General features: G+C 68.5%; 51 protein-coding genes, 2 tRNA genes, 3 rRNA genes and 1 pseudogene (2 of these 57 running past the window's edge). 39 read left to right on the top strand and 18 right to left on the bottom strand.

Annotated elements, in window-relative coordinates; translation table 11 throughout:
• The 3 genes in view from GA0070624_RS31620 to GA0070624_RS31610 are tightly spaced (at most 54 nt apart) and all read left to right on the top strand, a layout consistent with a single transcriptional unit that may run on beyond the window.
• Window positions 1-354: the 3' end of an amidase gene (locus GA0070624_RS31620; RefSeq protein WP_091347033.1), read on the top strand. It extends 1,110 nt beyond the left edge of the window; only the last 354 of its 1,464 coding nucleotides appear in the window; its start codon lies beyond the left edge, outside the window; its stop codon occupies window positions 352-354.
• A gap of 54 nt (window positions 355-408) precedes the next feature.
• Complete coding sequence (ctaJ, locus tag GA0070624_RS31615) at window positions 409-711, top strand: aa3-type cytochrome oxidase subunit CtaJ (RefSeq protein ID WP_483819068.1); 303 nt, start codon at window positions 409-411, stop codon at window positions 709-711.
• Window positions 698-1,105, top strand: a complete 408-nt coding sequence (locus tag GA0070624_RS31610; protein ID WP_091347029.1) for a DUF5130 family protein — start codon at window positions 698-700, stop codon at window positions 1,103-1,105. Before ctaJ ends, GA0070624_RS31610 begins: the two co-directional genes overlap by 14 nt.
• A gap of 128 nt (window positions 1,106-1,233) precedes the next feature.
• On the opposite strand, the gene pepN is transcribed toward GA0070624_RS31610, so the two are convergent.
• On the bottom strand, window positions 1,234-3,780 hold the full coding sequence (pepN, locus tag GA0070624_RS31605) for an aminopeptidase N (RefSeq protein ID WP_091347027.1): 2,547 nt from the start codon (window positions 3,778-3,780) through the stop codon (window positions 1,234-1,236).
• Between the two features lie 222 nt (window positions 3,781-4,002).
• On the opposite strand from pepN, the gene GA0070624_RS31600 reads away from it, so the two are divergent.
• From GA0070624_RS31600 to GA0070624_RS31585, 4 genes are all read left to right on the top strand, one after another.
• Window positions 4,003-4,626, top strand: coding sequence for a mycothiol-dependent nitroreductase Rv2466c family protein (locus tag GA0070624_RS31600; RefSeq protein ID WP_091347025.1), 624 nt, complete (start codon window positions 4,003-4,005; stop codon window positions 4,624-4,626).
• 136 nt (window positions 4,627-4,762) lie between these two features.
• Entirely contained in the window at window positions 4,763-5,110 is a 348-nt protein-coding gene (locus GA0070624_RS31595; RefSeq protein ID WP_245719085.1) for a hypothetical protein, read from the top strand.
• A gap of 81 nt (window positions 5,111-5,191) precedes the next feature.
• Complete coding sequence (locus GA0070624_RS31590) at window positions 5,192-6,391, top strand: DUF1015 family protein (RefSeq protein WP_091347020.1); 1,200 nt, start codon at window positions 5,192-5,194, stop codon at window positions 6,389-6,391.
• Between the two features lie 71 nt (window positions 6,392-6,462).
• A complete protein-coding gene (locus tag GA0070624_RS31585; protein WP_091347018.1) occupies window positions 6,463-6,933 on the top strand; it encodes a ribose-5-phosphate isomerase in 471 nt (156 codons plus the stop codon).
• 43 nt (window positions 6,934-6,976) lie between these two features.
• Here the strand turns inward: GA0070624_RS31585 and GA0070624_RS31580 are convergent, their stop codons facing one another.
• Complete coding sequence (locus GA0070624_RS31580) at window positions 6,977-7,306, bottom strand: hypothetical protein (RefSeq protein WP_091347016.1); 330 nt, start codon at window positions 7,304-7,306, stop codon at window positions 6,977-6,979.
• Window positions 7,307-7,423: 117 nt separating this feature from the next.
• On the bottom strand, window positions 7,424-8,656 hold the full coding sequence (locus GA0070624_RS31575) for a GNAT family N-acetyltransferase (protein WP_091347014.1): 1,233 nt from the start codon (window positions 8,654-8,656) through the stop codon (window positions 7,424-7,426).
• A 99-nt stretch (window positions 8,657-8,755) separates the two neighbouring features.
• On the opposite strand from GA0070624_RS31575, the gene GA0070624_RS31570 reads away from it, so the two are divergent.
• From GA0070624_RS31570 to GA0070624_RS31545, 7 genes are all read left to right on the top strand, one after another.
• On the top strand, window positions 8,756-9,289 hold the full coding sequence (locus GA0070624_RS31570) for a hypothetical protein (RefSeq protein ID WP_091347012.1): 534 nt from the start codon (window positions 8,756-8,758) through the stop codon (window positions 9,287-9,289).
• A 305-nt stretch (window positions 9,290-9,594) separates the two neighbouring features.
• Window positions 9,595-9,852, top strand: a complete 258-nt coding sequence (locus GA0070624_RS31565) for an AMP-binding enzyme (RefSeq protein ID WP_245719084.1) — start codon at window positions 9,595-9,597, stop codon at window positions 9,850-9,852.
• Between the two features lie 75 nt (window positions 9,853-9,927).
• Window positions 9,928-10,293 (top strand): hypothetical protein, encoded by a 366-nt coding sequence (locus GA0070624_RS31560; protein ID WP_141715226.1) that lies wholly within the window; start codon window positions 9,928-9,930, stop codon window positions 10,291-10,293.
• 117 nt (window positions 10,294-10,410) lie between these two features.
• Complete coding sequence (locus tag GA0070624_RS34475; RefSeq protein ID WP_218105350.1) at window positions 10,411-10,560, top strand: hypothetical protein; 150 nt, start codon at window positions 10,411-10,413, stop codon at window positions 10,558-10,560.
• Complete coding sequence (gene msrA / locus GA0070624_RS31555) at window positions 10,557-11,063, top strand: peptide-methionine (S)-S-oxide reductase MsrA (RefSeq protein WP_091347008.1); 507 nt, start codon at window positions 10,557-10,559, stop codon at window positions 11,061-11,063. Before GA0070624_RS34475 ends, msrA begins: the two co-directional genes overlap by 4 nt.
• Window positions 11,064-11,338: 275 nt before the next feature.
• Entirely contained in the window at window positions 11,339-12,586 is a 1,248-nt protein-coding gene (locus GA0070624_RS31550; protein WP_091347006.1) for an epoxide hydrolase family protein, read from the top strand.
• The gene (locus GA0070624_RS31545; RefSeq protein ID WP_091347004.1) at window positions 12,587-13,540 is read left to right on the top strand and encodes a redoxin domain-containing protein; all 954 of its coding nucleotides are present in this window, start codon (window positions 12,587-12,589) and stop codon (window positions 13,538-13,540) included.
• Window positions 13,541-14,159: 619 nt separating this feature from the next.
• Here GA0070624_RS31545 and GA0070624_RS31540 read toward each other — a convergent pair.
• The 4 genes from GA0070624_RS31540 to GA0070624_RS35125 all read right to left on the bottom strand — a co-directional run bounded on the left by GA0070624_RS31540 (window position 14,160) and on the right by GA0070624_RS35125 (window position 16,821).
• Entirely contained in the window at window positions 14,160-14,828 is a 669-nt protein-coding gene (locus tag GA0070624_RS31540; RefSeq protein ID WP_091347002.1) for a lysophospholipid acyltransferase family protein, read from the bottom strand.
• Window positions 14,829-14,843: 15 nt separating this feature from the next.
• Window positions 14,844-15,479: a DJ-1/PfpI family protein gene (locus GA0070624_RS31535; protein WP_091347000.1), complete on the bottom strand. Its 636-nt coding sequence runs from the start codon at window positions 15,477-15,479 to the stop codon at window positions 14,844-14,846.
• On the bottom strand, window positions 15,480-16,100 hold the full coding sequence (locus tag GA0070624_RS31530; protein ID WP_091346998.1) for a TetR/AcrR family transcriptional regulator: 621 nt from the start codon (window positions 16,098-16,100) through the stop codon (window positions 15,480-15,482).
• Window positions 16,101-16,599: 499 nt separating this feature from the next.
• Window positions 16,600-16,821 (bottom strand): hypothetical protein, encoded by a 222-nt coding sequence (locus GA0070624_RS35125; protein WP_176731942.1) that lies wholly within the window; start codon window positions 16,819-16,821, stop codon window positions 16,600-16,602.
• 460 nt (window positions 16,822-17,281) lie between these two features.
• Between GA0070624_RS35125 and GA0070624_RS31520 the strand changes: the two genes are divergently transcribed.
• Window positions 17,282-17,899, top strand: coding sequence for a dihydrofolate reductase family protein (locus GA0070624_RS31520; protein ID WP_091346994.1), 618 nt, complete (start codon window positions 17,282-17,284; stop codon window positions 17,897-17,899).
• Between the two features lie 4 nt (window positions 17,900-17,903).
• Window positions 17,904-18,746, top strand: a complete 843-nt coding sequence (locus tag GA0070624_RS31515) for an alpha/beta fold hydrolase (protein ID WP_091346992.1) — start codon at window positions 17,904-17,906, stop codon at window positions 18,744-18,746.
• A gap of 206 nt (window positions 18,747-18,952) precedes the next feature.
• Here the strand turns inward: GA0070624_RS31515 and GA0070624_RS31510 are convergent, their stop codons facing one another.
• The 3 genes from GA0070624_RS31510 to GA0070624_RS31500 are packed head-to-tail and all read right to left on the bottom strand — an operon-like array spanning window position 18,953 to window position 20,981.
• Window positions 18,953-20,212 carry an RNA polymerase sigma factor gene (locus GA0070624_RS31510; RefSeq protein WP_091346990.1) on the bottom strand — a complete coding sequence of 420 codons (1,260 nt, stop codon included), beginning with the start codon at window positions 20,210-20,212 and terminating at the stop codon, window positions 18,953-18,955.
• Complete coding sequence (locus tag GA0070624_RS31505; protein WP_245719083.1) at window positions 20,209-20,595, bottom strand: YciI family protein; 387 nt, start codon at window positions 20,593-20,595, stop codon at window positions 20,209-20,211. Before GA0070624_RS31505 ends, GA0070624_RS31510 begins: the two co-directional genes overlap by 4 nt.
• A gap of 5 nt (window positions 20,596-20,600) precedes the next feature.
• A complete protein-coding gene (locus GA0070624_RS31500) occupies window positions 20,601-20,981 on the bottom strand; it encodes a YciI family protein (RefSeq protein WP_091346988.1) in 381 nt (126 codons plus the stop codon).
• Window positions 20,982-22,340: 1,359 nt separating this feature from the next.
• Between GA0070624_RS31500 and GA0070624_RS31495 the strand changes: the two genes are divergently transcribed.
• The 4 genes from GA0070624_RS31495 to GA0070624_RS31485 all read left to right on the top strand — a co-directional run bounded on the left by GA0070624_RS31495 (window position 22,341) and on the right by GA0070624_RS31485 (window position 30,738).
• Complete coding sequence (locus tag GA0070624_RS31495) at window positions 22,341-22,721, top strand: VOC family protein (protein ID WP_091346986.1); 381 nt, start codon at window positions 22,341-22,343, stop codon at window positions 22,719-22,721.
• Window positions 22,722-22,943: 222 nt separating this feature from the next.
• Complete coding sequence (locus GA0070624_RS31490; RefSeq protein WP_245719082.1) at window positions 22,944-23,360, top strand: tyrosine-type recombinase/integrase; 417 nt, start codon at window positions 22,944-22,946, stop codon at window positions 23,358-23,360.
• A 304-nt stretch (window positions 23,361-23,664) separates the two neighbouring features.
• Window positions 23,665-25,008, top strand: coding sequence for a hypothetical protein (locus tag GA0070624_RS34470; protein ID WP_141715224.1), 1,344 nt, complete (start codon window positions 23,665-23,667; stop codon window positions 25,006-25,008).
• Between the two features lie 528 nt (window positions 25,009-25,536).
• Window positions 25,537-30,738 (top strand): NACHT domain-containing protein, encoded by a 5,202-nt coding sequence (locus GA0070624_RS31485; RefSeq protein ID WP_091346981.1) that lies wholly within the window; start codon window positions 25,537-25,539, stop codon window positions 30,736-30,738.
• Window positions 30,739-30,806: 68 nt separating this feature from the next.
• Here the strand turns inward: GA0070624_RS31485 and GA0070624_RS31480 are convergent, their stop codons facing one another.
• The 4 genes from GA0070624_RS31480 to GA0070624_RS31465 form a co-directional block, all read right to left on the bottom strand.
• On the bottom strand, window positions 30,807-31,883 hold the full coding sequence (locus GA0070624_RS31480; RefSeq protein ID WP_091346978.1) for a hypothetical protein: 1,077 nt from the start codon (window positions 31,881-31,883) through the stop codon (window positions 30,807-30,809).
• 70 nt (window positions 31,884-31,953) lie between these two features.
• A complete protein-coding gene (locus GA0070624_RS31475; protein ID WP_091346976.1) occupies window positions 31,954-32,796 on the bottom strand; it encodes a helix-turn-helix domain-containing protein in 843 nt (280 codons plus the stop codon).
• Between the two features lie 15 nt (window positions 32,797-32,811).
• Window positions 32,812-33,357, bottom strand: a complete 546-nt coding sequence (locus tag GA0070624_RS31470; protein WP_091346973.1) for a DUF6879 family protein — start codon at window positions 33,355-33,357, stop codon at window positions 32,812-32,814.
• Window positions 33,358-33,359: 2 nt separating this feature from the next.
• Entirely contained in the window at window positions 33,360-33,563 is a 204-nt protein-coding gene (locus tag GA0070624_RS31465; RefSeq protein WP_091346970.1) for a lipid A biosynthesis lauroyl acyltransferase, read from the bottom strand.
• Window positions 33,564-33,836: 273 nt separating this feature from the next.
• Between GA0070624_RS31465 and GA0070624_RS31460 the strand changes: the two genes are divergently transcribed.
• The 8 genes and pseudogenes from GA0070624_RS31460 (at window position 33,837) to GA0070624_RS31425 (ending at window position 40,592) form a co-directional block, all read left to right on the top strand.
• A complete protein-coding gene (locus GA0070624_RS31460; protein WP_091346967.1) occupies window positions 33,837-34,265 on the top strand; it encodes a hypothetical protein in 429 nt (142 codons plus the stop codon).
• Window positions 34,266-34,355: 90 nt separating this feature from the next.
• Complete coding sequence (locus GA0070624_RS31455) at window positions 34,356-34,844, top strand: hypothetical protein (RefSeq protein ID WP_141715223.1); 489 nt, start codon at window positions 34,356-34,358, stop codon at window positions 34,842-34,844.
• Entirely contained in the window at window positions 34,816-36,246 is a 1,431-nt protein-coding gene (locus tag GA0070624_RS31450; RefSeq protein WP_091346963.1) for an FtsK/SpoIIIE domain-containing protein, read from the top strand. Before GA0070624_RS31455 ends, GA0070624_RS31450 begins: the two co-directional genes overlap by 29 nt.
• Window positions 36,243-36,884, top strand: a complete 642-nt coding sequence (locus tag GA0070624_RS31445; protein ID WP_091346962.1) for a DUF2637 domain-containing protein — start codon at window positions 36,243-36,245, stop codon at window positions 36,882-36,884. The genes GA0070624_RS31450 and GA0070624_RS31445 overlap by 4 nt, the downstream gene beginning before the upstream one ends.
• A pseudogene (locus GA0070624_RS31440) lies at window positions 36,881-37,524 on the top strand (GGDEF domain-containing protein). Before GA0070624_RS31445 ends, GA0070624_RS31440 begins: the two are co-directional and overlap by 4 nt.
• Window positions 37,521-39,260: a replication initiator gene (locus GA0070624_RS31435; protein WP_091346960.1), complete on the top strand. Its 1,740-nt coding sequence runs from the start codon at window positions 37,521-37,523 to the stop codon at window positions 39,258-39,260. The pseudogene GA0070624_RS31440 and the gene GA0070624_RS31435 overlap by 4 nt, the downstream one beginning before the upstream one ends.
• Entirely contained in the window at window positions 39,250-39,468 is a 219-nt protein-coding gene (locus GA0070624_RS31430) for a helix-turn-helix domain-containing protein (RefSeq protein WP_091346958.1), read from the top strand. Before GA0070624_RS31435 ends, GA0070624_RS31430 begins: the two co-directional genes overlap by 11 nt.
• Window positions 39,468-40,592 carry a tyrosine-type recombinase/integrase gene (locus tag GA0070624_RS31425; protein ID WP_091346956.1) on the top strand — a complete coding sequence of 375 codons (1,125 nt, stop codon included), beginning with the start codon at window positions 39,468-39,470 and terminating at the stop codon, window positions 40,590-40,592. Before GA0070624_RS31430 ends, GA0070624_RS31425 begins: the two co-directional genes overlap by 1 nt.
• Window positions 40,593-40,683: 91 nt before the next feature.
• Here the strand turns inward: GA0070624_RS31425 and GA0070624_RS31420 are convergent.
• Window positions 40,684-40,757, bottom strand: a tRNA-Gly gene (locus tag GA0070624_RS31420).
• 303 nt (window positions 40,758-41,060) lie between these two features.
• Between GA0070624_RS31420 and GA0070624_RS31415 the strand changes: the two genes are divergently transcribed.
• The 5 genes from GA0070624_RS31415 to clpX all read left to right on the top strand — a co-directional run bounded on the left by GA0070624_RS31415 (window position 41,061) and on the right by clpX (window position 45,614).
• Window positions 41,061-41,134: transfer RNA gene (locus tag GA0070624_RS31415), tRNA-Pro, on the top strand.
• Between the two features lie 146 nt (window positions 41,135-41,280).
• Window positions 41,281-42,627 (top strand): trigger factor, encoded by a 1,347-nt coding sequence (gene tig / locus GA0070624_RS31410; protein WP_091346954.1) that lies wholly within the window; start codon window positions 41,281-41,283, stop codon window positions 42,625-42,627.
• A gap of 172 nt (window positions 42,628-42,799) precedes the next feature.
• On the top strand, window positions 42,800-43,441 hold the full coding sequence (locus GA0070624_RS31405) for an ATP-dependent Clp protease proteolytic subunit (RefSeq protein WP_091346952.1): 642 nt from the start codon (window positions 42,800-42,802) through the stop codon (window positions 43,439-43,441).
• A gap of 10 nt (window positions 43,442-43,451) precedes the next feature.
• Complete coding sequence (locus tag GA0070624_RS31400; protein WP_091346950.1) at window positions 43,452-44,114, top strand: ATP-dependent Clp protease proteolytic subunit; 663 nt, start codon at window positions 43,452-43,454, stop codon at window positions 44,112-44,114.
• Window positions 44,115-44,321: 207 nt separating this feature from the next.
• A complete protein-coding gene (clpX, locus tag GA0070624_RS31395; protein ID WP_091346948.1) occupies window positions 44,322-45,614 on the top strand; it encodes an ATP-dependent Clp protease ATP-binding subunit ClpX in 1,293 nt (430 codons plus the stop codon).
• Window positions 45,615-45,638: 24 nt separating this feature from the next.
• Here clpX and GA0070624_RS31390 read toward each other — a convergent pair whose 3' ends face one another.
• On the bottom strand, window positions 45,639-46,265 hold the full coding sequence (locus GA0070624_RS31390) for a helix-turn-helix domain-containing protein (protein ID WP_091346947.1): 627 nt from the start codon (window positions 46,263-46,265) through the stop codon (window positions 45,639-45,641).
• Between the two features lie 41 nt (window positions 46,266-46,306).
• Between GA0070624_RS31390 and GA0070624_RS31385 the strand changes: the two genes are divergently transcribed.
• Window positions 46,307-47,140 carry an EamA family transporter gene (locus GA0070624_RS31385; RefSeq protein WP_091346945.1) on the top strand — a complete coding sequence of 278 codons (834 nt, stop codon included), beginning with the start codon at window positions 46,307-46,309 and terminating at the stop codon, window positions 47,138-47,140.
• Window positions 47,141-47,180: 40 nt separating this feature from the next.
• On the top strand, window positions 47,181-47,978 hold the full coding sequence (locus GA0070624_RS31380; protein WP_091346943.1) for a carbon-nitrogen hydrolase family protein: 798 nt from the start codon (window positions 47,181-47,183) through the stop codon (window positions 47,976-47,978).
• Window positions 47,979-47,984: 6 nt separating this feature from the next.
• On the opposite strand, the gene GA0070624_RS31375 is transcribed toward GA0070624_RS31380, so the two are convergent.
• Entirely contained in the window at window positions 47,985-48,212 is a 228-nt protein-coding gene (locus GA0070624_RS31375) for a hypothetical protein (RefSeq protein WP_091350253.1), read from the bottom strand.
• 655 nt (window positions 48,213-48,867) lie between these two features.
• On the opposite strand from GA0070624_RS31375, the gene GA0070624_RS31370 reads away from it, so the two are divergent.
• From GA0070624_RS31370 to rrf, 3 genes are all read left to right on the top strand, one after another.
• A 16S ribosomal RNA gene (locus GA0070624_RS31370) occupies window positions 48,868-50,383 on the top strand.
• Between the two features lie 370 nt (window positions 50,384-50,753).
• Window positions 50,754-53,861: ribosomal RNA gene (locus GA0070624_RS31365) — 23S ribosomal RNA — on the top strand.
• Window positions 53,862-53,945: 84 nt separating this feature from the next.
• Window positions 53,946-54,062: ribosomal RNA gene (gene rrf / locus GA0070624_RS31360) — 5S ribosomal RNA — on the top strand.
• Together the 16S, 23S and 5S rRNA genes form the textbook arrangement of a ribosomal RNA operon.
• A gap of 128 nt (window positions 54,063-54,190) precedes the next feature.
• On the opposite strand, the gene GA0070624_RS31355 is transcribed toward rrf, so the two are convergent.
• On the bottom strand, window positions 54,191-54,868 hold the full coding sequence (locus GA0070624_RS31355) for a hypothetical protein (RefSeq protein ID WP_091346941.1): 678 nt from the start codon (window positions 54,866-54,868) through the stop codon (window positions 54,191-54,193).
• A gap of 70 nt (window positions 54,869-54,938) precedes the next feature.
• Between GA0070624_RS31355 and GA0070624_RS31350 the strand changes: the two genes are divergently transcribed.
• Window positions 54,939-56,359, top strand: the 5' portion of a protein-coding gene (locus tag GA0070624_RS31350; RefSeq protein ID WP_091346939.1) for a valine--tRNA ligase. The gene runs 1,198 nt beyond the window's last position; 1,421 of the gene's 2,619 nt are visible here — the first part of the coding sequence; the start codon lies at window positions 54,939-54,941; its stop codon lies off the right edge, out of view.

The following is a 56,359-nucleotide window of genomic DNA, read 5'->3' as shown; positions in this document are numbered from 1 at the left end:
GGCTGCGACCTGCTGCTCTGCCCGACCCTCGCCGCGCCGCAGGCGCCGGTGGGCTGGTTCGCCGCCGCCGATCCGGCCGAGGATTTCGACCGGCAGCGCCGGTTCTCGCCGTTCTGCGCCATCTTCAACGTGACCGGCGACCCGTCCGTTTCGCTGCCGATCGGCCGGACCGCGGACGGGATGCCCGTCGGCGTGCTCCTCACCGGCCGGTACGGCGAGGACGCCCGATTGCTCGCCACTGCCGCGCAGCTCGAGCACGCGAGTGGCGGATGGGATGACCACCCCGCAATTTGGCGGGCCGTCGACTCCGCTAACGTGAATACCACAAGCGGAGTCGGGGAATCGTCTGCTTGATCGTCCACCCGACCCGGAATTCCTGGTCTCTCTTTCCGCCTGGGGGCGTTGGGATTGTCTGTTACCGAGACGTTGCTGGTCTACGTCGGCATCCCGGCGGCCGTGGTGCTGGTGATCGCCGGACTGGCATTCGCCGGCGGCCGTCGCGGCGGCGGCGGCGACAAGCGCTACCGGCCGGGCCGACCCTTCAACTTCACTCCGGTCTGGTTCCTGGGCCGTCCGGAGCAGCTGGCCGACTCCGCTGGCACCGCACTGGCCGCGGGCGCGCAGGCGCCGGCGCTGACCAGCCGCAAGCTTGAGAAGGCCGGCGTCGAGGCGCCGGCCGGTGGAACCGGAGGCGCAAGTGACCGTTGGTGAGAAGCAGACCCGGACGGGTGCGCCCCCCGAGGTGCTGGACGGGCCGTTCTCGACCCGCCAGCTGCTCCGCATCGACGAGGCGCTCCGCCTGGCCGACAAGGGCACCGGCCTGGTCTTCTCGGTCTACGTCGGCGGCCTCGACGAGCCGATCCGGGAGCACGCCCAGCGGCTGCACCGCCAGCTCGCCGAGCCCGACAAGTCGGTCCTGATCGCGGTGTCGCCCAACCAGCGGCAGCTGGAGATCGTCACCGGCCGGTACGCGCGCAAGCGCATCCCCGACACGTACGCCAAGCTGGCCGCGCTCTCCATGGTGGCCGCTTTCGGTGGCGGCGACCTGGCCGGCGGCATCATCCAGGGCCTCGACCAGCTCGCCAGCCACGCCGGCAAGGCCTGATCCCGTCCTGGTACGACAAAGCCCGGTCCGCGTTCCCGCGGGCCGGGCTTCTTGCTGTCGTCAGGCGGGCGACCAGCCGATCACGCAGCGGGCGGCCCGGACCGAGGCCCGGACCGCCCCGCTGAGGCTCAGGCGCTCTGGGCGTCCTTGGCGCGGGCCTTCAGGGCGCGGACCACGCCGTCGCGGCCCTCGGCCACCAGGCGGCGCAGCGGGGCCGGGTGTCCCTCACCCGCGAGCCACGCGTCGGTCGCCGCCACCGTGTCGTCCTCTACCAGGTACGCCGGGTAGGCGAGCTGGGCGAACTCCTGCGCCGGCTCGCTGTCCCGGCTCGCCCAGACCTGGTCGACCGCGGCGAAGTACTTCTCCCGGTACGGCCGGACCAGCTCGACCTGCGCCGGGTGGGCGAAGCCCTGCAGCAGCGCCCGGTGCCGCCAGTTCGGCAGCGGCTCCGGGCCGGTGAGCTGCGCCCACACCCTCGCCTTGTTCTCCGCGGTGGGTACCAGCGCGTGCGCGTACGCGGCCTCCCGCTCGCCGCTGGCCGTCCGGTCTCGCCCCAGCTCGGCCTCGACGTCGGCGGCACCCGCCGCCCCGTTGGCCACCAGCGCCGCAAGCACCGTCCAGCGCAGCTCGGTGTCCACCGCCAGCCCGGTCGGCACCTCGACGCCGTCCAGCCAGCCGCGCAGCGTCGCCAGGTCCTCCTCGGAGCGGGTCGCGGAGGCGTACGCGCGGGCCCAGGCCAGCTGGAAACCACTGCCCGGCTCGGCCTTCGCCAGCGCGGTCTTCGCCGTCCGGGCCAGCTCGGCCCAGCCGGTCGGCGTCCACGCCGGATCGGTGTAGAAGGTGAGCGTGGTGGCGGCTTGGCGCAGGGTCGCGGTGACCAGGTTGATGTCGGTCTCCGCCGGCAGGCCGGCCAGCACCAGCGCCACGTAGTTTCGGGCCGCCAGTTCGGCGTCGCGGGTCATGTCCCAGGCGGCGGTCCAGCAGAGCGCCCGGGCCAGCGACGACTCGAAGCCGGCGATGTGCTGCACCACCGTCGCCATCGACCGCTCGTCCAGCCGCAGCTTGGCGTACGTCAGGTCGTCGTCGTTGAGCAGCAGCACGTCGGCGGCCGGCTTGCCGTGCAGCGTGGAGAGCTCGGTCTGCTCGCCGGTCACGTCGACCTCGATCCGCTCCCGCCGGACCAGCCGGCCGTCGGCGAGGTCGTAGAGCCCCACGCCGATCCGGTGGGTACGCAGGGTCGGGTGCCCGGCCGGCGCCTCCTGGCGGATCAGCACCCGCTGGTACATCCCGTCCCCGCCGAGGGTCACCTCCGGCCGCAGCGTGTTGACCTGCGCGGTCTCCAGCCACTGCGCGGCGAACTTGCGCAGCTCCCGGCCCGAGGCCGTCTCCAGCTCGGCGAGCAGGTCGTCGAAGGTGGCGTTGCCCCAGGCGTGCTTGCCGAAGTACGCCCGCAGGCCGGCCAGGAACGGCTCCTCACCGACGTACGCGACGAGCTGCTTGAGCACGCTGGCGCCCTTGGCGTACGTGATGCCGTCGAAGTTGACCTCGACCGCCTCCAGGTCCGGCATCTCGCAGTAGACCGGGTGGGTGGAGGAGAGCTGGTCCTGCCGGTAGCCCCAGTTCTTGCGGATGGACAGGAAGGTCGTCCATGCGTCGCGGAACCGGGTGGCGTGCGTGTTGCACCAGTGGCTGGCCCACTCGGCGAACGACTCGTTCAGCCACAGGTCGTTCCACCAGCGCATGGTGACCAGGTCACCGAACCACATGTGCGCCAGCTCGTGCAGGATCGTGTTGGCCCGCTGCTCGTACTCGAAGTCGGTGACCTGCGAGCGGAAGAGGTAGTGCGCCTCGGCGTGCGTGACGCAGCCGAAGTTCTCCATCGCGCCGGCGTTGAAGTCCGGCACCCAGAGCTGGTCGTACTTGGGCAGCGGGTAGGGCACCCCGAACTTCTCATGGAAGAAGTCGAACCCCTGCTTGGTGATCAGGAACAGGTCGTCCGAGTCCAGGTACGGCGCCATCGACGCCCGGCAGAAGACGCCCAGGTCGATCCCGTCGTGGCTGTCCCGCACCTCGTGGTACGGCCCGGCGCAGAGCGCCGTGATGTAGGTGCTCATCCGGACCGACTGCGCGAAGTGGACGGTCTTCAGCCCCTCGCCCGCCGGCTCCACGCGCTCCACCGGCATGTTGGATACCACCTGCCAGTGGTCCGCCACCGTCGCGTGCCAGGTGTAGACGCTCTTCAGGTCGGGCTGGTCGAAGCAGGCGAAGACCCGCTGCGCGTCCGCCGTCTCGAACTGGCTGTAGAGGTAGGTCTCGCCGTCCACCGGGTCCACCGTGCGGTGCAGCCCCTGCCCGCTGTTCGAGTAGCCGAAGTCGGCGTCCACCACGAGGGTGTTCTCGGCGTCCAGGCCGGACAGCGTGAGCCCCTTCTCGGCGGACCAGCCGGAGATGTCGACCGGGGCGCCGTTGAGCGTCGCCGACCGCACCGACTCGGCGGCCACCTCGACGAAGGTGGTCGCGCCCGGCTCGGTGCAGCGGAACCGGATCTCGGTCACCGAGCGGAACGTCCGGCCCTCGGCCTGCACGGCGGTCGACAGGTCAAGGCTGATGTCGTACCCGATCACATCGAGCAGGCGGGCCCGCTCGGTGGCCTCGACCTGGGTCAGGTTGCGCACTCCCGGCACTGTTCGTCTCCATCCCACTCTCGCCGCGCCCCCGGCGGCCCCGTCCTGACCGCCCGCTCGTGGCGGCCGGTCCGCACCGAGTCTTCCATGCACCGACACCCTTTGGTGGTCGAGGTCACGCTCTCATTCCCGCACCGATCGACGCCGGCCGGGGTGAGGATCGGGGGGAAGGCGCCGGGCCTCCGGCGCTCGGAGTCGTGAAGGGATCTCACCGTGACCGAACGTGTCGCCGTGGACATGTGGTTCGACCCGATCTGCCCGTGGGCGTGGATCACGTCCCGATGGTTGCTCGAGGTCGAGAAGGTCCGGGCAGTGGACATCCGCTTCCACGTGATGAGCCTGTCGGTGCTCAACGAGGGCCGGGACCTGCCCGAGCAGTACCAGGAGCTGATGAAGACCGGCTGGGGCCCGGTGCGGGTCTGCATCGCGGTCGAGCAGAAGTACGGCCAGGAGGCGGTGGCCAAGCTCTACACCGCCCTGGGCACCCGGATCCATCTGGTCAAGGAACAGATCGGCCGGGAGTTGTTCGTCGCGGCGCTCACCGACGCCGGGCTCGACCCGGCGCTCGCCGAGGCCGCCGACAGCACCGCGTACGACGAGGCGCTGCGCGCCAGCCACGAGGCGGGCATGCGGCCGGTCGGCACCGACGTGGGCACCCCGGTGATCCACGCCCCGGGCCCGGACGGCGGCAAGGTTGCCTTCTTCGGCCCGGTCATCACCCCCGCGCCCAAGGGGGAGGCGGCCGGCCGGCTCTGGGACGGCGTCCTGCTGGTCGCCGGCACCCCCGGCTTCTACGAGCTCAAGCGCACCCGGGAGCTCGGCCCGATCTTCGACTGAGGTGCACGGAGGAGCCCCGCGCCGCCCGGCGTCACCCCGGCGGCGCGGGGCTCGTTTCACCGGATGCGCCCGCCAGCGACCCGCAGGGCCGCATCCGGCAGCTCCTGGAGGCAATCCGATGGGTAAACACCGCCGTATGCCCGATGAACCGCCGCAGGAGACGGCGACCGAGGACTCCGGCCCGACGTACTGGTCCGTGGACGACGCCCGCTGGCCGGCCGTCCGTCCCTCGCTGCCGGCCGAGATGGTTGACCTGCTGGCACCGCCGATCGTGGTCGGCGTCGCCCGGGTGACCGCCACCTCCCGGATGACCCCGCCCGTCGGCGCGACCGCCCACACCACCGCGCCCGGCGCGATCCCGGCAAGCGGTTCGGCCGGCCGATCGGTGGGTACGACCAGCCTCCGGTTCGCCCCGGGCTCCCATCCCGCCGGCCCGGTCGCGGGGCGTCGCCCCGGCACCGCCCACGGCCGGCACCGCAGCTAGGGCGGGGGCCGTCCTTTCATCTGGTGGACGCGGCGAGGGTCCGCGTCCACCAGCCGGTCGGCGCGGGTAGCGTCAGCGGACATGACGGTCGTGCATCCGATCGCCCGGGCCTGGATCACCACCGGCGGCACCGGCGCGCAGAACTACGACGAGTTCGCCGACGACGCGGAGATCACTGCGATCATCGAGGCGAACCCGCACAGTGCCCTCGGTATCGAGATGCCCCACCGGGCGCCGGAGAGCCTCGGGAAGTCCTTCCTCGACGCGCTGGCCGACGCGGTGGCCCGGCTCGCCGAGGCCAAGGCGGACGGCAGCTACACCCCGGCCGAGCAGGTCGTGGTGCTCTACCGGATCAGCGCGCCGGGGGACGAGCCCGCGTACGGGCTCTTCGCCATGGTCGACACGGACCAGATCTCCACCCGGGCGGACGAGCCGGGGTTGGTGATCCGCAACGAGGACGTCTTCATCGCCAAGGTACGGGAGCGGGTCGCCCTGGCCGAGGCGCTCGGGCACCTGCTCTCGCCCGTACTCCTGCTCCAGACCGGCCGCGGCGACGAGCTGCACGCCGCGCTCGCGGCGGCGACCGAGTCGGCCGGCGCGCCCGCCGCGACCGACGTCGACCAGGCCGGGCGGACGCACGCCATCTGGCTGCTCGGCCCCGGGCCGGAGCAGGACGAGCTGACCGCCCTGGCCGGCGGCGGCGAGCTGGTGGTCGCCGACGGCAACCACCGCAGCCTGGCCGCCCAGACCGGCGGGCTGCCCCGCTTCCTGTCCGTGATCACCACGCCGGCGTCGGTGGCGATCCAGCCCTACAACCGCCTGGTCAGCGAGCTGACCACCACGCCCGAGGAGCTGCTCGACCGGCTCCGCGCCGCCAGCGCGGAGATCACCCCGGTCGACGGCCCGGTCGAGGTCCCGGCGGCCGGTGGCACCGTCCACCTCTACCTCGCCGGTCAGGGGTACGCGGTCACCCTGCCCCACGTCGACGGCGGCCGGTTGGAGAACCTCGACCACGCCCTGGTCGAGCGGCTGTTGCTGCGCGACGCGCTCGGGCTCGACCCGGGCGACAAGCGGATCACCTACGTGGGTGGCGACTACCCCGCGAGCTGGCTCATCGGCGAGGCCGACTCGGGCCGGGCCGAGCTGGCCGTGCTGATCGCGCCGGTGACCGTGGACGACTTCGTCGCGGTGAACCTGGCCCGGGAGAAGATGCCGCGCAAGAGCACCTGGTTCACCCCCAAGGCGCGCGGCGGCCTGGTGGTCGCCGAGCTGTCCCGCTGAGCTGTGACGAATCCGCCTCCGTGCCGCCGCCTGCGCGGCATCACGGAGGCCGGCCTGACAGACTGCGCGGTATGCGCGTCTACCTGGGATCCGATCACGCCGGCTTCGAGTTGAAGGTGCACCTGGTCAACCACCTGGCCAAGCAGGGGTACGAGGTGGTCGACGTCGGCCCGCACGGCTACGACCCGGACGACGACTACCCGGCGTTCTGCCTGCACACCGGTGACCGGGTGGTCAGCGACCCGGGCAGCCTCGGGGTGGTCATCGGCGGCTCCGGCAACGGCGAGCAGATCGCCGCCAACAAGATCGCCGGCGTCCGGGCGGCGCTCGCCTGGAACATCGACACCGCGCAGCTGGCCCGGGAGCACAACGAAGCCAACATCGTCGCGGTGGGCGCCCGCCAGCACACCCTGGACGAGGCGACCGCCCTGGTCGAGGCGTTCCTGACCACGCCGTTCTCCGGCAACCCCCGGCACTCCCGCCGTATCGCCCAGCTGGCGGCCTACGAGCAGACCCGCCAGCTCCCCGAGCTGCCCGCCTGATCCGGGTCCTCCCCGGGAGGGGTGCCGTCGGCCCCTGCGGCGGTCATCGGTTGGAGCGGGGGAGATCCTCGCGGGGAACCCAGTTGCGGCGGACGATCACCACGCGGGCCTCGGCCTCGGCCAGGTCCGCCTCGGTGGGGCGGGCGGCGTCCCGCGCCCGTAGCGCGGCGGTGACCCCGACCTGGGAGGAGCCGGCACCGACCAGGCCGCGCAGCCCCCGCTCGCCCTCGTCGGCGGCGGGACCGGTGCGCCGGCCCCGGGGCGCCTCGTCGTGCACCCCGGCCGTGGTCGCGCTCGGCCCGTCGGTCTCCGGCGTGCCGTCGGTCTCGCCGTGGTGCCGCAGCCGGCGCCGCCGTCGCTCCGCATCACCCATCACCCGACCGTACCGCCCGGACGGCCCGACGGCCCATGCCAGCCGCCCACGGCTCGCCGCAGCCGGTACGGGACGCCCGGCCGCCGCGGTCGCCAGGTCGAGGGGTCGGAGCGGTGGTCAGAAGACCTCCATCGGGGCCGGGGCCCGGTACCAGCCGAAGGCGGGGCCCGCCGCCGCCACGCTGCCGGACACCAGCTCCCGCACCCGGCCGGCCGCGGCGAGCGCCCCGAGCCCGGTGCCGCCGAGGTACAGCTCGCCGAGGCAGCGGATGTCGCAGGCGAGCCGAGCCGGCTCGTCGGTGGCGGTGCAGCTGGCCCCCGACGGGCCGCCGACCAGCCGCCAGCAGCCGGTGTTCTCCGGCAGCAGCTCGTCGGCGACCTCGATCACCACGTCGACGTCGGTGGCGTACCGGCGGGCGGCCAGTGCGGCGGGAACGTCGACCACGCGTACCCAGAGTGCGTCGGAGAGGTGGGCGCCGAGCCGGCGCGGCTCGTTCACCAGCCGCAGCAGCGGCTCGTCCACGGCAGCGGTGTCGAACCACAGCCGCCGGGTCAGGTCGACGGAGAGCAGCATCCGCCACATTGCCAGGTACGCGGCCGGGTTCGCGGCGACCACCTCGTGGACCCGGACCTCGCCCCGCGGGCCACCCCGGTCCCACTCATCCTTCGTCCGGAACAGCGCGTACCCGTCGACGCCCTCCGGACCCTCGTGCAGCAGCACCCGGCGCTCGGTCGCGCCGTCCCGGAGCGCGGTCGGGTCGGAGAGCACGTACCGCCACCAGCGCTCGTCTCGGCTCGACCAGCCGGGACGGTCGGCGCGGACCCGGTCGTACAGCCGGGCCAGCTCGGGCTGCCGGCCGGCCGGCCGGTCCAGGCGGAGCGTGCCCGCGACGGACACCGGCTCCGGCAGGCGCAGCTCGGTGGTTTCGCACTGGATGGCGAGCCGCTGCGCGGCCAGGCCGTAGCCGAACCGGGGGTAGATCCGACCCTCGCTGGCCCAGAGCACCGCGACCGGTTCGCGGCCGCCGTCGCGGACCTCCCGCAGCTGCCGGCGCATCAGGGTGGTGAGCAGTCCCCGGCGGCGGTGCGTCGCGGCGACCGAGACCATCGTCACGTGCGCCGCCGGGATGCTCCCGCCCGGGACCCCCAGCTCCCGCGTGAAGGCGCTGGCGTGCGCCACCGCCGGCCCGCCGTCGCGGACCAGGAGGGAGCGCTCCGGCTCGTAGGTCGCCCGCTCGACCTCCTGCTGGTCGGAATCGAGGCTGACGTGGAAGGCCAGGGCCATCAGCTGGGCGACGTCGTCGAAATCGTCGGCGCGGGGGACTGTCACGGGCAGCGGAAGTTGGGTCATCGGACGTGTCTAGCCGATCACCTTCGGGGTCGGCGACCGATTTGCCGGGTCGCTACCCTCGAAGCGGGTGGCCGGCGTCGGCCAGGGGGAGGAACCGAGATGGCGGACCAGACACAACCGTGGGCCGAGCGCACCGTGGAGGTGCCGCCGCAGCCCGGTGTCGGGGTGCCAGCGCAGCGCGACGCGTTCCGTCGCGGCGTGGCCCCGGTGGGGCAGCGGCCCACCCCGCGTACCGACCAGTTCCCCGCCGTCGATCCCGCCGGCTGGTCGGACAGCTCCGCGCCGCGCCGTCCGATGGGCTGGCACCTGGCCCGGCTGCGACGCGGCGGACAGTGGAGCACCGCCGGTGCGCTCTTCGCCTTCGTCTGCTGGGGGATCTGGGCGATCTCCGGGCGGGGCGACCTGGCCGCGCCGCTGCTGACCTTCGTGCTGAGCCTGCTGACCGCGGTCGGCCTCTTCGCGCTCTCCCGCATGCTCGGCCGGCTGATCTGGGAGCGGCAGCTCGGCCGGGTGCGGCGCACCGCCCGCGGCTCCCACCTGGTCACGGCGCTCTTCCTGGCCGGGGTCGGCGTCGCCTACCTGCAGCAGACCGAGTGGGTCGTGACGGCCTGGAACTGGATCACCGGCAGCTGAGCCGGGTCGTCCGACACCCGCGGGCGGGTCGGCCTCACGCCGCCCGCCCGCGCCCCCGGTCGCGGGATGCCGCGACGCCGGTCGTTCCCCACCAGGACAACGGCTGCTTACCCGGCCGGTCGGGGTTTCATCCTCTGGTCGCGGACCCGCGCGTCCGGTCAGCGGCGGCCCCGCGCACTGCGTGATCGTGCAACGGCCCCAGCAGCCCGCCCCGCTCGTCCCCGGCCGGGACGTGTCCTGGGCCGAGGTGATGACGGACGCCGAGCCGGTCGACTGCGTGCCGGTTGCCGCCACCGACCCGCTCTATGGTGCTCAAGGCCGGCGCCGAGGTGGACCCGGACGAGCTGACCGGCGAGCTGGTCGCGCTGGTTCGGCAGCGGATCGGCCCGGTGGCGGCGTTCCGTCGGGTCACCGTCGTGCCCGCGCTGCCGAAGACCCGCACTGGCAAGATCCTCCGCCGGACCATGCGCGGCCTGGTGGAGGGGCGGGACGAACCGGTTCCGGCGACCATCGGCGACCCGGCCACGCTGGCCGTCTTCCGCCTCGGGGCGAAGGCGGGCTGAGCCCGCGCCGAGGCGAGGGATGCCGCCGGGGCGCCCGTCCCCCACGTAAACCCCGCTGCCGACTACCCTCCAGCGATGTGCACTGATGCAGGGATCCGGCCCGGTACCGCCCACCGGGTGCGGACGCTCGTGTCGATCCAGCTGCTGATCGTCGCCATGTACGCCTATGCGGCAGTCGCCTACCTCACCACCGATGCCGAGTACTTCCCGGAACAGTCGCCACCCGGATGGTCGTGGCCGGCCGTGATGGCGGTCGGGATCGGCTTCCTCCCGGCGGTGCTGTGCCTGGCGCTGGCTCTGCCGCGGTTGGCCTCTCCCCGACTGCGCGCCGATCGGCGGCGGTGGGCCGGGCTTGCCGTGGCCAGCTCCCTCACCGGTCTCATGCTCCTGATCATGGCGACGCCGCCGGGTTGGGAACTCTTCGACTGGTACGTCAGCTGAAGGGGCCGCGCGTCACGGCGCGTGGTTAGTCAAACCGCAGGCGGGGTACGCATTCGAGACGCGTGTGGAGGTCGGTTGTAGGCAATCTCTCGGCTGTCGGGCATCTACGTCGACATCGTGTCCGGTGAACCGCTGTTCGCTTCCGTCAACAAGTATGACAGCGGCGCGGCCGCACTACGGTTCATTGGGCGCGACGACCTTGAGGGTGAAGGCGATGGCGAGTACCGCAAGCTGTTTGAGCATCCAGAGCGGGGGGCGAAGCGATGACCGACACGACTGAGAAGGCGATCCTGGCCGGCGGCTGCTTCTGGGGCATGGAGGACCTCATCCGGAAACACCCCGGCGTGGTCGACACCAGGGTCGGATACAGCGGCGGGGAAGTGCCGAACGCGACGTACTACAACCATGGTTCCCACGCCGAGGCGGTCGAGGTCGTCTTCGACCCCCAGAAACTGTCCTACCGGGAGCTTCTCGAGTTCTTCTTCCAAGCGCACGACCCGACGACGAAGAATCGTCAAGGCAACGACGTAGGAACCAGCTACCGGTCAGCCATCTTCTATTGCAACGATCAGCAGCGAAAGGTCGCCGAAGAGACGATCGCCGACGTCGACGCCTCCGGCCTGTGGCCAGGCAAGGTGGTCACCGAGGTCAGCCCTGCCGGACCCTTCTGGGAGGCCGAGCCGGAACACCAGGACTACCTGGAGCGGAACCCCGGGGGTTACACGTGCCACTACGTCCGGCCGAACTGGAAGCTTCCCCATCGCACGTAGGCGCAGCCGCCGCGCCAGGTGGTGTCTGGCCATGACCCGCGGGACGGGCCCGTTTCGGGAGGCCGTGCGGAATCCCTCGTATCGCCAGCGACCCGGGGAGAGGCGTTCTACGCTCTGGACAGATGAGGCCGCTGCGTTTGCCTCTGCCGGCCGGGCACGAGTCCGGGCCGCGCCTTCACCGCAGATGCCCCCCAGGCCGGGGCTGGGGCATGTCATTTGTCGCGGTGTGAGGGCAGAAAGTCCCGCTCGAACTCCACGAAACGGAAAGGTCCCAGATGGCCGTCAAGACCGAAGCACGACCGGCTGCTGCCGAGATCCGGCCGTTCACGATAGAGTTCCCCGAGGCGGACCTTGAAGATCTGCGCGCGCGCATCGCCGCCACGCGCTGGCCCGGGAAGGAGACCGTCGAGGATGACTCGCAGGGCGTGCCGCTCGCGCTCATGCAGGACCTCGCTCGCTACTGGGCGACCGACTACGACTGGCGCAAGTGCGAGGCGCGGCTGAAGGCCCTCCCCAACTTCGTCACCGAGATCGACGGTCTGGACATCCACTTCATCCACGTTCGCTCGAAGCACGAGGACGCGCTGCCGATCGTCGTCTGCCACGGCTGGCCGGGATCGATCGTCGAGCAACTGAAGCTCATCGGCCGGCTCACCGATCCGACGGCGCACGGCGCGAGCGCGTCGGATGCCTTCCACGTCGTGATCCCGTCGATGCCGGGGTACGGGTTCTCCGGCAAGCCGACCACGACCGGCTGGGATCCCGTGCACATCGGGAAGGCCTACGTCGAGCTCATGAAGCGGCTCGGGTACACGCGCTTCGTGGCGCAGGGCGGCGACTGGGGCGCGATCGTCGTCGACGCGATGGCCGGCGGCCGCGCCGACCCGGCGGCCGCCGAGCCGGCGCCGCCGGAGCTGATTGGCATCCACACCAACATGCCCGGCGTGATCCCGCCGGACCTTTTCACCGCGGCCTTTGCCGGCAGTCCGGCGCCGGACGGTCTCTCCGACGAGGAGCTGAGCACGTACGAGCAGCTGCTCAGGTTCTTTGGGACGCACGTGGCGTACGGGCTGATCATGGGGACGCGTCCGCAGACGCTCTACGGACTGGCCGACTCACCGATCGATCTCGCCGCGTTCATGCTCGACCACGGCGACGGGGCCGGTCAGCCCGGCATCGTTCAGCAGGTCCTCGAGAATCGTCTGGAGAAGCCGAGCGACCTCACGCGCGACGACATCCTCGACAACATCACGCTCTTCTGGCTGACCAACACCGGGGTGTCCTCGGCGCGGCTGTACTGGGAGAACAAGCTCCTCTTCTTCGCTGTCAAGGGCGTGACGATCCCGGTCGGCGTGAGCACCTTCGCCGACGAGATCTACCGGGCTCCGCGCAGCTGGGCGGAGCGGGCGTACCCCAACCTCGTCCACTACAACCGGCACGACAGGGGCGGGCACTTCGCGGCCTGGGAGCAGCCGCAGCTGCTCTCGGAAGACGTCCGCGCGACGTTCCGATCGCTTCGCTAGATGACCCTGTCCGAACGTCTCCACATGCCCTCGCTCGGCGGGGCGACCGAGTGGCTCAACACCGAGCCACTCAGCCCCACCGAGCTGCGCGGCCACGCCGTCCTCGTGAACTTCTGGACGCTGACGTGCATCAACTGGCTGCGCCAGGAGCCGTACGTCCGGGCGTGGTGGCAGGCCTACCGAAACGACGGGTTGGTCGTCATCGGAGTCCACACGCCGGAATTCTCGTTCGAGCACGAGATCGACCGGGTGCGACCGGCGATCACGGCGCGAGCGATCGACTACCCGGTCGCGGTCGACAACGACTACGAAATCTGGAGCGCGTTCGACAACCACTACTGGCCGGCGCTCTACTTCATCGACGCGGACGGCATCATCCGCGAGCAGCACTTCGGCGAAGGACGCTACGAGCAATCGGAGCGAGTCATCCAGCGGCTGCTCGGCGTCGAGCGCGAACTCGTCCCCGTCGAAGGGCTCGGCGTGGAAGCAGAGGCCGACTGGGACCACCTGCGTACGCCCGAGACGTATCTCGGCTACGGGCGCAGCGCCCACTTCGCGTCACCGGAAGGCACCGCTTACGACGAGCGCCGCGCCTACGAGCTCCCCGATCGCCTGGGCTTCAACCACTGGGCCCTCGGCGGCGAGTGGACGATCAGGCGTGAAGATGTCGTGCTCGACCAGACCGGCGGGAGCATCGCCTACCGGTTCCACGCGCGCGACGCGCATCTCGTGCTGTCGCCCGGAGCGCGAGAGTCGATTCCCTTCCGGGTGCTCCTCGACGGCGAGGCTCCGGGCCCGTCACACGGCGTGGACGTCGACGAGGACGGCAACGGCCTGCTCCGGGACGGCCGCCTGTACCATCTCGTGCGCGAGCACGACGACGTCCGTGAACGGACCCTGGAGATCACGTTCCTCGAGCCCGGCGCCGAGGCGTACGCATTCACGTTCGGGTAGCCAGAGATGACGACACGCCCAGGTCGGATACGTCCTGACCTGGGCCATCGTCTTTGAGCGGGCGACGGGAATCGAAACCGCACCGTCAGTCTGGAAGGGCGAAGGTCATGGCCGCCAAGGACCTGGTGGAGGCGACCCACCTTGCTCACCCGCCACCACCTGCGCTTGTCGCCGTCTAGCAGCCGAAACCGCTCTCGTCATCTCGCGCCGCTCCCCACCCCCGTCGCCCTCTTGCAGACTGAATGCGGACCGCCTGAGCCACAAGGCGGCAGCGGCGGGGTTCTCCGCGAACACTCCCGCCGCCATCGGCGAAGTAGGAATGAGCCCTCGCCGCGTACGGGGGGTGCGGACAGAAGGAGGACTCATGGGTGTGGTGGCACGAGACGTGTACACCCCCACTGGGCAGACCGACGCCGAGATCAGGGCGGGGCCGGGCCGGCGCGGCCCGCTTTGCCCACCTTGATCCGAAAGAGCAATCCGCGCCCGGTGGCCCTTGTCCTCCGTCGACCGGTGTGCGACGCTCGTCCGCCGACTGATGCACATCGGCGCGCGGAACGCGGTAGATGAGTACGCGCAGCGGCCGTTCGTGTCACGCTGGCGGCCGTGTTCCGAGCCCTTGCTATGCGGCGGCTGACAGCTCGTTGTAGCGGTCGGCCGGCTCTTGGCCCGAGAGGTCCCGGATTGCGGCCATGATCTCGTCGGTGATGGCGCGTCGGATCTGGCCGCTGCTTCCTGGCCGGGGTTGCGCGAAGCGCATGGGTGCACCGAAGCGCACGGTTATCTGGCCAACTCGGGGGAGCCGAGCACCGACGGGCTGGATCCGGTCGGTGCCGAGGACCGCAACGGGGACGACCGGAGCGCCGGAGGCGAGCGCGAGCCAGGCAACACCGGTCCGGCCGCGGTAGATCCGCCCATCGCGTGACCGGCTGCCTTCGGGGTGGATGCCGAAGGCTCGTCCGTCGGCGAGGACGTCGAGGGCGACCTGCAGTGACGTCTGGGCCGCGCGGTGGTCGCCTCGTCGTACCGGAATGGCGTTGATGCCGGTGAGGCAGGTGCGGGTCAGCCAGCCCTTGAGTCCGGGCTGTTGGAAGTACTCGGCCTTAGCGAGGAAAGCGACCGGTCGGGGGGCCGCCAGTGGGATGACGATGCTGTCGATGAAGGACAGGTGGTTGGCGGCCAGGATCACCGCGCCGTGCCGCGGAACGTTCTCGCGCCCCTCGATGACGGGCCGGTAGAGCAGCCGGACGAGCGGAGCGATCACCAGCCGTACGGTCGCTTGCAGCAGCATGTGTTCCCTTCGCTGTCAGTACAGGATGGCGTTGCGACGGGCGCGCAGCGCATCAACGATGGCGCGGGGGGCGTGGTCGGGTGAACCGGCATGGTAGGGCGGTCGGGGATCATATTCGTGGGCGAGCTGGATGGCTTGGGCGACGGCGTCGCCGGCGATGCGGCCGGCGAGCGTGAACGCCATGTCCAGGCCGGCCGAAACTCCTGCGGCGGTGATGTATTTGCCGTCGACGACGACGCGTTCGGCGACCGGGATGGCGCCCAGCGGTGCCAGTTGGTCGTCGGCCAGCCAGTGGGTGGTGGCCCGACGGCCGGTGAGCAGACCAGCCCCGGCGAGCAGGAGCGATCCGCTGCACACTGATGCAGTCCAGGTGCTGTGTTCATCGGCGGTCCGTAGCCATTGCCGTACCGGACCATCGATCATCTGGACGTGCCAGCCCGGCCCGCCGGGCACCACGACGACGTCCGGTGTTGGCACGTCGGCGAGTGTGGCGGTGGCGGTGAGGTGCAGGCTGCCCACCTCGTTGACGACCGGACCCGGGCGCTGCGCGACGAACACGGTCTCGGCGCCGGGCAGGTGGGACAGAACGTCGTAGGGGCCGACGGCGTCGAGTGCGGTGAACCGTTCGTAGAGAAGGATGGCGATTTGCATTCAGGCGGCTCCGGTGTGGTGGATGGTCAGGGGTTGCGTTGTCCGCGGGAGATGAGCGTCCAGCGCAGCTCGCAGTAGCGATTCGACGTCGTCGGTTGCTACCACCGTCTGCAAGCTGCCCCACAGCCAGAGTTGGGCGATGCCGTGCAGGTTGGCCCACAGTGCGCCGGCGACGACGGAAGGCGCCGACCCGCCCGGCGGCGTGGGTCGGGCTCGGGTGACCAGGCCGACCAGGACCTCGAACAGGGGGCCACTGGCCTCCCGCAGGCCCATGCCGTTGCCCCGCAACAGGTCGTGACGGAACATGAGCTCGAACATGCCGCGGTTGGCCTGCGCGAACTTTACGTACAGCCGGCCCAGTGCGAGCAGCTGCGCGTAGGGGTCCGCGTCATCATCGCCGACCAGTTCGGCGACCTGCTGGCCGAGGTGCAGATAGCCCTCCCGCGCGATGGCCGCCAGCAGCGCCTGGTGGGTGGGGAAGTAACGGCGGGGCGCGCCATGCGACACCCCCGCTCGGCGGGCGATCTCCCGCAACGAGAGGACTCCGCTGCCCTCTCGCGAGACCAGGTCGACACCAACCTTGACCAGGCGAGCGCGAAGACCCCCGTCTAACTCCGACATAGACAGTGTCTACCAGGTCTGCGTAGACAATGTCTACCCCGCGCCGACGGCCAGCGGTTGCCCGGCGTCGAGGACGGCGGTCCAGGCACGACGGCGTTGATGAGCGCGAGGACGCACAGCACGACGGTGACGACGAGCATGGCCTGGTCAGTTCGCTGCTGCGGGGGTCGGTGAGCTGCGAGTAACCGAGGTTGGCCTGCTTGTCCTGCGCCTGCCGGGTGCCGGCGGCGGCCAGCCCGATCACGAGGTACTCGGCGAGGTGGACGGCGGCGACCGTGGCCGGCCCGGCGCCGACGGCCTTGAGTAGCCCCACCCGGCGGCGCTGGCCGATGATGCCGGCGATGCTGGCCACCGCGAGGGCGGCGAGCAGCCAGCTGCCGATCAGCAGGTCTCCTGTGCGTCTTCGACCAGCCTGCCGTCCTGGTCGGCGATGTCCTGCTCGCCGGTCGACAGTATGAGCCGACCAGAGCGAAGGAGCGCCACCCATGCGTCGCGGTGATCATGTACGCGCCGCGCGGCTGAGTGGTGCGCCCGGACCGTGCCCGTCGATCAGCAGCATGACGAGCATCAGGATGATCACGACGCCCAGGTGCAGTGCGGAGTCGACGCTTGCGCCGATGGGGGTGCTGGCCAGGACGAGCGCGGCCGTGGCAGGGCTCGCTCGGCATGGCGTGACGTTAGCGGGGGGCGGCGGCCGTCCGAGGGCGTACAGGACGATCACCCCCGGGTCGCGGGGGCAACGCCGGGAGTGGCCGGGCTCAACCCGCACGAGCCGACCCGCTATCCGGCCCATCCGGACCTCGAACGGCTCCTGCCAGCGGGCAGGGTCTACGCTGTGACCCGCGGCCACCACAAGATTTCAGTCTTCACACACCGATGATCAGCGGTGCCCGTACCCGTCAATCAGCCGACCTGTATTGAGCGCTCCAAGTGGTTGTGGCCGCGCTCCACGTCGAACGTCGCAGTCATCACGGAAGCGCGGCCGCAACCCTGCACCTGGCCATTCCGAGCACCAAGGAGGCCATAGCCTTTGACCTGTACATATGTGCCTCTGAGGTACTCGGGGCGATCGTCCGCTGTACGTCCGACGTGCCGCCTCGCGTCGTGCTATCGAGTTCGCATCCGCCACACGCTTCATGCGTGCGCGATGAGTTTGGGCGGCGGATCGGGTCTGCCCTGGCATGACTCGAATCATCGCTGACATCTCGGTCTCTCTCGACGGCTTCGTCACCGGGCCCGACCCCAGCCCGGACAACGGTCTGGGAACCGGCGGCGAGGCCCTGCACACGTGGGCGTTTTCCGACGACCCCGACGACCGCCGGGTCCTGCGCGAGGGGACCGTCCGCTCGGGCGCCGTCGTCCTCGGCCGCCACCTCTTCGACGTGGTCGACGGGCCGAAAGGCTGGGACGACACGTCCGGCTACGGCGCCGGCGAGGTCGGCAAGCCCGCGTTCGTTGTCGCGACGAACTCGCCGCCAGAGTCGGTGCGGACAACCAACCTCGACTGGACGTTCGTCACCACCGGTCTGCCCGATGCCGTCACCGCCGCGCGCGAGCGAGCCGAGGCGGCGTCGTCGGACAGCGGCAAGGACCTCGACGTCATCCTGATGGGCGGCGGCGCCACGATCGGCTCGGCGCTCGACGCCGGGCTGGTCGACGCGCTGACGCTGCACCTCGCGCCCATCGTGCTGGGCGCCGGGACACCACTGTTCACCGGCGGAGCGCCGCGCACGCTGGTGCAGCGGAGCGTGATCTCGACATCGACCGCGACGCACCTGACCTACGACGTCTCCCGGTGATCCGATGACCACTGTCAACGCCAATGAGGTCGTCTTGGGCATTGAGTCGTTCGGTGACGACGACGCGCCACTCGTCCTGCTCGCGGGCGGGACGACGATGCTCTCCTGGCCCGACGCGCTTTGCGAGCGCCTCGCCGCTGGCGGGCGCCGTGTGGTGCGCTACGACCTGCGCGATAGCGGGGATTCGACAACGACGGATCCGGAGGCGCCCGCCTACACCCTGCGCGGCCTCGCCGCCGACGCGGCGGCCCTTGCTGACGCGCTTGGCGGGGGGCCTGCGCACCTCGCGGGGATCGGCGTCGGCGGGATGGTCGCCCAGGTGGCCGTGCTCGACCATCCGGGCGCGTTCTCGGCGCTCACCCTGGTCGGCACCCGCGCGGTTGCCCCTGGCCCGCCCGACGATGACCTCCCCGACCATGACCAGGCGACGATGAGCCGGCTGTTCGCGCGGCCGATGCCCGATTGGACCGACCGCGAGGCGGTTGCGGAGTTCGCCGCCGCCCGCGCGGAGATCCTCGGCGACGACCCCGTCGCCGCGCGCGCAATCGCTGCGCGCATCTGGGACCGCACGCCCGGCACCGCACCACCGGTCCAGATGGCCAACCAGATGGGCATGGTGTTTTCCAGGCTCGACTGCAGACCACGCTGGCGTGAGCGCCTGCCCGAGATCGAGGTCCCCACGCTCGTCGTCCACGGCCGCCGCGACCGGTTCTTCCCCGTCGGCAACGGCGAGGCGATCGCGCGCGAGATCCCCGGGGCACGGCTGCTCGTCCTCAAGGAGGCTGCCACTGCGATCCCCGATGCGGCGGTCGGCGAGGTCACCGAGGCGATGCTCACGCTCGGATAGAGGACGGCGGGTGCCGCGCGGGTCTGGCCTCCACGCAGCAGTGGACGTCGGAGGCTCGATCCGGCCGCGCGCACCTTGACAGACGTTCGCCACCGAGCGACAGGCCGAGAAATGGCTCACGGTCGTCGAGTCGGAGATCCTGCGGGGGGAGTGGGTGCCTCCAGAGGCGCGGGAGATCCTGCTGTCGGACTACGGGGACCGCTGGATCAGGGAGCGGCGTCTCGCCCCGCGAGCTGGTCGCGGCGGCGGGTGAGGTAGGCCCGCTCCGCGGGGTTGCCGGCGAGACCGATGGCCCGGTCGTACGCCGCCCGCGACTCGCCGCCGCGCCCGAGTCGCCGCAGCAGGTCGGCGCGCGCGGCGTGGAAGGCGTGGTAGCCGTCAAGGACCTCGGCGAGCCGGTCGATCTCGGCGAGCCCGACCCCGGGGCCGTCGACCTCGGCGACCGCGACCGCCCGGTTGAGCCGCACGATCGGCGAGGGGTCGAGCAGCACCATTTGGTCGTAGAGGGCGACGATGGTGGACCAGTCGGTGTCTCGGGCGGAAGGGACATCCGTGTGGACCGCGTTGATCGCGGCCTGCAGCTGGTAGCGCCCGGGTGGGTCACCGCCGGCCGCCACCGCCTCGATCCGCTCGCGGACCAGGGCCTTGCCCTCGGCGATGAGGGTGCGGTCCCATCCGCCGCGGTCCTGCTCGTCGAGGGTCACCAGCTCCCCGGTGCGGGACACGCGCGCCGACCGCCGGGCGTCAGTGAGGAGCATCAGGGCAAGCAGGCCGGCTACCTCGCCGTCGTCCGGGAGGAGAGTTCGGAGCAGGCGGCCGAGGCGGATCGCCTCGTCGGTGAGGTCGACGCGCACGGGGTCGTCCCCCTCGCTGGCGAGATAGCCCTCGTTGAAGGCGAGGTAGACGACCGCGAGCACGCCGGCGAGCCGCTCGCGGATGTCGTCGGCCGAGGGCACCCGGTAGGGAATGTGTGCCGCCTTGATCTTTGCCTTGGCGCGGGTGATCCGGCGCGCCATCGTGGTCTCCTGCACCAGAAAGGCGCGGGCGATCTCGGGGACAGTGAGGCCGCCGATCAGGCGCAGGGTGAGCGCCACCCGGGCCTCCATCGCGAGCGCAGGGTGGCAGCAGGTGAAGACCAGTCTGAGCCGGTCGTCCTCGACCGGGCCGGTCGGCTCGGGAGGGGTGTCGTCGTACACGATCCGGGCCGCCTGGTGCTTGGCGTCGCGCTGCGATTCGCGACGGAGCTGATCGATCGCCTTGCGGGTCGCGGTGGTGGCGAGCCAACCGCCGGGATTGGGCGGTACGCCCTCGCGCGGCCACCGCTCTGCAGCCGTTACGAACGCCTCGGCCGTCGCTTCCTCGGCGACGTCGAGGTCGCCGAAACGGCGCGCGAGGCCGGCGACCACCCGCGCCCACTCCTCGTGGTGGACACGGGTGATCGCCTGCTCGACGGTGGGACCAGTCACGGCACCAGCAACGCTAGGACGGATTCCTCGGTTCGGAATGGACGCACCTCGACCGTGCCGCGGCACGCTTTCGACCCCTCGGCGGCAAGCGCCAGGGCCACGTCGAGGTCGGCCGCATCGATGACCCAGAAACCGTCGAGGTACTCCTTCGTCTCCAGGTAGGGCCCGTCGGTGAAGGCCGGCTTCTCGCCCTTCCCATCGACGGTGGTGGCGGTCGTCGCGGGCTCCAGGCCGTCGGCGAAGATGAAGTGACCGTCCCTCTGGAGCCTCTCGGTGAAGGCACCGGTGTCGGCGAACGCCTGCAGCATGGCCTCCTGGGAGGGGTAGGTGCCGAACTCGGTGCGCTCGGCCGGTCCGTAGACGGACAGCAGGTACCTGGGCACCGCGCTCACTTCTCCCCAGAGCCGTTACGCCGGGCCTGCCCGGGACCGCGGAACCGGTGCACCTCCTGCGGCCAGTCGAGCACGGTCGCGAGCCTGCCGGCCCAGTATCGCGCCGCCGCGTCGTCGGGCACGTCCACGACGGCGAAGCCGCCGAGGTGCTCCTTGGTCTCGACGTACGGGCCGTCGGTGAAGACGGGCTTGCCGTCAACCGGCTCGACACTGCACACCGCGGTGGACCGGTCGAGTCCGCCGTTGGTGAAGATCAGGACGCCGTCGGCCTGCATCTCCTCGATCACGGCTCGGGCGGCCGTGGCCTTCTCGCGCAGTTCCTCCGCCGTGTGGTCGGGCACCCACTCATCGTTGAAGGTGATCAGGTACTCCGTCATGGTCTTCTCCTCTCGGTCGCGGGACGAGGGCCTTTCCCGACTCCTCGTGTCCGGCGGCCCAGCCGGCCGCCGCACACTGGTTCCACGAACGGCTACGCCTTGATACGACACCATCCCGGAAACTCCTTTCAAGGCAGCCCCGACGTAGTGACTGAGGAAAGGATCGACCTCCGTCCCTTGAAACGCACACTCGCCCGCTTGACTCCCCGGCAAACCGCGAGCAGCTGGGGAGGCCGAGCAGGTCTGAGTGTCGTGGATGTTCGCCCCTCGTTTGCAGATACGGCACGGCGTGACCGCTCATCCGCGCCCCACGCCCTGCGGAGCGTCACGGTCGCTGAAGCCAACTGGCATCCGGGCGCGCCGCCGATCAGCGGTACCGTTCGGCAGTGCTTCCCGGCGTCATGCGACCGTTGATCTTTGTCGACATCGGCGGCATGCTCATCCCGTTCCGGGCCCGCCCGGCCAGCGCAGGTCGCCGTTCGAACGGCGGCGCAACAGACGCTCCCATGACGCCCTAGGCTTCACCGGCGACAAGGGCGCACTGCTGCGGTCCGGCAACTTCGGCCGGGCGGTCAAGTGGACGCGGACGGTCGCAGCGCTGGGACTGCCCGGCTTCCACTTCCATGACCTGCGGCACACCGGCAACACCCTCGCCGCACCCTCTGGCGCGAGCACTCGCGAGCTGATGCAGCGAATGGGCACGCAAGCATGCGGGCGGCGTTGATCTACCAGCACGCGACCAGTGAGCGGGACCGCGAGATCGCCTCGGCCATGGATCGGCGGATCGCCCGGCAGGCCCACCGCAAGGGCGGCCAGAGCAGCTAGTGGCCCACGGATGGCCCGCAAGATCAAAGCGGGGGAGTGGTCGACCTGACCAGGATCGGGGGATGCAGCCTCTGACCTGGGCCGGAGGCTGGTGGAGCCGGCGACGGGAATCGAACCCGCACCGTCAGTTTGGAAGGTGCCTTGATCGCCAAGCAGATCATCGTGAACCTGCGGGTGACAAGGCTCGTCGTCCAGAGAGCGAGTGAGAGCCCGGGCAGGGAGATGCCGTTGCTGACCTCGGTTGACCCGACTGTCGGGCACGCAGCGGGCACGCCCCGAGCCCTGGGAGGCTGTGCACGTCCCTTCCCAGGGAAAGGAGCCGGGGAATGGGCCGCATGGCCGATGGAACCCCTGGGCACGCGTCCGGCGTGTTCCTCGGCCCCGCCTGGCGACCTGGCCAGGCGAGGGCCTGAAATCAATTCGAGCCCGCTCGCCTCGCCCGGTACGATCGCGAGCTTGTTCTCACTGCAGGGAGCCCATGAGATCCGCGTGCGGCCGCCCCGGCAGTTCCCATGCTGAGAGTAGGTTTCGTCAATGGCATGCCGTATCAGTGAGCTCGTGCTCAAGTGCCGCGACCCCGAGGCGCTGGCGCGGTTCTGGTGCGAGGTCCTGGACTTCATAGAGCTCGATCGCGAAGCGGAGGGCTGCATCGAGATAGGTCCGCGCGAAGGGTTCGGCGGCCCGCAGCCGACGATCTTCCTCATCCGCAACGACGAGCCGAAGAATGGGCATGCCCGGCTGCACATCGACGTCAACCCCACCGACCGCGATCAGGACGCCGAGCTCGAGCGCCTCCTGGCCGCCGGGGCCAAACTCGTCGACATCGGTCAGCCTGCGGATGCGTCCTGGCACGTCCTCGCCGATCCAGAAGGCAACGAGTTCTGCCTGCTCAAGCGCCGCCTCGACCCACTCTGACGGCCTCGCCCAAACGATCGACGCAGCCGCCACCCCGCGGCCGCCGACAAGATCTGGCGACCCCCATCAATAGCTGGGGGGCCGGGTGGACGCTCGACCCGCCCCGTGTCGCATGCGTGTTGGTGAGGCATTGACCCAGCCAGCGGAACCTCGCCATCCCGTCGCCGTCGACCCGCCCTTGTGGGAGCGGGCCGCTGTCGGGGCCGCCACGTCAAGACGGCCTTGACGCACAGACGGACGCTGGCGGTCCCGGCGGCGGTCTGCTCGATCCGCCCGGACCTCCGGCGTCACCTGCGCGACTTCGTCGCCGACGACCCTGACGCCCTGGTCTTCACCGGCGCGAAGGGTGCCGCCCTGCGCCGCTCCAACTTCCAGAAGGCGGCCGGCTGGTCCGCCTCGGCCACTGCCGCCGGGCTGCCCGGGTTCCACTTCCATGACCTACGGCACACCGGGAACACCCTCGCCGCTGGCACGGGTGCCAGCCTGGCGGACCTCATGGCGCGCATGGGATACGGATCAACCCGCGCCGCGATGATCTACCAACACGCCACAACTCAGCGCGACAAGAGCATTGCCGATGCCCTCAGCGCCAGCATTGCTGAGGAGCGGTATCGGGCACGCAGCGGGCACGACCGCTAGCCCCGGCCGTCGGGCATGAACAAGGCCCAGGTCGGACACATCGTCTGACCTGGGCCTTCGTGTTGGAGCGGGCGACGGGAATCGAACCCGCACCGTCAGTTTGGAAGGACGACGATCGCAGCCGCCGAGGACCTGGTGGCCCAGGTCAAGGCATCAGATGTGTGACCGTTCGTGCCCGGTGTTGACCGTGCCGGGCACCGGCTACTGGCACGTGGATGGCACGCTAGGGCAGGACTTTGCAGGTGTCACCTGCAAGACAATGTCGCCTCTAGGCAGCCGAGGCCTAACCGTACACAATGGTCGGATGATTCGGCTTACCATGAGGCGCGCGACCTTATCTGCGACCGCAGCAGCCAACGCTTCCGAACTAGTGAACCGACTATCGAAGCTCGGCAACCCGTTTCTTAAGACAGGGCTCGACGCGCAACGCGCAATACTGAAGAGCAAGCGCCTGGTGGAATTCGAAGGAGAGGGCGAATCCCGCTACTCTCCCACTATACGTCAAATTGCCTGGGGTGAAATTTTCATTGCGAACGGGGAGCTGTACCTCGTTGCCGAGGAAATCAATTCCGGAGGGCGGCGGTTCTTTTACCTGGGGGCAGTTACAGACGGGACTCCATCGGAACTGCTCGAAGAGTTCACGAAGGAGATCGAAAGCGCACTAAAAATCGAGCTCAAACCCTTCTGGTATACAACGGGCGAATTTGACGAGCTCAAAGAAAAAGTGCAAGAAGGTTTTGAAAAGCCGTTAGATGACGAAATTGCAATGGCAAACTCGCTCACCGATCGGGATTTACGCTCACTGGCTATAGCGATCAAGCAGTCGGGCGGACTTCTTGTTTCAGACCTAGCAAAGCAGCTGAAGTCTGCCCCCCGCGCGGATGTCGGAGCCATCCGGGCGCAGATGGATGAGGCTGGATTGCTGGTCACCGAAACCGTTGTAATGTGCCGAAGCACCTCGCGGCAAGCCTTCCGCGTTCCGTCCAGCCAAGCAATCACCTCCCTTTCAGCCCAAGGCGTCCGGTGCGGTTGTGGCAGGCCAATTGACGAAGAACGCCAAGAAGACGCAGTTAGCCTGACGGATGGAGCTATAAAGCTCTTGGACAAGAGCAGGTGGCTTTCGATTATCGTTCATAAGGAGCTAATAGCGGCCGGGGTTGAACCCGACCGCATTCTGATTGAAGCAATGCTGGAGGGCGACGAGGTTGACTGTGTAGCAGACATCGGTGGCGAGCTGACACTCTTCGAACTCAAGGATAAGGAGTTCAGCCTCGGGGAGGCCTACTCCTTTGGCGCTAAGATCGGGATTATCGATCCGGCGCATGGAGTGATAGTAACCACGGCTCGCGTCGGTGCAGACGCAAGGCAGCATTTGAATAGGGCGTTGCAATATCGGGATGTCGGGCGGCCGAGGCGGCATCCGGGTGCACCCGGCCCTCGAGACGCGAGGTTCAATATCGTCTACGTTGAAGGGGTCGGAAATCTGGGCGACGAAATACGCAAATTTGTGTCAGGAATTGCCAAGCGTGACGCAATGAATTTCGCCGACCGTGTGATCAGATCTCGCAGGATCTCGGCAAGCGATATCGTCAAATCGGTTCAGCCTGCTGTTCCACGTCAGGCCGTGAGGGATACTTCTGTCGGCTAGTCTCCGGCTACGTGGGATCTACCTCTATCTCCGGTCCGTGCTCAAGAGGCGCGCCTTTAGCACAAGGGGTGGAAAGGATCTCCTCGTCGGGCAGTCGTAGACCGTCCAGCCTCCCCGGACGGGGACAAGGTGGAGCGCCCCACCGGACGAACGACCTTGGCCCCGTCCGGGGAGGCTGGTAGCCCTTGTGGTGGCCGGCGAGGGGATCCGCCCGGACGATCTCTGAGGAGGGTTGGGGTTCGGGGCAGAGCCCCGAGGTCTTCATGGTCCTGGTCGTCCCTAAGCGTGGCCGGCCGGCCCGGCCGATGCCGGCCGGAGGTCGCCAGCAGGCCGGGGCCGGGCCGGCGCGGCCCGCTAGCGGGCCGCCTTGATCCTTAAAGAGATCAATTCGGCAGTGTCGGCAGTCGACAGCCGGAAGGTGTCCTCCGCCGACAGATCCATGCGGCACCTGCGTGCGAAGATTGGGCGCCTCTCCTGCTCGACCCTGCAGCGGGAGCACCGGCGAGTTTCGGCGAAGGAAAGACGAGGATGGCCTACGCAGACGAGACGGACGGCGCGGACCGGGCCGAAGCGCTCTTATGGGCTGCCCCCACAGGGCCGCTTCCCGCACCGCCGATCGAAACCAAGGCTCAGGTGCTGCCCATCGGGGATCTGCACTGGCCCGACGCCGAGCGCCTGTTCCTCAGACTGCTACATACCGTCCGGCCGGTTCAGTACGCCAAGCTCTTCGGCGTTCCAGGTCAGGCCCAGGCCGGGATCGACGCTTACGCTCGGCTCCCGCTGGACCTGATAGACGGTGAAACCGGCGGGCGGGACTACATCACCCTGCAATCCCGGCGGATCCAATCGCTGACCGCAGCCAAGATCAAGAAGGCTGTTGACGACTTGCTGAAGGGCGAATGGGCCAGGAAGACGGCAGCGTTCCATTTCGCCACCTCGTTCGATCTGCAGGCCACGAAGCTGGACGCCGCGATCCGCGACCAGACCGAACGGCTGGCCAAACTCGGGATCACCTTCGTTCCGTGGGGTGTGCAGGAAGTCTCCACGCTGCTGAAGGATCAGCCTCGCATCGTCGACGACTTCTTCGGTCGGCCATGGGTCGAGCGCTTCTGCGGCCAGGAGGCAGCCCGAGCCCTCGCCAACAACCTGTCCCATCAGGACAGTAGAGAACTACGGGCCGGGCTCCATGATCTCTATCGGGCGGTCTTCTACGCCCAAGGCGGAGTCCATCCGATCGAAAACACCGAACCCGACCAACAGTTTGTGATTTTGGATGTTGACTCCAACCGGCAGCAGTCCAACATCGTCGACACGGAACGACGCGAGGCGACCGGTGACGGTCAGGAACCTGGGCAAAGTCCGGTCGACGGGCATACCTACATCGCCTCCAGGCTGGGTACCCGCAGGCAGTCGTTCAGATCCGCCCGCTGGCTACTCAACAGCACAGGCCGATCCACGCCGGCAACGGTCGGCACCGTCGGGGCCGATGAGTGGCTGGCCGGGGGTAAGTACCGGCTGCTCATCGGCCGTCCCGGAGCAGGTAAGTCGAGCCTCCTGCGGTTCGCGGCAACGGACCTGCTCTCGTCCCAGCCGCAGTCGATCGCGCTGCAGCGGAAACACGCCACTGACCTGCCGATCTGGCTGCCGTTTGGGTTCCTGTGCCGCCACCTAGAAGCGTCGACGGAGAACTCGCTCGTTTCGGCTGCCGAAGCCTGGCTGAAGTCGCAGAGTGCCGCTCACCTGTGGCCGCTGGTCGAGTGTGCACTGCAGGACGACCGATTGTTGCTGCTCGTCGACGGTGTCGACGAGTGGAGCGACGTTAGAGCAGCCGAACGGGCTCTCGGGCTATTGGAGGCATTTCTCGGTCGCACCAACGCCTCAGCGATCCTCTCCACCCGCCCGTACGCAGTCGACCGGCTCAACTGGCGGCTCCCCTGGGCGCAAGCGGAGATCACGCCACTGACTGACGAGCAGCGCCGTACTATCGCGGCCGAAATCCTCCTGCCAGTCACACATCCGGAATCCGTCCCGGCCGCTCCGTCGGCGTGGAGCGCAGGCGTCGAACCGTTTCTCGACCAACTCGCGGCCACAACAGAACTCGCCGAGCTCTCCCGGTCCCCCCTCTTCCTGACGCTCCTAGCGGCGACATGGCAGGGCGAGCCCTTGCCGCGGCAGCGGTTCAAAATCTACGCCCGACTCGTCGAGTTGCTTATCGAAAAGCATCCCCAGATGCGACAGCGTGCCTCACACGCCGACGGAGGACCGCTGACGGCCACCGAGGTGAGCACGCTGTTCGCCGCCGTGGCATACCACCTTCGCGTTAAGGACCCCGCCGGCACCGTCACTAAGCCGGAGATGCGTAAGCTCATTGTCGAGTCAATGACCGACGACGAAGTCCTCGGTTACGAGCAGTCGGCCGCCCGTAAGATCGCCGATGCGGTCCTCGCCATGGCGGAAGACGAGTTTGGTCTCGTCGTGTCACACGGCGCCGGTGCCTTCGGCTTCCTGCACCGGGTCGTGCTCGACCACATGGCCGGCCAGTATCTCGCCACGCTGCCGGCCGACGCGCAGGTCGAGGCCGTGCGGCGGTTCATCCATGATCCGGCCTGGCGCGACGTGCTCCTCGCACTTCTGACCGCGCAGGTCAGCTCTCACGCAACCGCACCACTGCTCACTGCGGCACTTGACGCCGGTGGCGGGCGGTGGGCAGATGTCGACGGATACGAGTTGGTCGCCGAGGCGCTCGCCGCAGGCGTCAAGCTCACCCCGAGGTCTCAGGCCGTTTACTCAAACCGGCTCGTCGAGCGTGTCGAGACCCATCCGTCGCTGCGTCATCGGGCGAACCTCATCACCGCGCTGGTCGGCACGCTGGCGAGCCATTCCGCCCGCAGTCACTTGCTTCCGATCATGAAACGGTGGCTCACTGCACCTCGCCCCAACCCGTCACCAACCATGTGGGCGCTGCGTGATCTCGACATCGCCGACGATGTCGCGGCCGAGTGCCTGCTCTGGGGCATCCGGCACCCGGAGGACAACGTGAAGGTCAATGGGGCGCTGGCGATCGCGCGTCGGTTCGGCGGTCAGCCACGCCCGGTGCACCGGCTGGTGGCGCTCACCGAGACCGGGCCATCCTCCGCAACGCAGGCCGCCGCCATCCTCGCCCTCGGCAACGGCTGGGCCGAGGCGCCCGAGACGACCCGCTTGATCGGCTGGGCGCGTTGCCAGCCGTCCATGTCGCTCCGGCTGGTCGGCCTGCACCTGCTGCAACGCGGCACCGCGCGCGGTGACGCCGCGCTGTTCCGGCCTGAAGAACGTGACTGGCTGCTGTCACTGCTCCGCCAGGAGGACTTTCGGGGGCCGTGGCCTGTTGCGGACCTCGTCAACATCGCCGCCACCGCCAACGCGCAGGCAGCCGACTTCGCGCTGGAGACCTTGACGACGAACGGACGCACCGGCGGCGACCGAGAGCTTGCATGGGCCCTCGCCTGCAACGCCTTCGCTGACGACAGCCGGTTCAAGGCGTGGGTGGCAGCAGAACTCGCCGCGCCCGAGGAACGCAGCCTAATCCTGTACGACGTCGGCATGATTCCCCAACAATGGCGCGACGATCCGGAATTCGCTCAAACACTGCACCGTTACGCGGACGCCAAACTGCGCGAGCCAGTGGGGTACAGCGTCGCTGGTCTCGCCAGCTTGATGCCAGCCGATGATGCCCGAACGGTGCTGCTGCGCGGCCTGGACACCTGGCGGCCCTACCCCGCGGCCCGCATTCTGATCGAGCGGTACGCAGACGACGAGCACGTCCGTACAGCCCTCACCAGCCGACTTCGTGGTGACCATGCGCGCGCCGCGCCCATGGCCGGTGTCGCCATCGACGTGCTCGGCACGACAGAGGGCTTCGCAGTCCTGGTATCCCTACTGCGACAGCCACCTGAGCGTGGTCGCACGGAAGAGCAGGTCGTCGTGGCCGAGGCGGTAGCCGACGCCTGGAAGCGATTTGAGGACGCCGCCCTGGTACCAGGCGCCGAGGGCGAAACCGCGCGGGAAGTGCTCGCCAGCTACGACCCGGCCGAGCTGGCGGCGCTGTGCACGGCGGTGAACCCGCACCACCTGATGTGGCACGTCCCAGCGGTCATCGCCGCCTGGCCTGGGCAACCAGCGGTCCATGAGTTCGCCGATAAGCTGATCCACGACACAAAGCCCATCAGCTCAGGCATTCCGGACACCATTCCGGTCGCGATTTTGAGGGCGTACTGCGGCAGGACCGACGAACCCTCCCGCCGAATACTCGACAAGACCCTCAATCTGCTCAAGCACATCGAACCGGAGCTGCGCGAAGTGCTGGCCTTCGAGCTGGCACGCAGCTCGCTTGCCGCGAACGACCTCATCGACGTCATGGCGGAGTGGAGGAACGAACCCGACACCGAGGTTCGCCGCAACGCCTTCATCGGGCTTGTTCAGGCGATCAAGCGTAACCAGCATGCCCACGACCACATAGCAGGCGCCGCCACGCTGACCGCCGAAATGGAATGGCTGCGTAAGGAGATCAAGGAGGATCTGTGCGCCTACGGCCCTGAACTCGATGAGCGTAGGCAACTGGCATGGATCGGCATGCTCATGCTCGGGGACCTCACGCTCAGCGACGGCATCCAGGAAACCCTAGGCCACGAAGGGCAGGTGCCAGGCGTCAAACTTGATGTCCTCTACGACGATGACGTGGACCAAATCCTGGTAGACCTGGTCGCCGAGAACTGGGAACGGCTGCACGCCCATTTCGGCGGCGAGCTCTTCCAGCGCCTAAACAGCACGTCGGACCGACAGCGTCGAACTGTCAGCGAGCAACGCCGCCATGTCATGTCGGCGCTAGCAACCGTCGCCTCCCGGTATCCCGCCATCGCGGAGATGCTCCGCAACGAGGCCGACACCGATGCTGCACTACGGCAAGAGCGGCACTTCCTCCTTTGGGCCAAGGAAGAGAACAGGGGCGACGAAGGAGCCCTACGTGCACTCGTGGCTAAGCTCGGCCCAACGTTGCACCGCCAACAAGACCAAGTTCTCGACTCACTGCTCGACCGAGACAGCTGGAATGTGTCCGACGAGGCATTCAAGGCGATCCTCACTGAAGACGCGCTCGACGCCCGGTCAGGCCGCATCTACGTCAGCAAGACGCTAGCAGCGTACGCCCAGTTGTTTCCCTCGGACAACGTGTCCATCGCTGCCCTCCGTGACCTGGAATCGTGGTTCCGAACGGACCGTGCGACTCGCGGACACCGTGAATGGGACGACACGCTGGCCATCGCGTTCGGCACCGCTGATCCGCAAGACCTACCGGCCGTCGTGACCCGCGCCCACACCCGCATCCGTATGGGCATGCCCGACTGGTATCTGCCCATGTTCACCAAGCCGCTCCTGCGGCGGCTACGACTGGACCCCGACGCCGTCGAAGCGCTCAAGACTGCGCTCAGCAAACCGATGGACATCCGCGAAGACAGCCCGATATTCGCTGCCCCCTGGGACCCAATCGCAGACGCATGTTCCGACCTGCAACCGCTACAACGCACGTATCTCTTCGCTGTCGTCCTACGCCAAGCGGGCGCCCTACCTCAGCAAGACGCGGTAGCGGCCACCAGTGTCCTGGCATCCGCATCACCCGACACCGTCGTGCACAATCCCTTCACCCACCATGAAGGCCCCCTCTGCCTTGCCGCACTGGACCTTGCAGCTCGCTGACGGCGCCATCCAGTTCGATCTCTCTGAGACCAACACATCGTCGGACGCTATGAACAGGCGGGCCGCGGTCAGTGCTTCTGGAGCTGGACGGCGCAGCCGCGGAGGAGTGCGTTGACTGCTGCCGCCTGTGGAAGGTTGTCCAGCATAAGCAGATCCGCCATCTTGGAAATCTGACGATGTAGGGCGTCGTCCGCTTGGTCTCGAAAAGTGCTCAGCCTGCCCAGGTACTTGGCGTCCGTCTTCGCCCAGGCGTGACTGCTCACCACAGCGGCGAAGCTCTTTTGGCCGAACAGCGGCGGTACGTGGTCGAGGAGCGCCCGCAACACGGCATGCGACGCATATACATGACCGGCTTGCACGCACGCATCGAGTTCTTCGGCCAGGGCCACGAGCTTGGTCGTGTCCCAGGATGCGCCGGAAGCTTCGCGTAGCTGATCTAGTACTCGCGGATTGATGTAAGCACGCGCAGGTAACACCTCTTCAGCCGGCACGTCAATGACGGCAGGGTACGGCCTTTGCCGCTGTTCCTCCTCCTCGTACCAGCTCACCCGGGCGTCGATGAAGTCTTCGATCGATCGCACCTTGCTGAACCGACGCACCTCGGGCCCCAAGCGCAAGGTCCAGTCCGTCCCGTCAGGCGTTCGTCCGCTCTGAACGCATCCCCAGTGGTGCAGGGTCAGGAGGATCGGCAGGCGGTCCATGGCTCCGGGGTCTGATCGCAGCGCGAGCGGGATGGCTCGCTTTACCTGTCTGCCGCTAACGAGAATGGAGGTCTCCCCGGCCTCAGGTTCACGCGTCATTTCTTGCCTCGCGCACCAACGCACGGCCCGTACGAACGACTCCACATCGTCCTGAGCGCCCAGGCAATGAGCAACGCCGCTGATCGTAAGCTTGATCTCGTCGTCTGGAATCGGGGCGGGCCGGATCTGGCTGCGCATCAGCAGCCCTTCGGGGAGATCCCTCATGACTGCGGCAGTATTCGCGCCGCCCCGTCGCTTCAACTTGATGAACGCGCGGTCGACCCGGTACATCGTCGGCCAGGCGTTGCTGGCGCGAAACTCGTTGTAGATGGTTTGCAAGAGGGCGGTCTGCGTGGCGGAGAGAACAAGGGCCGTCGCACCCCGGCGTTCAGCAATACCCCACATTCGCTTCGTTCCTCAAGGTGTCGTTGGTTTGGCAGATGCAATGATCGACGGACAGGCCGCCTGGGGCTGCCTAATTTCGGAGGTCGTGGGCCGCACGGACGATAAGTGTGCGGGCGTCTTCACCTGTGACGGCTTCGTTCCAGAGTCGTTCGATGGCGTTGGCGTACGCCGCGGCTTGGTCGTCGCGGTGGGTGGTCTCGCCGACGAAGGTTTCCACGATGGCGACGTCGTCGTACATCTGGAAGGAGTTCTGCGGGGTGGTGGTGAGTTGGATGCCGAGGGGCAGGATGCCGAAGCGGATGTTCGGTACACCGACGACGGTTTGCAGGCGGTCGAGCTGGCCGCGCATGACCTCGGGCGGGCACAACAGCCACCGCAGCACGGGCTCGGCTAGCAGGAACTCGAACCGCTTGCTGGTGTCGTACAGCAGGTGCTGGCGCTGCATGCGGGTGGCTACGGCGGCGTCCACGTCGGCGATGTCGAGGTTGTGCAGCTCGACCATCTCGGTGAGGATGCGCCGGGCGTAGTCGGCGGTCTGGAGCAGGCCCGGTACGTACACGGTCTCGAAGTGCCGGATGAGGCGCGACTCCGCGACAAGCTGGTTGTAGCTGTCCTGCACGGCTGCTTGACCTTGGCGCATTCGGCGGCGCCAGTCGCGGTGCACAGCCTGGACCTCGCCGAGCATGCGCAGCAAGTCCTGGGCGGCATCGTCCGCGCCGCAGGCACGCGCCCAGGCGTAGAGGTCGGCTGGTGCGGGCATCTGTCGGCCGTTCTCCAGCCGAGAGACCTTCGACGGCGCCCAGCCGTTCGCCTCGGCGAGCTGCTTGCCGGACAGGCCGGCCTGCGTGCGCAGGGCACGCAGGCGATCGGCCAGTCCTTCGGGCTGGGTCAGCCACTCTTCGATCGGGTTCACGGATGACTCCTCGTGCTAGGCGGCTGCGCTCCGCGCGTTGGTCGGAGCGGCGTAGTGGACTGCCAGGTCCCGCCACGCACACGCCTGCACCACGGTCGCCGGGTCGGTCACCAGCTCGTTGCTGATCCGGTGGCCAACCTCGTCGAACCGCATCATGATCAGTCGGCTGGAATCCAGCAACCACCAGTCGACATTGCCGGCTGCGGGCAGCAAGCCGATCTCATGCGCTCTCGCCCGCGTCAGATAGTGGATCTCCTCGCCCGCTTCGACGTTCCACCGGCCGATCCAACGTTCCCATCGCTGGTAGTCGGTCGGCGGATCCTCGTGTACCCGCACGCGCTCGATCCGCTTGCCCTGCTGCGTCAACTCGGCGATCTGCTCGAACCAGGCAGCAAGCCCGGGAACCTGCGTCGGGGGCTCCGGGCTGCCGGCCAAGAACTTCGCCACCGTGTCGTGCTCGCTGGGCTCCAGGTACGCCGGCTGGAGTTCCAGCCGGAACGCGGTGTGGTCGAACATCCGGAGCTGGTCGGCGAACTCGTCGTCGGTGAGCGGTGTTCCCATGTTCAGCCCATCTCGCGCAGGCGGTCGAGCACGTTCGCCGGGACGAAAACGCCGTCCTCGTTGTCCGCCAGCTGGCGAAGCTGCGCGCGAGTTTCGTCATCGAGCTTGATGCCCTGAACGACGTAGCCGCCCTCGGTCTTGTACAGCGCCGGGCAGCCGCCCCCGCCAGAGGTGGCGTCCTTCCACAGGAACTCCAGGTTCCGCATCCTCAGGCCCCTTCCATCGCTGCGTCCCGCGACGCAGATGCCTTCGATGCTGCACTGCCGCGCATCTTCACGCAATCACCCCGGCTGCTGGCTAGACAACCGGGGCGACTTCGTACGGGTGACGGGACCTGGCCAGTCCAATCCTAGAGCAATTGCTCGCAATTGCTTGACGGTGCGCGAGACAGCGAGCATCATCGAAGTGCGCCGGAAGCCCGGCGAGCGAGCCAGTCAAGGGCCGGGGAAGCCGGCCGACTCGACTAGGAGGTCTGGGGCATGGCTGTCCCGAACACGATCAAGGTTCCGGTTCCGTTCGACTACGCGTTTCCGCACGGGGCGTTGTGCCTGGGTGTGGAGGCGGTGACGGACTTCGACAAGCGTGGTCAGGGTGATGACCAGGCGCGGGACAAGGACACGGGCGAGCGTCTGTGGGTGGTGAAGGTCTTGGACCTGGACCCGGAGGCCGGGAAGTTCGGTGGGTCGAAGGAGGTCAAGGTGAAGATCGCCGCGCCGGTGCAGCCGGTGCCGCCGGCGTCGAAGATTCCGGGCTATCCGCCGGCGGTGGAGTTCACCGACCTGACCCTCACCCCGTATGTGGACTCCCAGCGCTGCAAGGGCAACGGGACGAAGTGCCGGGCGCGTCAGGCGTGGTCGATCCGCGCCGGGGCGATGACCGAAGCCGCCGCGATCAAGCAGGCGGCCTGACCAGAGTCGGACGCGCGGGGCGGGCCTCTTCCGCCAAGACGATTCCCGCCCCGCGCCTTCACCCTCATCTCCCTTGAAAGGCGTGGGTTGATGCCCACGCTAGCTGACGCTGCCCGCATCGCCGGGAACCCGCGCCCCGCCCCGGCTCGTCGCACCCACCGCCGCACCGTGATGCGGCTGGCCGGCCCTGGTATCCGGGCCGCCCGCGAGGTCTACACCACGATCCCGGCCGACGCCGTGCGCGTGGCGGTGCTGGTGGAGATCTCCGCCGCCGCCGCTGCTCTGGCGCGGACGGTGGTGAAGCTGCGCCACCTGGACCCAGACCTGATCGCCCCACACGTGGTCGACCGCGTTGACCTGCGGGCGGTGCTGGGTCGGGGCCGGTGGCTGCCGACCATGACCCGCCACGTCCCCGCCCCGCAGACAGGACCGGTCGACCTGGCCGCGCTGATGCCCGCCCGGCCGGCGGCCCGCCGCCGCGTCGTCCGCCGGCCTGGCTCCCCCGGGCAGGGCTCCCTGTTCGCCTCCGCTGTGGGGGAGGGCCGAACCGATGCCGCTGGTCAACGTGATTCGGGGTGACCGGATCGACCCTGCCCTGATCAACGTCCGCACCCCCTTCATCCGCATCCCGCTGTGGCTCGCGCTCTCCTGGTGGACCATCAAGGCCCTTGCCCGCCTGGTGGTGGTGCTGGTGCGGTTCTGGTACGTCACCGCCCCGGCCGCGTTGTTCGGCTGGCTGTATCTGCGGTACGGGTGGGTCGGCCCGGTTGGTGTCGTCGCCTCGGCGGCGGCTGTCGCTGCCGGCTGGGGCTTCGGTCACCGGCCGTCGTTCCTGCGGTTCGGGGGGTGGCCGATCCTGTCCCGCTTCCGGCGGTGGCGGTACCGGCGCAACTGGCACGCCGCGATGGTGACTGCCCGCCTCGCGGTCTCGTTCGACCATCACACCGTCCTGCCCGTGCTGCGCAAGGTCCGCTGCGCGGCGGGCGTGGACGTGGTGACGGTGCGGATGGTCACCGGCCAGATCCCCGACGACTTCGCCAAGGTCGCGGAGAGGTTGGCGCACACGTTCGGCGTCCGCCAGGTCAAGGCCGTCCCCGGGGCTCGCCCGGATGTGGTGCTGCTGCACCTGTTCCGCGGTGACCCCCTCGCCAAGACCGTCCGCCCCCTGCCGGTGCCGGCGGTACCCGAGTTCACCGCCCTGCCCGTGGGCCGGTGCGAGGACGGCGACGGCTACGACCTGCGCCTGTTCGGCACTCAAGTCCTGGTCGTGGGCGCCACCGGGTCCGGGAAGGGCTCGGTCATCTGGTCCGTGGTCCGCTCCCTCGCCGCCGGAGTCACCTCCGGCCTCGTGCAGCTCTGGGGCCTGGACCCCAAGGGCGGCATGGAACTCGGGATGGGCGCGCCGATGTTCGCCCGGTTCGCCCGCAAGGACTACACGGCCATGTGTGAGCTGGTCGAGGAAGCCGCCACCGTCGCCAAGGACCGGGCCGCCAAGCTGTACGGCCGGACCCGCCAGCACACGCCGACCCCGGATGAGCCGCTGATCGTCGTGGTGATTGATGAGCTCGCGAACCTGACCGCGTACCTGACCGACCGGCAGTTGAAGGACCGGATCAAGGCGGCCCTGTCGATCCTGCTCTCTCAGGGCCGGGCGGTGGGTGTGCACGTCCTGGCCGCGATCCAGGACCCCCGCAAGGAGGTGCTGCCGTTCCGGGACCTGTTCCCCACCCGCATCGGCCTGCGGCTGGCGGAAGCGGCGCAGGTGGACCTGGTGCTGGGTGAGGGGATGCGGGACCGGGGCGCGCTGTGCGACCGCATCCCGCAGAACCTGCCGGGAGTGGGGTTCGTGGTGATTGACGGTGACCCGACCCCGATGCGAGTCCGCTTCTCCTACCTGACCGATGACGAGATCCGCGACATGGCCCACACCTACGGTCGCCTCCGGGTCATCGACGGCGAGATTCTGGACGGTGCCGCATGAAACCCCACCCCACCACGACCCGCACCGACCGGGTCGAGGGCCTGGTCCTCGTCGTCATCCTCCTCCTGGTCGCCGGCTTCGCCGGGGCCGCCTCGTTCACCCACGTCAAGGACTGGACCCTCGACAACAGCCCGCCCGGCACCGGCGAGTGGTTCGGCTGGGCCAACGCCGTCATCTCCGAACTCGTCCCGGTTGCCGCGCTGCTGACCATCCGCCGCCGACGGCGCACGGGTCAGCCGGTCGGCTACCCGATGTTCCTGCTCGTCGCCGCCGTGCTCCTGTCCCTGGCCGCGCAGCTCGCCGTCGCCAAGCCCGGCCTGTCCGGCTGGCTCCTGTCCGCCGTCCCCGCCCTGGCCTTCATGGGCCTGTCCAAGCTCGTCCTCACCACCGCCCCTGCTCCGGTCCCGGCCGCCGAACCCGCCCCCGCCCCGGCTCCGCCGGCTGCCACCCCGCCGGTCCGGCCGGTCGAACCGCCCGCCCCGTCCGTCCAGCCGGCTCCGGTCGTCGCGCCGGCCGCGCCTGAGCCCGTCGCCCTGGTCGACGTCGAGCCGACCCGACCGGCCCCGGTCGTGCCGGTGCCGCCGGCCGCGTTCACCCGCCGCAACGGCGTCCCGCTGATCGGAGAGGTGACCCGATGACCGACGCACTCCTCACCGGCCTGCTTCTCGTCGCCGGCCTCGCCCTGTTCGCTTGGGATCAGTACAGGCTCTACGTCGCCCGCTACAAGCTGGCCGCCCTGCAACGCGCCACCCTCCGCGACCCGCTGACCGGCCTCGCGAACCGCGCCGGGCTGGCCGACGCCTGGACGCAGCTCGCGCCGCTGCGGCCGTGGGTGGTGGTGGTCGACCTGGACGGCTTCAAGCCGGTCAACGACACCCACGGCCACGCCGCCGGCGACATCGTGCTGACCGCCGTCGCGCAACGTCTGCGCCGCGCCCACGGTGTCGCCTCCCGCCTCGGTGGGGACGAGTTCGCCGCCCTTCTCCTCGACCCGAACCCGGCCGCGGCTGCCCGCCAACTCGCTGCCGCCATCGCCGCACGGTCCGGCTCCCGTCCGGCGTCGCAGTGTCGGTGACCGCCAGCATCGGCCTCGCCCCCGCCAGCCCCGCCGGCCTCGCCGCCGCCCTGGCCGACGCCGACGCGGCCATGTACCGGGCCAAGACCACCCGGGCCGGCGTCGTCGCCTTCGACCCGCTCCGCGACGACCACGCCACCGCCGACCCCCGCCCCACCCTCCGCGTCCGTGACCTCGCCCCGACGCCGGGGGTGGGCCGATGACGACTGCTTCGACCCTGCCCGGCCTCGACCCCGCCACCCAGGAGGGTCCGAGGCCGGGCTCCCGGGCCGCCCGGATGCTCATGCCCCGCTCCGTCGACGTGGTCAAGGATCTGGCCGCTGATTACGGCGTTTGCACCCGGCCCGTCTCCCTGCGTCGCACCGACCTTGACTCGGGGCAGACCGAAGTGATCGACATGCCCTGCGGGGCGACGCAGGAAGCCAAGTGCCCGGCCTGCGCCACCCGCGCCCGCCGGCTGCGGCAGCAGCAGATCCGCGAGGGCTGGCACCGCGACGACGAACCCGACCCCGGCCCCCAACCCGCCACCGACGCCCAACGCGGCCTGATCGTGGCTCGGGCGCATCTCGAGTTCGCCCGCGACGAAGCCGCCCGCGCCTCACAGTGGGATCAAGTCGCGGACCTGGACGACGCCATCGCAGAGCTGGAAGCCCAGATCACCACCGAAGGACTCCGCGGCCGACCCGCCCCACCACACGCCACCGACGACGACCAGGAGGCGGGTGACGGGAAGCGCCGGGTGCGGTCGACCAAGCGGCGGCAGGACGCCCCCGACCTGCCCCGTCTCCCCGTCGAGAACCGGACGGTGGGCCGGACCTTCGAGGGTCACGCGGGGCAGGTGTTTCGGCCGTCAATGTTCCTCACCCTCACCCTCGGCTCCTACGGCCGCGTCCACTCCGACGGCACCCCCGTCGACCCGGACAGCTACGACTACCGCGGGGCCGCCTGGGATGCGGTCCACTTCCCCCGGCTGCTCGATCGGTTCTGGCAGAACTTGCGCCGCGCGGTCGGCTGGAACGTCCAATACGCCGGGGCGGTCGAGCCGCAGCGACGGCTGGCTCCTCACGCGCACTTCGCCATGCGCGGCACGATCCCTCGCGCCCTGGTCCGGCAGGCGGCCGCCGCGACGTATCACCAGGTGTGGTGGCCGCCCGCCGACCAGCTGGTCTACGAACCGGGGAGGGCGCCGCAGTGGGACGTGGCCGCCGGCGGCTACACCGATCCGGACACCGGCCGGCTGCTGCCGACGTGGGATGACGCCCTGGACTTCGTCGATGCTGACCCCGACGCCGAACCCGTGCACGTCGTCCGGTTCGGCAGTCAGATCGACGCCAAGGGCGTCCTGGCAGGCACCAAGGACGCGGACCGGTGCGTCGGCTACATCACCAAGTACCTGACCAAGCAGGCCGCCGACTGCCACGACGTGACCACCGGCCGGCAGCGGGCACACCTGGAACGGCTCTGGCAGGAACTACGGCACACGCCCTGCTCGGAGCGGTGCGCCAACTGGCTGCTCTACGGCATCCAGCCGAAGAAGGCCCGGCCCGGGTTGAAGCCGGGCAACTGCAAGAACAAGGTCCACAAGCGGGAAACCCTCGGCATCGGCGGCCGACGCGTCCTCATCTCCCGCCAGTGGTCCGGCAAGACCCTCGCCGACCACCGGGCCGACCGGCGCGAGTGGGTCAAGGCCCTGCTCGGCGTCACCACCGACGCTGCCGCCGCCCCGGCCGGCTCCGACACGGTGCGGCACGCCTGGGAACTGGCCCGGCCGACCGATCCCGACGTGCCGCCCCTCGGCCACCGGGTCCTGCGAGCGATCTCCGAACGCATCCAATGGCGGACGCAGCTCGACGCCGCGAGACGCAACCAGGCACCACCCGATGTTTCGGCAACTGAACCGAGCCGCCCGAGCCGGGAGGAGCCCCGACGTGACGGATGATCTGCTGACTGCCGGCGAGGTAGCCGCTCGCCTTCGTGCCACACCTCGCTTCGTCCGCCGGCTGGTGGCCGAGCGGCGCATCGCCTACGTCAAGGTCGGGCGCTTGGTGCGGTTCGAGCCTGCTGCGGTGGCCGCCTACATCGAGGCCAACCGGGTGGTGCCGACGTCGCGGGCGAAGCTTCGTCGGCAGTTCGGGGTGGTGGCCTGATGGCGGGCGCCAAGCGTCGGCGGCGTTTCGGCAACGTCCGCAAGCTGCCCTCCGCCCGGTGGCAGGCCCGCTACCTCGGCTCGGATGGCGTGATGCGGACCGCTCCGCAGACCTTCGCCACCGAGCGCCAGGCCGAGAAGTGGCTCACGGTCGTGGAGTCGGAGATTCTACGTGGGGAGTGGGTGCCCCCAGAGGCGGGGGAGATCCGGCTGTCGGACTACGGGGACCGCTGGATCAGGGAGCGGCGTCTCGCCCCGCGTACCCGCCAGCTCTATGAGTACCTGTTCGCCCTGCACATCCGGCCCCACCTCGGGCACATCGCCCTGGCCGCCATCAAGCCGGCGACCATCCGGAGTTGGCGCGGCAAGCTGCTCAACGGCGGCACCCCGGAGCCCCAGGCGGTCAAGGCGTACTGCCTGCTGCGGGCCGTCCTCAACACGGCGGTGCGGGAGGACGAGATCCTTCGGCAGAACCCGTGCCGGATCAAGGGCTATGACCGCTTCCACACGCCGGAACGGCCCACCGCCACCATCGCCCAGGTCTACGCCCTGGCCGACGCCATGCCGGCCCGCTTCGCCGCGCTCATCATCGTCGCTGCCCTCTCGGGCCTGCGCTGGGGAGAGCTGGCTGCCCTGCGCCGCTGCGACGTAGACCTCGACGCCGCGACCGTGCGGGTGCCCCGCAAGCTCGCCGCCCTGAAGGATCGCCTGGAGTTCGGGCCACCCAAGTCGGCCGCCGGGGTCCGCGTCGTCGCGCTGCCGGCGGCCGCGGTTGAGGCACTTCGCGAGCACCTGGCCGAGCACGTCGAGGACGGCCCCGAGGCGCTGATCTTCACCGGGGCGAAGGGTGCGCCGCTGCGTTCCGGCAACTTCGGGCGGGCCGTCAAGTGGACCAAGACGGTCGCCTCGTTGGGCCTGTCTGGCTTCCACTTCCACGACCTGCGCCACACCGGCAACACCCTCGCCGCCGCCTCCGGGGCCAGCACCCGCGAGCTCATGCACCGAATGGGACACGGCACCATGCGCGCCGCTCTGATCTACCAGCACGCCACCGATGAGCGCGACCGCGAGATCGCCCGGGCGATGGACCGCCGCATCACCGGAGAGGGCCGACGCCGGCCGTGAATGGCACGCGATTGGCACGCAAGATCCAACATGGGGGAGAAGCGAAAGGCCCAGGTGCCGCGATCATGCGGTCTACCTGGGCCTTCGTGGGTGGAGCGGGCGACGGGAATCGAACCCGCACCGTCAGTTTGGAAGACTGAAGCTCTGCCATTGAGCTACGCCCGCAAGCACCCCGATGTCGGGGCGCGCCAGACAGCCTACCCAATCCCCGCACCGGACGCGCAGCCCGATACCGCGCGCCGCTCGCCCGCGGTCCCCGCCCGACGCCAAGATCCGCACAAATTCGCGAAAAGAGTGGCCTCGGCGCGGGTCGGTGGCCACTCTTTCCGGGAAATTGTCGCCTCGGCCCTGCCCGCGCCCGATCGGGCGCGGGGCCGGCACGGGCGGGCGCCGGGCGGGGTGGGGCGGCGGGTGGTCGCCGCCCGGGGAGGTCGGGCGGGCGGCGACGGCATACACTTCTCGTCGCCACGGGGTGTGGCGCAGCTTGGTAGCGCACTCGCTTTGGGAGCGAGGGGCCGTGGGTTCAAATCCCGCCACCCCGACTGTCGTTCGCGGCCGGGTCGCCCGGGGCGCCGCCCGAATTTTCCGCGCGGTACCCGGGCGCTGCCGAAGCAGCAGGTCGGCTCGCCTACACTCGATGCGCGCAATCACGCCCAGACTCAACTGAGATCCGTCAAGGAGTACGCCTGTGAAGAGCACCGTCGAGACTCTGAGCCCGACGCGCGTGCGGCTCGCCATCGAGGTGCCGTTCGTCGAGCTCGAGCCGAGCCTCAAGAAGGCGTACCGGGAAATCGGCCAGCAGGTCCAGGTTCCCGGCTTCCGCCGGGGCAAGGTGCCCGCGGCCGTCATCGACCAGCGGGTGGGCCGGGGCACCGTCCTCAACGAGGCGGTGCAGGAGGCCATCCCGCAGAACATCCTCGCCGCGGTCCGCGAGCACGACCTGAAGACCCTCGGCCGGCCGGAGGTCGAGATCACCGAGTTCAACGACGGTGACTCGCTCAACTTCACCGCCGAGGTCGACGTCCGTCCGGAGATCACCCTGCCGGACCCGGCCACCATCGAGGTGACCGTGGACGAGCTCAAGGTCGACGACAGCGAGATCGACCAGCAGGTGCAGAGCCTGCGCGAGCGGTTCGCGACCCTGAAGACCGTCGAGCGGGCCGCGCAGGAGGGCGACTACGTCCAGATCGACCTGAACGCCACCGTCGACGGCGAGGAAGTGCCAGGCGGCTCGGCGAGCAACATCTCGCACGAGGTCGGCAGCAAGCAGCTCCTGCCGGGCCTGGACGAGGCCCTGGTCGGCGTCGCCGCCGGCGACAGCACCACCTTCACCACCCAGCTCGTGGGCGGCGACTACGCCGGCCGGGACGCCGAGGTGACGGTGACGGTCCGCACCGTCAAGGAGAAGGAGCTGCCGGAGCTCAACGACGACTTCGCCCAGATGGCGAGCGAGTTCGACACCATCGAGGAGCTGCGGAACGACCTGCGCGAGCGGGTGACCCGGGGCAAGCAGGTCGAGCAGATCTACGCCGCCCGGGACAAGGCCCTCGAGCAGATGGTCGCCGCCGCTGAGGTGCCGGCGCCGGAAGGGGTCGTCCGCGAGGAGGTCGAGAGCCGCAAGGCCGCCATGGTCGACCAGCTCGAGCGGATCGGCGCCTCCCTGGAGGAGTACCTCGCCGCCGAGGAGAAGACCGAGGAGCAGATCGACGCGGAGCTGACCGAGGCGGCGACCGACGGCGTCAAGATCCAGCTCCTGCTGGACACCCTGGCCGACGCCGAGGACGTCCAGGTCTCCGACGACGAGTTCGGCCACGAGATCGTCCACCGCGCCCAGCGCGCCGGCATGGCCCCGCAGCAGTACTACGACCAGCTGGTCCGCTCCGGTGCCGCCGCCGCCGTCTTCGGTGACGTGCGCCGCGGCAAGGCGCTCTCCTCGGTGATGGAGAAGATCAAGATCAAGGACTCGGCCGGCAACGAGGTCACGCTCGACGCGCTGCGCGCGCAGAGCGAGGCCGAGCACGAGCACGAGCACTGATCGTCGGTTTGAGGCCGCCGTCCGCCGCTTGCGGTGGACGGCGGCCAAAACCCTTTTTCGGGTACGTCTTCAGGACAACTGCGCTGAGAGCGAACAGTGTCCCGACCGGGAGTACGGCCCCCGGTTGAGCGGTTAGGGTCGGGTAGGACGGTACGGAGAGCGAAGGGCTGCCATGACCGACATGCACATCCCACCGAAGCCGCTCCGGGCGATCGAGGCCCGTGGTGGCGACAACATTGGCAACCTCGACGACTCGGTCTACAACCGGTTGCTCAAGGAGCGGATCATCTTCCTGGGCAGCGAGGTGACCGACCAGGTCGCCAACCGCATCTGCGCGCAGCTCCTGCTGCTCGCCGCGGAGGACCCGGACCGCGACATCAACCTCTGGATCAACTCGCCGGGTGGCTCGGTCTACTCGGGTATGGCGATCTACGACACCATGCAGTTCATCGACAACGACGTTTCGACGGTGGCGATGGGCATGGCGGCCTCCATGGGCCAGCTGCTGCTCTGCGCGGGCACCAAGGGCAAGCGGTACGCCCTGCCGCACGCACGGATCATGATGCACCAGCCGTCCGGCGGCATGGGCGGCACGGCCGCGGACATCGCGATCCAGGCGGAGCAGATGCTCTACACCAAGCGGATGTTCCAGGAGCGGGTCGCGTTCCACACCGGCCGGACCGCGGCGGAGATCGAGGCGGACTCGGACCGCGACCGTTGGTTCACTGCCCAGGAGGCCGTGGACTACGGCTTCATCGACAAGGTGATCACCGGGGCCGCCCAGGTTCCGGAAGGCGCCGGGACCCTGAGCTGAGGAGCTGACGATGACCGATCTGAGTTTGCCGCCCCAGTTCGCGGCCGTGCACAACCGCTACGTGCTTCCGTCGTTCGTCGAGCGCACCTCGTACGGGGTCAAGGAGTCCAACCCGTACAACAAGCTCTTCGAGGACCGGATCATCTTCCTCGGCGTCCAGGTGGACGACGCGTCGGCCAACGACGTGATGGCCCAGCTGCTGACGCTGGAGGGCACCGACCCGGACCGCGACATCATCATGTACATCAACTCGCCCGGCGGCTCCTTCACCGCCATGACGGCGATCTACGACACCATGCAGTACGTCCGGCCGGACATCCAGACGGTCTGCCTCGGCCAGGCGGCCAGCGCGGCCGCCGTGCTGCTGTCGGCGGGCACCCCGGGCAAGCGGATGGCGCTGCCCAACTCCCGGATCATCATCCACCAGCCGGCCACCGAGGGCGGCTACGGGCAGGGCTCGGACATCGAGATCCAGGCCAAGGAGATCCTGCGGATGCGGACCCAGCTGGAGGAGATGCTCTCCCGGCACTGCAACCGGCCGATGGAGCAGGTCCGCAAGGACATCGACCGCGACAAGATCATGACGGCCGAGGAGGCCCGCGAGTACGGGCTGGTCGACACGATCCTGACCAGCCGCAAGAAGGGCCTGCTGGCGGCCCACGCCACCAGCTGAGCAACACTGGGTCGGAGGTCGGCCGGGACATGGTTCCCGGTCGGCCTCTGACACACCCGTTTTGGGGGTCGGAGAAACCACCGCCAGCGGGTAACGTCGGGTCTGTACCGCTTCGCTGGTCGGACCCGCGGGGCAGAGAGACGGACGGGCGCCAGACGCCCGCAGGTCAGGCCGGCGTTCCGGCCGACGAGTGCAGGGAGAACGTAGGTGGCACGGATCGGTGACGGCGGCGACCTACTGAAGTGCTCCTTCTGTGGCAAGTCCCAGAAGCAGGTGAAGAAGCTCATCGCGGGCCCGGGCGTCTACATCTGCGACGAGTGCATCGATCTCTGCAACGAGATCATCGAGGAGGAGCTGGCCGAGTCCGGCGAGGTGAAGTGGGAAGAGCTTCCCAAGCCGATGGAGATCTGCCAGTTCCTCGACAACTACGTGGTCGGCCAGGACCAGGCCAAGAAAGCGCTCGCGGTCGCGGTCTACAACCACTACAAGCGGATCCAGGCCGAGGCGTCCGGCGCGCCGGGCTCCGGCGACACCGTCGAGCTGGCCAAGTCCAACATCCTGCTGCTCGGGCCTACCGGCTGCGGCAAGACGCACCTGGCGCAGACCCTCGCCCGGATGCTCAACGTCCCCTTCGCCATCGCCGACGCCACCGCCCTTACCGAGGCGGGCTACGTCGGTGAGGACGTGGAGAACATCCTCCTCAAGCTGATCCAGGCGGCGGACTACGACATCAAGCGCGCCGAGACCGGCATCATCTACATCGACGAGGTCGACAAGATCGCCCGCAAGTCGGAGAATCCGTCGATCACCCGGGACGTCTCCGGCGAGGGTGTCCAGCAGGCGCTGCTGAAGATGCTGGAGGGCACGGTGGCCAACGTGCCACCGCAGGGCGGGCGCAAGCACCCGCACCAGGAGTTCATCCAGATCGACACCACCAACGTGCTGTTCATCTGCGGCGGTGCCTTCGCCGGGCTCGACCAGATCATCGAGGCCCGCACCGGCTCCGGCGGCACCGGCTTCGGCGCCCGGCTCCGGTCGGTCTCCGAGCGGTCGACGGACGACATCTTCAGCCAGGTCATGCCGGAGGACATGCTCAAGTTCGGGCTGATCCCGGAGTTCATCGGCCGGCTCCCGGTGATCACCAACGTGCGCAGCCTCGACCGCACCGCCCTGGTGCGCATCCTCACCGAGCCGCGCAACGCGCTGGTCCGCCAGTACCAGCGCCTCTTCGAGCTCGACGGCGTCGAGTTGGAGTTCGAGCCGGCGGCGCTGGAGGCGATCGCCGACCAGGCGATGCTCCGTGGCACTGGCGCCCGCGGCCTCCGGGCGATCATGGAAGAGGTCCTGCTCTCCGTGATGTACGAGGTGCCGAGCAACCCCGACGCCGCCCGCGTGCTGATCACCCGCGAGGCGGTCCTGGAGAACGTCAACCCGACGATCGTGCCCCGCGAGTTCACCGGTCGGCGGGCCCGTCGGGACCGCGAGGAGAAGTCGGCCTGAGCGCCACCACGACCGCGCCCGGGGTCAGTCCGGGCGCGGTCGGCGTGAGCGGGTCCGCCGGTCCCACTCGCCCGACGGGGTGACCACCACCATGACCAGCCGCACCGGCTCGTCGCCTGCGTTGCGGTAGCCGTGCTCGCGGTCGGCGTGGAACTCGATCGTCTCCCCGGCCCGTATGACGTGCTCGACGCCGTCGACCACGACCACCACCGTCCCGGCCAGGACGTGCAGCGCCTCCCGCGTACCCCGCGGATGGTCGGGGGAATGGTGCGTCTCGCCCGGATGCAGCCGCCAGTCCCACAGCTCGACCAGGTCCGGCTCGCCGATTCCGCTGAGCAGCCGGGCGCTCCCGCCGCGGTCGCCGCGCCAGAGCACCGGTGCCTCCCCGGCGGCGGAGATCCGCACGGTGGTCTCCTCCTCGGGCTCGAGGAGCCGGGCGATGTTGACCCCGAAGGCGTCGGCGACCCGGCAGAGCGTGCCGATGCTGGGGTTGGTCCGCGCCCCCTCGATCTGCACGAGCATCCCCTTGCTCACGCCGGACCGGCCGGCCAGTTCGTCGAAGGACCAGCCGCGGGCGGCGCGTAGCTCGCGTACCTGACGCGCCACGGCGGAGGTCACGGCGCTCACGCGTCCGGCACCGGCGTCGGTCATTACACTATCCTCCGCGGTCATTATTGTGATACGAAAGTAGCATGTTCCCCATTGTGCTCGCGGCGGTGTCCGCGGTCGCCTTCGGCACGGCCGACTTTTCCGGCGGCAAGGCGTCCCGGCGCGCCGATCCGATCGCCGTCACGGTGGTCTCGCAGCTGTTGAGCGTCCCACTGCTGCTCGCGCTGGTGCTGGTGGTCCCCGGCACGCCGAGCCGTACCGACCTGCTCTGGGGTCTGATCGCGGGGGTGGCCGGCGCGGCCGGGGTCGTCCTGCTCTACCGCGCGCTGGCCGGCGGGATGATGGCCGTCGTCGCGCCGGTCACCGCGATCACGGCCGCGTTGGTGCCGATCCTCGCGGGCCTGGTCACCGCCCACTCACCCGGCACCCTCGCGCTCTGCGGCGCGGGGCTCGCCGTGGTGTCCATCGCGCTGGTGAGCCTGGGGGAGGGCGGGGCCTCCGGAGCGGTGTCCCCCCGGCTGGTGGGGATGGCCCTCGGCGCGGGCGCGCTCTTCGGCGTCTTCTTCGCCCTGCTCGGGCAGGCCGACGAGGACGCCGGCATGTGGCCGGTGGCCGCCGTACGGGTCACCTCGATCGCCTTCGGCCTGGCGCTCGCCGCGCGCACAGGCGTGCGCCTGCGGCTTGGGCGCCGGGTGCTCGGCTGGGCCGCGGCCGCCGGCCTGCTGGATTCCGCGGCCAACGCGCTCTACCTGGCGGCGGCGAGCCGCGGCCACCTGAGCATCGTCGCCGCGATCGCCGCCCTCTACCCGGCGAGCACCGTGCTGCTCGCGCTCGCCGTCGACCGCGAACGCCTCCGTCCGGTGCAGGTCGCCGGGCTGGGGTTCGCCGCCGGGGCGCTGGTCCTGGCGAGCATCTGAGCCCTGTCGTCGGCGGTCGTCCGCCCGTACGCTGAGCCCCATGCGCGTCGCCGTCTGCCAGCTCAACGCCCGCGACGACCGTACGGCGAACCTCGCCGCCGCCGAGGCCCTGCTGGTCAGGGCCGCGGCGGCCGGCGCCGATCTCGCCGTCCTCCCGGAGTACGTCGACTACCTCGGCCCTGCGGCCGGCATGCCGCAGCCCGAGCCGGTCGACGGCGTGGTGGGGCAGTTCTTTGCCGGGATCGCCCGGCGGCTCGGGGTCTGGGTGATCGCCGGTTCCTTCCACGAGGTCGGCCCCGACCCCGAGCACACCTGGAACACCTCGCTGGTGTTCGACCGCACCGGCGCCCTCGCCGCCAGCTACCGCAAGATCCACCTGTACGACGTGGAAATCCCGGGCCGGGTGTCGTACCTGGAGTCGGCGACCGTGGCGCCGGGCGACCAGCCCGTGGTGGTCGACGTCGAGGGCCTGCGGGTGGGCTTGTCGATCTGTTACGACCTGCGCTTCCCCGAGCTCTACCGCCAACTCGCCACCGACGGTGGCGCCCAGCTGCTCGTAGTCCCGGCGGCGTTCATGATGCACACCGGCCGGGACCACTGGGAGGTCCTGCTTCGGGCACGGGCGATCGAGAACCAGTGCTTCGTCGCGGCCGCCGGCCAGACCGGTGACCACGAGCCAGGGCGGACCTGCTTCGGGCGCAGCATGGTGGTGGACCCGTGGGGGACGGTGCTGAGCCAGGTGCCGGACGGTCCGGGTCTCGCCGTCACCGAACTGGACCTGGAGCGGCTGCGGACGATCCGCGCCGAGCTGCCGAGCCTGGCCAACCGGCGAATGTGATCGTCCTCAACCCTCGAGGAGCACCCCGACCACGGCGAAGCCGGCGATCGCCGCGGCGGTGATCAGCAGTGCGGTGGTCATCCGGGAGCGTCCGCGCCGGGCGAGCCGTCCCACCGAGACCAGGACGACGAAGAGCACGAACGCGCCGATGACCAGCTGCCAGAACGGCAGGAGGAGTCCCAGCACCGCGTCCTCGGCCATCGCCGCCGCAGCGGCTCCGTACGCCTCGTTCATGCCGACCACTGTGGCACGGCGGGCACGTCGGCGCGGTCCTACCGGGGACGCGGGTCGACGGTCCTGGTGCCGGACGTCGGCCAGAGCCATCCAGCACCGCTGATTTGCCTTCCCGGAGGCGAACGCGTAACTTTCTCTCTGCCAGCGCGGAACGGACGAAACAGGCGAAAGCCCCGGAGGCCGGACCGCGGGAATGGCTCCAGGGTCCGCCGGGTTGTAACCTGGTACGAGCCTGGGCCGGGCGGTGCGAAACCCCACGGGGTTGCGATCGCGAAGCCGACCGGGTAGAGTTCGAAAGCCGGCAGGGAGCCGGGCGGGTGGCCGCGAGAGCGGTGATCGGCCGGTCTGCCGCTTCCCACGACAGTAACGACCGCCGGACACGGCGTGCGTCATCGTGGATCGGGCCGAACCAAGTTGATCACCTCGGACACGAGGTTGACGACGGAAGTCGGACCGGGTAACTTAGAGAGGTTGCCCCGGACGGGGTCCTACGATGTAGGGTTTCCGGATGGTGTGTGGTTGTTCTTTGAGAACTCAACAGGGTGCTTGATAAGCCAGTGCCAAATTGTTTGATGCCCCGTTCTGGCAGGTCTTTGGGTCTGTTGGTTTGGGATTCCTTTGGCAACACTTTTGTTGTCAGGATTTTCTCTGATTTTTGTTGGAGAGTTTGATCCTGGCTCAGGACGAACGCTGGCGGCGTGCTTAACACATGCAAGTCGAGCGGAAAGGCCCTTCGGGGTACTCGAGCGGCGAACGGGTGAGTAACACGTGAGCAACCTGCCCTAGGCTTTGGGATAACCCCGGGAAACCGGGGCTAATACCGGATAGGACTGCTGGCCGCATGGCTGGTGGTGGAAAGTTTTTCGGCCTGGGATGGGCTCGCGGCCTATCAGCTTGTTGGTGGGGTGATGGCCTACCAAGGCGACGACGGGTAGCCGGCCTGAGAGGGCGACCGGCCACACTGGGACTGAGACACGGCCCAGACTCCTACGGGAGGCAGCAGTGGGGAATATTGCACAATGGGCGCAAGCCTGATGCAGCGACGCCGCGTGAGGGATGACGGCCTTCGGGTTGTAAACCTCTTTCAGCAGGGACGAAGCGTAAGTGACGGTACCTGCAGAAGAAGCGCCGGCCAACTACGTGCCAGCAGCCGCGGTAAGACGTAGGGCGCGAGCGTTGTCCGGATTTATTGGGCGTAAAGAGCTCGTAGGCGGCTTGTCGCGTCGACTGTGAAAACCCGCAGCTCAACTGCGGGCCTGCAGTCGATACGGGCAGGCTAGAGTTCGGTAGGGGAGACTGGAATTCCTGGTGTAGCGGTGAAATGCGCAGATATCAGGAGGAACACCGGTGGCGAAGGCGGGTCTCTGGGCCGATACTGACGCTGAGGAGCGAAAGCGTGGGGAGCGAACAGGATTAGATACCCTGGTAGTCCACGCTGTAAACGTTGGGCGCTAGGTGTGGGGGGCCTCTCCGGTTCCCTGTGCCGCAGCTAACGCATTAAGCGCCCCGCCTGGGGAGTACGGCCGCAAGGCTAAAACTCAAAGGAATTGACGGGGGCCCGCACAAGCGGCGGAGCATGCGGATTAATTCGATGCAACGCGAAGAACCTTACCTGGGTTTGACATCACCGGAAATCCCTCAGAGATGGGGGGTCCTTCGGGGCCGGTGACAGGTGGTGCATGGCTGTCGTCAGCTCGTGTCGTGAGATGTTGGGTTAAGTCCCGCAACGAGCGCAACCCTCGTCCGATGTTGCCAGCGCGTAATGGCGGGGACTCATCGGAGACTGCCGGGGTCAACTCGGAGGAAGGTGGGGATGACGTCAAGTCATCATGCCCCTTATGTCCAGGGCTTCACGCATGCTACAATGGCCGGTACAATGGGCTGCGATACCGTGAGGTGGAGCGAATCCCAAAAAGCCGGTCTCAGTTCGGATCGGGGTCTGCAACTCGACCCCGTGAAGTCGGAGTCGCTAGTAATCGCAGATCAGCAACGCTGCGGTGAATACGTTCCCGGGCCTTGTACACACCGCCCGTCACGTCACGAAAGTCGGCAACACCCGAAGCCGGTGGCCCAACCCCTCGGGGAGGGAGCCGTCGAAGGTGGGGCTGGCGATTGGGACGAAGTCGTAACAAGGTAGCCGTACCGGAAGGTGCGGCTGGATCACCTCCTTTCTAAGGAGCACCATCCGTCGAAAGGCGGTATGGAGCCCGCGGCCCGCGAGTGTCGGGTCGGGGTGCTCGATGGCGGAGACACTGGTGAGTTCGGCTCCGGCAACGGCCACGACGTCTAGTACACGCCCCTATGGGGTGCAGGAACGACTGGTTGGTGCGGCTGGAGCGGGATGGTAAGCACCCTGTTGGGTCCTGAAAGAACAACCGTGGGTTGTCTTTCAGAGCCGTAGGCGAGCGGGATTGCTCGTCGGGCTGCCAGGCATGGCCTGGTGTGGCATACCGCCGGCGGTGGTCGGGTCTGGTGTTACACGGATCGGGTTGTGGGTTGGTCGTTTGTTGAGAATTGCACAGTGGACGCGAGCATCTTTGTGGTCAAGTTGTCAAGGGCGAACGGTGGATGCCTTGGCACCAGGAGCCGATGAAGGACGTGGGAGGCCGCGATAGGCCTGGGGGAGCTGTCAACCGAGCTGTGATCCCAGGGTGTCCGAATGGGGGAACCCGGCACCAGTCATGTGGTGTCACCCGTACCTGAACACATAGGGTACGTGGAGGGAACGCGGGGAAGTGAAACATCTCAGTACCCGTAGGAAGAGAAAACAAAGAGTGATTCCGTGAGTAGTGGCGAGCGAAAGCGGATGGAGGCTAAACCGGCCGCGTGTGATACCTGTCAGGGGTTGCGTGGTCGGGGTTGTGGGACCCTGCTCAACAGGCTGACAACTGTTGGAGGAGTTACAAAGTCAGTGGCTAGTCGAACAGTCTGGAAAGGCTGACCGTAGACGGTGAGAGTCCGGTAGGTGAAAGTTGCTGATCTCCTGTGGGTGTTCCCGAGTAGCGGCGGACTCCTGAAATCTGCCGTGAATCTGCCAGGACCACCTGGTAAGCCTAAATACTTCCTGGTGACCGATAGCGGACGAGTACCGTGAGGGAATGGTGAAAAGTACCCCGGGAGGGGAGTGAAATAGTACCTGAAACCGTTCGCCTACAATCCGTCGGAGCCTTGCGGGGTGACGGCGTGCCTTTTGAAGAATGAGCCTGCGAGTTAGTGGCATGTGGCGAGGTTAACCCGTGTGGGGGAGCCGTAGCGAAAGCGAGTCTGAATAGGGCGATTCAGTCGCGTGTCCTAGACCCGAAGCGGAGTGATCTAGCCATGGGCAGGCTGAAGCGCGGGTAAGACCGCGTGGAGGGCCGAACCCACCAACGTTGAAAAGTTGGGGGATGACCTGTGGTTAGGGGTGAAAGGCCAATCAAACTCCGTGATAGCTGGTTCTCCCCGAAATGCATTTAGGTGCAGCGTCGCGTGTTTCTTGCCGGAGGTAGAGCACTGGATGGTCTAGGGGGCCCACAAGCTTACCGAAATCAGCCAAACTCCGAATGCCGGTAAGTGAGAGCGCGGCAGTGAGACTGCGGGGGATAAGCTTCGTAGTCGAGAGGGAAACAGCCCAGATCACCAGCTAAGGCCCCTAAGCGTGTGCTAAGTGGAAAAGGATGTGGGGTCGCATAGACAACCAGGAGGTTGGCTTAGAAGCAGCCACCCTTTAAAGAGTGCGTAATAGCTCACTGGTCAAGTGGTTCCGCGCCGACAATGTAGCGGGGCTCAAGTACACCGCCGAAGCTGTGGCACTCACACTGTAACTTCGCAAGAACGTGATTTCTTGTGCAGGTGTGTGGGTGGGTAGGGGAGCGTCGTGCCGTGGGTGAAGCAACGGGGTGACCTAGTTGTGGACGCGGCACGAGTGAGAATGCAGGCATGAGTAGCGAAAGAAGGGTGAGAAACCCTTCCGCCGGATGACCAAGGGTTCCAGGGCCAGGCTAATCCGCCCTGGGTAAGTCGGGACCTAAGGCGAGGCCGAGAGGCGTAGTCGATGGACAACGGGTTGATATTCCCGTACCCGCGAAAGAGCGACCCTGACGAACCTCGTTGTGCTAACCACCCAAGCCGGCGGCGACCTTCGGGTCAAAGCTGGGGAGCGTGGGACCCCGGCGGGTAGTAGTCAAGCGATGGGGTGACGCAGGAAGGTAGCTGAGCCCGGCCGGTGGTTGTGCCGGGGTAAGCGTGTAGGCCGCACCATAGGCAAATCCGTGGTGCAACAGGCTGAGACGTGATGCCGAGCCGATTCAGGTGAAGTCAGTGATCCTATGCTGCCGAGAAAAGCCTCTAGCGAGTTCTTAGCGGCCCGTACCCCAAACCGACACAGGTGGTCAGGTAGAGAATACCGAGGCGATCGGGCGAACTGTGGTTAAGGAACTCGGCAAATTGCCCCCGTAACTTAGGGAGAAGGGGGGCCGGAGACGTGAAGCCCCGCGCGGGTGGAGCGTTGTATGGCCGCAGAGAGCAGGGGGAAGCGACTGTTTACTAAAAACACAGGTCCATGCGAAGAAGTAATTCGATGTATATGGACTGACGCCTGCCCGGTGCTGGAACGTTAAGGGGACCTGTTAGCTGGTAACGGCGAAGCGGAGAACTTAAGCGCCAGTAAACGGCGGTGGTAACTATAACCATCCTAAGGTAGCGAAATTCCTTGTCGGGTAAGTTCCGACCTGCACGAATGGCGTAACGACTTCCCCACTGTCTCAACCACAGGCCCGGCGAAATTGCACTACGAGTAAAGATGCTCGTTACGCGCGGCAGGACGGAAAGACCCCGGGACCTTTACTATAGCTTGACATTGGTATCTGAATTAGCTTGTGTAGGATAGGTGGGAGCCGGTGAAGCCCATACGCCAGTATGGGTGGAGGCAATCTTGAAATACCACTCTGGTTGATTTGGGTATCTAACTTCGGACCGTTATCCGGTTCAGGGACAGTGTCTGGTGGGTAGTTTAACTGGGGCGGTTGCCTCCTAAAGGGTAACGGAGGCGCCCAAAGGTTCCCTCAGCCTGGTTGGCAATCAGGTGTTGAGTGCAAGTGCACAAGGGAGCTTGACTGTGAGACTGACAGGTCGAGCAGGGACGAAAGTCGGGACTAGTGATCCGGCACTGGCATGTGGAAGCGGTGTCGCTCAACGGATAAAAGGTACCCCGGGGATAACAGGCTGATCTTCCCCAAGAGTCCATATCGACGGGATGGTTTGGCACCTCGATGTCGGCTCGTCGCATCCTGGGGCTGTAGCAGGTCCCAAGGGTTGGGCTGTTCGCCCATTAAAGCGGTACGCGAGCTGGGTTTAGAACGTCGTGAGACAGTTCGGTCCCTATCCGCCGCGCGCGTAGGATACTTGAGAAGGGCTGTCCCTAGTACGAGAGGACCGGGACGGACGAACCTCTGGTGTGCCAGTTGTCCCGCCAGGGGCACGGCTGGTTAGCTACGTTCGGAAGGGATAACCGCTGAAAGCATCTAAGCGGGAAGCTCGCTTCAAGATGAGGTATCCCACCACCTTCGGGTGGGTAAGGCCCCCAGCTAGACGACTGGGTTGATAGGCCGGAAATGTAAGCCCGGTAACGGGTTCAGTTGACCGGTACTAATAGGCCGAGGACTTGACAACAAAGTGCTACGCGTCCACTGTGCAACTCCCGACAAACGAACAACACACCCAAGTGGTTGGTGTTGTTTGACATGTCGATAGAGTTACGGCGGTCATGGCGGAGGGGAAACGCCCGGAAACATTCCGAACCCGGAAGCTAAGCCCTCCAGCGCCGATGGTACTGCACTCGGGAGGGTGTGGGAGAGTAGGACACCGCCGGACAAACTTCCAGTCAGGGCCACCCTTCGGGGTGGCCCTGACTGCGTTTCCGCCATGGTTCGGCCGAGAAGGAAGCGTGCCGGCGATGGGGGCCGCCTGAGCCGGCGAGCCCCCTCGGCGGTGGGCGGTGGTCAGCGGGTCTGGATGCCCTCGCGGAGCTGGCGGAACAGGGTCGCGGAATCGTCGACGGAACGGCCGGGGAAGATGCCCATCACCGCGCTGCCGTGGTCGGCCCAGCCGCAGACGGCGAAATCGCCACCGTCGCCGCTGGTGGTGCCGCACTTCATCACGCCGCCCAGGCGGCCGGCGTCCACCTCACGCAGTCCCGTCACCTTGCCGGTCTCGTCGTCCATCAGGCCGAAGAGGCTGTCCAGATCCCGTTCCGGCTGCCAGAGCAGGGTCGTGCCGCCGAAGACCAGCACTGCCCGCTTGGCGTCCGCAGGATCGCTGTAGACCGTGCCGAAGCTGCGGTCCAGGTCGATGTCGGCCGCGAGGCCGCTGCGGAGGTAGTCGGCGGTGCTGCGGGCCCGCTCGCTGTCGTCGCGGGTCAGCCCGGCCACCTTCTCCGGGCTGGTCAGCTGGGTGTCCTTCTGCTGGAGCACCCGCCAGCCGCTGGTGCCGAGCACCCCGAGACCCGCCAGCCCGGCGACCAGCGCGACGGCCAGCACCACCTTTCGGCGCCGGGAACTCCGCTTCAGCTCGGGGTCGTGCCCCGGGTCCCGGCGGCTCAGCTGGATCGGCTCGTCGGTCAGGTCGACCGGCTCGGGCCCATCATCGAGCGGGCGCTCGGTGAGATGTGCATCGGACATAGCCGTCACCGTACGCGAACAACGGGTGGCGCACGCCAGGTCCGCGGAAGCGCTCCGTAGACTTTCTCAGGTGACCGAGAGACTGGATGCCCGACGCCCCGACGCCCCGACCCTTGCCGGCCAGTACCAGCCCGGCGAGGTAGAGCAGCGCCGGTATGAGCAGTGGGTAGCCGCCGGCCACTTCCGGGCGTCGGCGGAGAGCGACAAGCCCCCCTTCACCATCGTGATCCCGCCGCCGAACGTGACCGGATCGCTGCACATGGGCCACGCGTTCGAGCACACGCTGATGGACGCCCTCACCCGGCGCAAGCGGATGCAGGGGTTCGAGGCGCTCTGGCTGCCCGGCATGGACCATGCCGGCATCGCCACCCAGAACCTGGTGGAGCGGCAGCTCGCCGGCGAGGGCCTGTCCCGGCACGACCTCGGTCGGGAGAAGTTCGTCGAGCGCGTCTGGCAGTGGAAGGCCGAGTCGGGTGGCGCGATCCTCGGCCAGATGCGTCGCCTCGGCGACGCGGTCGACTGGGACCGGGAGCGCTTCACCATGGACGAGGGCCTGTCCCGGGCCGTCCAGACCATGTTCAAGAAGCTCTTCGACGACGGGTTGATCTACCGGGCGAACCGGATCATCAACTGGTGCCCGCGCTGCCTGACCGCGCTGTCGGACATCGAGGTGGAGCACACCGACGACGAGGGTGAGCTCATCTCGATCCGCTACAGCGACGACGTGGTGGTCGCGACCACCCGCGCCGAGACGATGCTCGGCGACACCGCGGTGGCGGTGCACCCGGACGACGAGCGGTACCGGCATCTGATCGGCACGGAGGTCGCCCTGCCGCTCACCGACCGGCGGATCCCGATCGTCGCCGACGAGCACGTCGACCCGAGCTTCGGCACCGGCATGGTCAAGGTGACTCCGGCGCACGACCCGAACGACTTCGAGATCGGCCAGCGGCACGACCTGCCGGCGCTGACGATCATGGACGAGCGGGGCATCATCACCGCGCCCGGCCCGTTCGAGGGCCTGGACCGGTACGAGGCCCGGCCGGCGATCGTCGCGGCGCTGCGCGAGCAGGGCCTGATCGTGGCCAAGAAGCGGCCGTACGTGCACGCGGTGGGGCACTGCTCGCGGTGCAAGACCACCGTCGAGCCGCGGCTGTCGCTGCAGTGGTTCGTCAACACCGCCCCGCTGGCCAAGGCGGCCGGTGACGCGGTCCGCGACGGCCGGGTCCGGATCGAACCCGCCGAGCTCGCGAAGCGCTACTTCGCCTGGGTCGACAACATGCACGACTGGTGCATCTCCCGGCAGCTCTGGTGGGGCCACCGCATCCCGGTCTGGTACGGCCCGGAGGGCGAGATCGTCTGCGTCGGCCCGGACGAGCAGCCGCCGAGCGGCGAGGGCTGGCGCCAGGACGAGGACGTCCTCGACACCTGGTTCTCCAGCGGGCTGTGGCCGTTCTCCACGCTCGGCTGGCCGGAGCAGACCCCCGACCT

The organism is Micromonospora rhizosphaerae (assembly GCF_900091465.1).
GTDB classification, from domain to species: Bacteria; Actinomycetota; Actinomycetes; order Mycobacteriales; family Micromonosporaceae; genus Micromonospora; species Micromonospora rhizosphaerae.
The sequence above is the reverse complement of the archived record's forward strand: the minus strand, read 5'-3'. Positions and strand labels throughout refer to the sequence as shown.

What these genes read in the sequence shown, in the direction of transcription:
- GA0070624_RS31595 (WP_245719085.1), top strand. Translation starts at nt 4,763, where the DNA reads ATGCCCGATGAACCGCCGCAGGAGACGGCGACCGAGGACTCCGGCCCG.
- GA0070624_RS31590 (WP_091347020.1), top strand. Translation starts at nt 5,192, where the DNA reads ATGACGGTCGTGCATCCGATCGCCCGGGCCTGGATCACCACCGGCGGC.
- GA0070624_RS31585 (WP_091347018.1), top strand. Translation starts at nt 6,463, where the DNA reads ATGCGCGTCTACCTGGGATCCGATCACGCCGGCTTCGAGTTGAAGGTG.
- GA0070624_RS31580 (WP_091347016.1), bottom strand. Translation starts at nt 7,306, where the DNA reads ATGGGTGATGCGGAGCGACGGCGGCGCCGGCTGCGGCACCACGGCGAG.
- GA0070624_RS31575 (WP_091347014.1), bottom strand. Translation starts at nt 8,656, where the DNA reads ATGACCCAACTTCCGCTGCCCGTGACAGTCCCCCGCGCCGACGATTTC.
- GA0070624_RS31570 (WP_091347012.1), top strand. Translation starts at nt 8,756, where the DNA reads ATGGCGGACCAGACACAACCGTGGGCCGAGCGCACCGTGGAGGTGCCG.
- GA0070624_RS31565 (WP_245719084.1), top strand. Translation starts at nt 9,595, where the DNA reads ATGGTGCTCAAGGCCGGCGCCGAGGTGGACCCGGACGAGCTGACCGGC.
- GA0070624_RS31560 (WP_141715226.1), top strand. Translation starts at nt 9,928, where the DNA reads ATGTGCACTGATGCAGGGATCCGGCCCGGTACCGCCCACCGGGTGCGG.
- msrA (WP_091347008.1), top strand. Translation starts at nt 10,557, where the DNA reads ATGACCGACACGACTGAGAAGGCGATCCTGGCCGGCGGCTGCTTCTGG.
- GA0070624_RS31550 (WP_091347006.1), top strand. Translation starts at nt 11,339, where the DNA reads ATGGCCGTCAAGACCGAAGCACGACCGGCTGCTGCCGAGATCCGGCCG.
- GA0070624_RS31545 (WP_091347004.1), top strand. Translation starts at nt 12,587, where the DNA reads ATGACCCTGTCCGAACGTCTCCACATGCCCTCGCTCGGCGGGGCGACC.
- GA0070624_RS31540 (WP_091347002.1), bottom strand. Translation starts at nt 14,828, where the DNA reads ATGCTGCTGCAAGCGACCGTACGGCTGGTGATCGCTCCGCTCGTCCGG.
- GA0070624_RS31535 (WP_091347000.1), bottom strand. Translation starts at nt 15,479, where the DNA reads ATGCAAATCGCCATCCTTCTCTACGAACGGTTCACCGCACTCGACGCC.
- GA0070624_RS31530 (WP_091346998.1), bottom strand. Translation starts at nt 16,100, where the DNA reads ATGTCGGAGTTAGACGGGGGTCTTCGCGCTCGCCTGGTCAAGGTTGGT.
- GA0070624_RS31520 (WP_091346994.1), top strand. Translation starts at nt 17,282, where the DNA reads ATGACTCGAATCATCGCTGACATCTCGGTCTCTCTCGACGGCTTCGTC.
- GA0070624_RS31515 (WP_091346992.1), top strand. Translation starts at nt 17,904, where the DNA reads ATGACCACTGTCAACGCCAATGAGGTCGTCTTGGGCATTGAGTCGTTC.
- GA0070624_RS31500 (WP_091346988.1), bottom strand. Translation starts at nt 20,981, where the DNA reads ATGACGGAGTACCTGATCACCTTCAACGATGAGTGGGTGCCCGACCAC.
- GA0070624_RS31495 (WP_091346986.1), top strand. Translation starts at nt 22,341, where the DNA reads ATGGCATGCCGTATCAGTGAGCTCGTGCTCAAGTGCCGCGACCCCGAG.
- GA0070624_RS34470 (WP_141715224.1), top strand. Translation starts at nt 23,665, where the DNA reads ATGATTCGGCTTACCATGAGGCGCGCGACCTTATCTGCGACCGCAGCA.
- GA0070624_RS31485 (WP_091346981.1), top strand. Translation starts at nt 25,537, where the DNA reads ATGGCCTACGCAGACGAGACGGACGGCGCGGACCGGGCCGAAGCGCTC.
- GA0070624_RS31480 (WP_091346978.1), bottom strand. Translation starts at nt 31,883, where the DNA reads ATGTGGGGTATTGCTGAACGCCGGGGTGCGACGGCCCTTGTTCTCTCC.
- GA0070624_RS31470 (WP_091346973.1), bottom strand. Translation starts at nt 33,357, where the DNA reads ATGGGAACACCGCTCACCGACGACGAGTTCGCCGACCAGCTCCGGATG.
- GA0070624_RS31465 (WP_091346970.1), bottom strand. Translation starts at nt 33,563, where the DNA reads ATGCGGAACCTGGAGTTCCTGTGGAAGGACGCCACCTCTGGCGGGGGC.
- GA0070624_RS31460 (WP_091346967.1), top strand. Translation starts at nt 33,837, where the DNA reads ATGGCTGTCCCGAACACGATCAAGGTTCCGGTTCCGTTCGACTACGCG.
- GA0070624_RS31455 (WP_141715223.1), top strand. Translation starts at nt 34,356, where the DNA reads ATGCCCACGCTAGCTGACGCTGCCCGCATCGCCGGGAACCCGCGCCCC.
- GA0070624_RS31450 (WP_091346963.1), top strand. Translation starts at nt 34,816, where the DNA reads ATGCCGCTGGTCAACGTGATTCGGGGTGACCGGATCGACCCTGCCCTG.
- GA0070624_RS31445 (WP_091346962.1), top strand. Translation starts at nt 36,243, where the DNA reads ATGAAACCCCACCCCACCACGACCCGCACCGACCGGGTCGAGGGCCTG.
- GA0070624_RS31435 (WP_091346960.1), top strand. Translation starts at nt 37,521, where the DNA reads ATGACGACTGCTTCGACCCTGCCCGGCCTCGACCCCGCCACCCAGGAG.
- GA0070624_RS31425 (WP_091346956.1), top strand. Translation starts at nt 39,468, where the DNA reads ATGGCGGGCGCCAAGCGTCGGCGGCGTTTCGGCAACGTCCGCAAGCTG.
- GA0070624_RS31405 (WP_091346952.1), top strand. Translation starts at nt 42,800, where the DNA reads ATGACCGACATGCACATCCCACCGAAGCCGCTCCGGGCGATCGAGGCC.
- GA0070624_RS31400 (WP_091346950.1), top strand. Translation starts at nt 43,452, where the DNA reads ATGACCGATCTGAGTTTGCCGCCCCAGTTCGCGGCCGTGCACAACCGC.
- GA0070624_RS31390 (WP_091346947.1), bottom strand. Translation starts at nt 46,265, where the DNA reads ATGACCGACGCCGGTGCCGGACGCGTGAGCGCCGTGACCTCCGCCGTG.
- GA0070624_RS31385 (WP_091346945.1), top strand. Translation starts at nt 46,307, where the DNA reads ATGTTCCCCATTGTGCTCGCGGCGGTGTCCGCGGTCGCCTTCGGCACG.
- GA0070624_RS31380 (WP_091346943.1), top strand. Translation starts at nt 47,181, where the DNA reads ATGCGCGTCGCCGTCTGCCAGCTCAACGCCCGCGACGACCGTACGGCG.
- GA0070624_RS31375 (WP_091350253.1), bottom strand. Translation starts at nt 48,212, where the DNA reads ATGAACGAGGCGTACGGAGCCGCTGCGGCGGCGATGGCCGAGGACGCG.
- GA0070624_RS31355 (WP_091346941.1), bottom strand. Translation starts at nt 54,868, where the DNA reads ATGTCCGATGCACATCTCACCGAGCGCCCGCTCGATGATGGGCCCGAG.